This window comes from Trinickia sp., assembly GCF_035492435.1.
Lineage (GTDB): Bacteria > Pseudomonadota > Gammaproteobacteria > Burkholderiales > Burkholderiaceae > Trinickia.
On sequence record NZ_DATJJF010000049.1, the window covers coordinates 1 to 42957 of the forward strand.

A 42957-nucleotide genomic window follows, 5' to 3' on the forward strand; every position below is an offset into this window, starting at 1 on the left:
GAGCCCGTGTAGCTGTTGTTGGGCAGCCCGCTGATGTATTCGATGCCGGCGTCGATGCGTCCGTATAGCGTCACGCTCGTTTGCGCATGCGCCATGACGCCAGCAGACATGAGTGCCGCCGCGAGCCCTGCTTTCTTCATCGTCTCCTCCTTCTTAACCCTGTCAAAAGTGATGCCACTCCACTGCTAATTGCACGCGAGCCAATGCAGCGGCCCGCTTTGCCTCATCTAAAATGGAGTAAAACTACGTTTTATGTGTGATGGTGTTGTACTTTGGCTACCAATTTAACCAAAATTACATGATTTTAGGCATGGATGCCGTAGTTTTAGAAAAATCTCACTAGGGTGGAACTTTCTGCCACGCAGAGGGCGTGCGCGCGGAGCCCCGTCACGCAAGGCGAAGGCGGGACACTCGAAGTCGAGTACTGCATTGGCGACAAGGAGCAGGCCAACGAAGGGGGGCGACGAGGGCCGGGTCGGGAGAAAGGGGAAAAGAAGGGAAGATCAGAAGCGGCGGAAGGCGCACGTGCGCGTGACGCGGCAGAACGCGCATTCGCGCCTAGGTCATGTGCAATCTGCGCAAAGCGGCAGTCATGTGAGCCCTCGGGCGAGGTGCCAGGGCATGCCGCAATTCACGGTCGCCCGAGGGACCTCGGGCGGGGTGATGGATGGGGGTGGGTGGGGGGGGAGGGGCGTTACTTGAGGCTGCCAGAGAGGAACTGCTTGAGCCGCTCGCTTCGCGTGTTGCCGAACACGTCTTCGGGCCGCCCTTCTTCCTCGATGCACCCTTGGTGCAAGAAAACGACATGATTGGAGACGTTGCGCGCGAAGCTCATTTCGTGCGTAACGACAATCATCGTGCGGCCTTCCTCGGCAAGCCGCTGCATCACTTTCAGCACTTCACCCACGAGTTCGGGATCGAGCGCCGAAGTCGGTTCGTCGAAGAGCATGACATCAGGGTGCATGGCGAGCGCGCGCGCAATGGCCACGCGCTGCTGCTGACCGCCCGACAAATGTGACGGATATTGCTTTTCGAGCCGCGGCGCGAGCCCGACCTTCTCGAGGTAGCCCCGTGCGCGCTCCTCGGCCTCCCGGCGTGAGATGCCCAACACATGGACGGGCGCTTCGATCACGTTCTCCAGCACCGTCATGTGCGCCCACAAATTGAAATGCTGGAACACCATGGCCAGCTTGGTCCGCATGCGCTGCAGTTGCTTTGGATCAGCCACGCGTAACCCCGTCTTGTCTTTGCGCGTGCGGATTTCCTCGCCATCGACGACGATGCGCCCTGAGGTCGGTTGCTCGAGGAAGTTAATGCACCTGAGCATCGTACTTTTGCCTGAGCCGGAGGAGCCGATGACGCTGATCACGTCCCCCGCGTTGGCGGCAAGCGACACGCCCTTCAAAACCTCGTGGTCGCCGTAGCACTTATGGAGTGTGTCGATAAAGAGCTTGTGCATCGCAAGAAGGGTTCCGTTTTACTTGCCTTGCGGCCGGAGGTAGGCGAGCCAGTGTTTCTCGGCGAGACGGAAAAGGCCTACTAGGGCAAAGGAGATGGCGAGATAGATCAGTGCGGCGATGCCAAACGCCTCGAATGACATGTAGGTGGCTGAGTTGACGTCACGCGCGATCTTGAGGATATCGGGCACGGTAGCCGTAAAGGCGACCGTCGTCGCATGCAGCATGAGAATGACCTCATTGCTATAGAGGGGCAGTGCACGGCGCAGCGCGGAGGGCAGGATCACGCGCCGGTAGAGCGTGAAGCGCGACATGCCGTAGGCACGCGCTGCCTCGATCTCGCCATAGGGCGTCGTCTTGATCGCGCCGGCAAAAATCTCGGTTGTATAGGCGCAGGTATTGAGTGCGAAGGCAAGCAGCGTGCAGTGCATGCCGTCGCGGAAAAAATCGTTGAGCAACGCATGCGAGCGCACCACTTCGAAGCTGTAGATGCCCGTGTAGAACAGCAGAAGTTGCACGTAGAGCGGCGTGCCGCGAAAGATGTAGGTATAAAGCCAGACTGCGCCCGAGATGAAGCGATTGTTCGACACTCTGGCGACCGCGAGCGGCACGGACAGGCAAAAGCCGATGCTGATCGAGACGACCAAAAGCCATAGTGTGATCGCGAGCCCCGTGACACGGTAGCCGTCGGTAAAGAGGTAATTGCGCCAGTAGTCGTGGAGGAGCTCGATCATGGGTTATAGCTCGGCCTTGCGCACGCCGATCGAATAGCGCTTTTCGAGCCAGAGCAGCACCAGGTTCGAGATCGTCGTGATCGCCAGATAAATCGCGCCCGCAATCAGCATAAAGAAGAAAAAACGCAGCGTACCCTTGCCAGCGTCCTGCGTCGCCTTGACGACATCCGCAAGCCCGATGATCGAAACGAGCGCTGTCGCTTTCACCATGACCTGCCAGTTGTTACCGATGCCCGGCAACGCGAAGCGCATCATCTGCGGGAACATGATGCGGGAGAAGGTTTGCCATGCGGTCATGCCGAAGGCGGCGCCTGCTTCGAGCTGACCGCGCGGCACGGACAAAAAGGCGCCGCGGAAAGTCTCCGTGAAGTAGGCGCCGTAGATGAAGCCGAGCACGATGACGCCGGCGACGAAGGGATCGATGTCGATTTGCTCCCACCCGGCGAAATCGGTCAGCTCATTGAGCCAGATCTGGATGCTGTAGAAGAGCAGCAGCATCAGCACGAGATCGGGTACGCCGCGCACGAGCGTCGTGTAGACCGCGCCGAGCCCGTATGAGAAACGGTTTTTCGAGAGCTTCGCCGCAGCGCCGAGCAGCCCCAGCACGAAGGCGAGCGAGAGCGAGAGGACCGCGAGCTTCACGGTCTGCCAAGTGCCGGCGAGGATCAGCGGGCCATAGCCTTCGAGGAGCATGGTGGGTCGTGCAGTCCTTGACGGTGCGCCAAAAGGGCGCGACGCAACATTTTATGTCGCCAAAATGGCTGGCTGTGAGCGGGCCGAGACAGTGGAGCGCTCTCGGCGCGGATATCGGGTTTCCTCTGACGTATCGTAAAAGCGGCGATTTTAACCGAAGCGGACGGCTTCGCCACCGATGAGGTTGGCGGGGTAACACCGGGCAAGTTGCCAGGCCAACAAAAAATGCCGCGGGCCCGAAGGCGCGCGGCATGGCGGACAACGTATTGAAACGACGCGCGGCTGAGCGCGTCAGGCAGGGTGGACCTGCGGCTTACTGCGCGGGTGCAGCGTCGCTCGCGGCACCACTGTGGTGGTGGTGTTCCCAGTGCTCGCGCATTTTTTCGCGGCGGGCTTCCATTTTCGCGAACTGCTGCTTGATGGCCGTGCTGACCGTCGTCTTCTGCTGATCGTTCAGGCTGTCATAGAAGGCGAGCCACGTCGTTGCCGTCTTTTCGTGCAACTGCGATTCTTGCTCCTGGAACTGCTGATGCGCAGCGTGCAGCGCGTCGAGGTCGAGAATCGACTGTTGGCGCGCGGCGCTGAATTCTTGCCGCATCTTTTCATGGTTGGCGTGCATCGCTTCCCGGTTCTGCTTCATTGCCGCGATCGCGTCTTGCCACTTCGTCTCTTGCTGCGGCGTGAGATGCAGCTGCGCATGCAGCGCTTCAAGCCGCCGCATCCCGAAGGGGCCGTGACCGTGATGCGCCCCGTGCCAACCGGGAGCGCTCGCGGGCGCGCTTTCTCCGGCTGCGTAGACAGTGCCGAACGTTGCGGCGAGCGCCGCAGCCGCGACGACCAGAAAACGTGACGACGTGCGGAAAATCGGATTCATGGATGACTCCAGTAATGAGAAAAATCGCTATGTCCGCCGATAGGCACAATGCGCCGTCGTTGACCCTCGGGTGAATCGACACCAATGACAGCTGGCTCGTGCTTGAGTTTTGCTGTTGGCGCGGACAGACTCTAGGCTAGCTACGGTCGGCTTTCGGCGTGTTACGGCGTCGCGAAGGCCGATTACGCGCAATTACCCGGCGCTTTTGCGGTAATGCACCGTAACCCTTATGACAGCCCCTGTCGCCCGGGCGGCGGCGGGCTCGCGATAAACTTCCTGCCATGGCTACTCAAATCCTCATCGTTGACGACGACGCCGAGCTGCGCGATTTGTTGCGCGACTACCTCGTTCGTCAGGGCATCGAAGTTTCGGTGCTGCATGACGCCGCCAATCTCGAGCGGCGGCTCGAGCGCGAGCGTCCCGATCTCATCGTGCTCGACCTGATGATGCCGGGTGTCGACGGCCTGACGGCGCTGCGCAAACTGCGTGCGGCGGGCGACGATATCCCCGTCATCATGCTGACTGCGCGCGCGGACGATGTCGACCGTATCGTCGGACTAGAGCTGGGCGCCGACGATTATCTGGGCAAGCCGTTCAACCCCCGAGAACTGCTCGCCCGCGTTCAGGCCGTGCTGCGGCGCCGCCGCACCGTGCCGTCGGCTGCGCCCGAGCAACGCGAGCCGTTTGCGTTCGGCCGTTTCGTGCTCGATTTCGAAACGCGCACGCTGAACCTGGATGGCAAGCCGCTCGCGCTTTCGGGCAGCGAGTTCGCCCTGCTCAAGATTTTCGTCAATCATCCGATGCGCACGCTGACGCGCGAGCGGCTGCTCGAGCTGCTGCACGGCCCCGAGTACGACGGCACTGACCGCGGCATCGACGTGCAAGTGTGGCGCCTGCGCCGAATTCTGGAGACCGATCCCTCGTCGCCGCGATTCGTGCAGACGGTGCGCGGCCGTGGTTACGTCTTCGTGCCGAACGGCGAGCCCAATGCGCCGTCCCATTGATTCGCTGTTCGGGCGGCTGGCGCTGCTCGTCGTCGCCGTCCTGCTGATTTCGCATGTTGCCGGCTATCTGATGGTCCGGTGGGATCGCACCTACGCCCAGTCGCGCTACGCGGTCGAGGAGGCCGCGTTTCTCGTCGAGGCCGTACGCGAGCACACCGCGCGTGCGCCCAGCGCGCCGCTGCCTTCGCGCGTGAATATTGTCGCGCTGTCGAGCCCCGACGCCCCGCGAGTGCATGAGGACGTGCCGGCGCCGCTGGCGCGTTTCATCGAGGACGTACGCGAGCGGCTGCCGTCAGGCTCCGAGGTGCGCATCGCCGAGCCGGGGCGTGCTCCGAAGCTTTGGGTCCACGAGCCCGGCGACGACCATTGGGTCGTCGTGCCGGTCGCCTCGCTGCGCGCGCCGCGCTCGATCGACCGACTTTTCATTTGGCTTGCAATCATCCTGGTGCTGGCTGTTGCTTCTGCGCTCTTCGCCGCATGGCGGCTGCAGCGGCCGCTCAGCGCGCTCGCCAACGCGGTCGCGCGCTTCGGCCGCGGCCAGCCGGTGCCGCCGGTGCCCGAGGGCGGGCCGCGGGAGTTGCGGGATCTCACGCACGGCTTCAATCAGATGGTCCGAGAGGTATCGCGGGCGGAGAAGGATCGCGCCGTAATGTTGGCCGGCATTGCGCACGATCTGCGCACGCCGCTCGCGCGCATGCGGCTGCGCGCGGAAATGATGGAAGACGTGAAGCAGCGTGACGGCGTAGTGCGTGATGTGGATTCGATGACGCACATCGTCGACCAGTTCCTTGTCTTCGCGCATGACGGCATCGACAGTAGCGAGATGATCGAAGTCGATGCACATTGCGAGCGCATTGCTCGCGGCTATCGCGCCGTCGCACCCGCAACGCCGACGGTGCAGACGGATTTGTCGGCGGGTGCGGGTTTTCGCCTGCCGACCGCGACGCTCGACCGCATTCTTGCCAATCTGCTCGACAACGCCCATGCCTACGGCGCGCCGCCCGTCGTCGTCAAGACGGCACGCACGGCCGAGGGGTGGCTTCTCAGCGTCAGCGACCACGGCCAGGGCATCGCGCCGCAGGATCTTTTTCACGCAAGCCGGCCGTTCGTCCGGCTCGATCCGGCGCGTGGCGGTAACGGGCATAGCGGGCTCGGTCTGGCCATCGTCGAGCGGCTCGTGCGCAGGCTGGGCGGCATTTGTGACATCGGCAACTCCGCAGAGGGCGGTCTGCGCGTCGCCATGACCTTTTCGCGCGAGACGCAGGCGCGCGTCGCGGCTCACTCCGAGACGGCCTGGTAGCGCGGGTGGCGTGCCGGCCGCGCGCTGCCTTGGGGCTTGGTCATGCTCCTGATGGACGTGGTATCGTCGCGCGTCGCGAACGCGGTCGTGTTACGCAAAAAGCGTGTCGAGCGCGGAGGCGGCCTCACTGTCGACGGTGTTGTAGGTGACGCTGTCGGCACCAAAAATGTAGTGCGTGGTGTACTTGCCAAGTTTCGCGAGGATGTCTTCCTGCACCTGCTCGGGTGCCGCCTCGAGCTTCAGGTACCATGCCGTCGACGACAACCGGATTTGATATGCGCCGTAGTCGGCCATCAATACGTCGAACGCCTGCGCGTCTTCATCACGACAGATGATGACCAGATTGCCCTTCATGCGCACCTCCAAGTAGCCAAGTGATCGGCGGCTCGTCGCCATGACAGGCCGATGATACCCGCTTAGTCACTATTGCTGCGGCGCGCTTGCCACACTTCGGGTTTCCCCGGAGCCCACTTCCCGGCATAATTTCGCCAGTGCACCAATGCACGTTGCGAGGCTTGCCGTCGATCAACCGTCGAGTATGACCGACACGAACGACGTTGAAGCTCACCATGCGATTGGCCGCGCGGTGGGACGGCCCCTGCGGTTGTGAGTGTCATGCAGGTTGTAGTAGTGTCGTGCCGTCAAAAAAGATAGAAATTGGGCCGCTGGGCGCTTGATCGTCTGCAGCCGACGAATCACCGCATTCCGTTGCTTCGCCATGCTTTTATTCCGAGTTCCGGACTGCTCAGATTGCTCGCGCACGCCTCTCGCATTGCGCGGTTACACCACGCCTGGCGCCATCGTATGCGGGCTCGTCGATCATCGCTCGGCGCCCGAGGCGGCGGCTGCTTCGCACCATGACGGGGAGGGTGCTTAATGGATTTTGGCTTCAACTTGAGCCGTACGGCGAACGCGTCGGCTTGGCGGCTTTTGCCGAACCGATGGGATTTCGTTGCGTTTCCGCTCATCATCTGTCTGATCGCCATCGCGGCCATCGGCTTTCACGAGACGATGGCGCCGATCTCGACGCTCAAGACGCAGGTGATCTCGCTCGATCCGGCGAATCTGCCCGAGTACGCGCTGCGCACGACGTTGCGCATGCTCGCTGCGATCGTGGTCTCGCTCATCTTCACGCTCGCTTACGGCACGCTTGCAGCGAAGAGTCGGCGCGCGGGGATGGTGCTGATTCCGATTCTCGATATCCTCCAGTCGGTGCCGGTGCTCGGCTACATCTCCTTTACCGTGACGTTCTTCCTCGCGCTCTTTCCAAAGCGTGTGCTCGGTGCGGAGTTGGCAGCGATCTTCGCGATCTTCACGAGTCAGGCCTGGAACATGACGTTCAGCTTCTATCAGTCGCTACGCACAGTGCCGCGCGATCTCGATGAAGTGTCGAGGGGCTTTCACCTCACGGGGTGGCAGCGCTTTTGGAAGCTCGAAGTGCCGTTCTCGATGCCGGGCCTCGTCTGGAACACGATGATGTCGATGTCGGGCGGTTGGTTCTTCGTTGTGGCGTCCGAAGCCATTACCGTCGGCAACAACACGATCACCTTGCCCGGCATCGGCGCATACCTCGCTCAGGCCATTGCGGAGCGCAATCTCGTCGCGGTGGGCTGGGTGATTCTCACCATGGCGATCGTGATTCTCGCCTACGATCAGCTCATGTTCCGTCCGCTCGTCGCTTGGGGCGACAAGTTCCGCATGGAGACGACGAGCTCAGGTAATGCGCCCGAATCGTGGGTGCTCGATATCGTACGGCGCACTCGCCTCATCCATCGGCTATTCGTTCCGATCGGGTGGCTGCTTTCGGGGCTCGCGCGCGTACCGCTGCGGCTGCCGCGGTCTCGCCGCAGGATGGAGCGCGAGCGGCCGGTGGCGAAGAAGCGCACGCTGGCCGGCGATATCGTTTGGGCTCTCCTGCTCATCGGTGCAACGGCGTATGTCGTCTGGCGTGTCGTCGCGTACGTGCGTACGGGAGTGACGATGGGCGAGGTCGGGCACGTGATCATGCTTGGCATTTACACGTTGCTGCGGGTCTCGATCCTGATCGCGATTTCCTCGTTGATCTGGGTGCCGCTGGGTGTGCTGATTGGTCTGCGGCCCGCTCTCGCTGAAAAGTTCCAGCCGCTCGCACAGTTCCTGGCCGCGTTCCCCGCGAATTTGCTGTTTCCGGTATTCGTGATCGTGATTGTTCGTTTCGATCTCAATCCCGACATTTGGCTTTCGCCGCTCATCGTGCTCGGCACGCAGTGGTATATCCTCTTCAACGTGATCGCGGGCGCGACGGCTTACCCGAACGACTACCGCGAGGCGGCAGTCAATTTCCGCATTCGCGGCTGGCAGTGGTGGAGGCAGGTGATGCTGCCGGGCATTTTTCCGTACTATGTGACGGGTGCGATCACGGCGTCAGGTGGCGCATGGAATGCGAGCATCGTCTCGGAGGCCGTGCAGTGGGGTGATACGCACGTTGTGGCGCATGGTCTTGGCGCCTACATCGCGCAGACCACGGCCGCCGGCGACTTTCCGAAGATCATCCTCGGCATTGCCGTGATGTCGCTTTTCGTCACACTATCCAACCGGTTGCTGTGGCGGCCGCTGTATGCCTACGCCGAATCCAAGCTTCGGCTCGACTGACGCGGGACATCCCCGCGGGCCCTACCAAAAGTGAAGCGCAATGCAAAATCCCAAAGCTGATCTGAGCGCCACGTCGCCTGCGCCTTCCGTGTCCTCGGCGGGCGCCTCCCTGGCGCCTCGCCTCGGCGCAGAAGTCCTTAACGTCAAGGACGTCCGCCGTGGGTTTTCCAAAGCCCAGGGCGAGCTGCTGGTGCTCGACGACGTCAATCTGTCGCTGCGCGAGGGCGAGATCGTCGGCCTGCTCGGGCGCTCGGGCTCGGGAAAATCGACGCTCTTGCGCATCATCGCCGGTCTCATCGGCCCGACGGCCGGCCACGTCGACTATCTCGGCAAGCCGCTTTCGGGGCCAGCCGCCGGCGTCGCCATGGTGTTCCAGACCTTCGCGCTCTTTCCGTGGCTCACGGTGCTCCAGAATGTGGAGGCTGGCCTCGAGGCGCAAGGCGTGCCGGCGCGCGAGCGGCGCGAGCGCGCGCTTGCCGCCATTGATCTGATTGGCCTTGACGGCTTTGAAAACGCCTATCCGCGCGAGCTTTCGGGCGGTATGCGGCAACGCGTCGGCTTTGCGCGTGCGCTCGTCGTCGATCCGATTCTGCTGCTCATGGACGAGCCGTTTTCGGCGCTTGACGTGCTGACGGCGGAGACGCTGCGTACCGACTTGCTCGATCTCTGGACACAGGGGCGCATGCCGATCAAGTCGATGCTGATCGTCACGCACAACATCGAGGAAGCCGTGTTCATGTGCGACCGGATCCTGGTGCTATCGTCGAATCCGGGCCGCCTCATCGCGGAGATCAAGGTGCCGTTTGCGCACCCGCGCAACCGGCTCGATCCCGCGTTCAGGCGCCTCGTCGACGACATCTACGCGAAGATGACGGCACGCCGCACCGACGAGTCGACGAAAAAGGGGCTCGAGCTCGGCAGCTGGCTGCCAAGCGTTTCGACCAACCTCATGGCGGGTCTTATCGAAACGTTGGCGGCACCGCCTTATCACGGCCGTGCCGACATGCCGGAGATCGCGCGCACCCTCCATCTCGAGGTGGACGATCTGTTTCCGATCGCCGAAGTGCTCCAGCATCTCGGCTTTACTGATGTGCGCGAAGGCGACATTTTCCTGACGCCGCCGGCGCGCGTATTTGCGGAGCTGGGCACGCAAGAGCGCAAGATGATGTTCGCCGAGCATTTGCTGCGGCACGTGCCGCTTGCCGCGCGAATCAAGAAGGTGCTCAATGAGCGCCCCGGGCATCGGGCGCCGCGCGTGCGCTTCGAGCAAGAGCTCGAGGATTTCCTGTCGGACAGCGCCGCCGAGGAAACGCTCGACGCGGTCATCAACTGGGGGCGCTACGGAGAGATCTTTTCGTATAACGATCAGACGGAAATCTTCAGCCTCGAGGACGTCGAATCGTAACGCCCGGTCGTCTTCAGCTTTCGCTCGGCGGAACGTCCTCTTCCTCCTCGTAGGCGCCGAGGCGGTTATACAGCGTCTTCAGGCTCACGCCGAGCGCCTTTGCGGCTCGGCGTTTGTCTCCGCCACAGTGCTTGAGCGTCCCAAGGATGATCTGCCGCTGCGCCTCCGCGAGCGGCGTGCCGACCCAAATGCTCATGACATCCCCTTGAGTCACGGCCTTTTTCGATCGCGAGGCGAGCCTTGGATGCTCGATCTCGACGACTTTCTCCGCAAGGATGAACGCGCGGTAGACGCTGTTCTTGAGTTCGCGCACGTTGCCGGGCCACGTGTAGGTGCGTAATGTTTCCCTCGCGCGCTTGCTGAACGCTTTATTCGTGTGTTCCTGCGCATTGAGCTCGGCGAGGAAGTGCTGTGCGAGCAGCTCCCGATCGCCCTCGCGCTCGCGCAGCGGTGGGGCACGCAGCGGAAACACGGCGAGCCGGTACATGAGGTCTTCGCGCAACCCGTTTTCCTTGACCGCCACGAGCGGGTCACGGTTCGTCGCCGCGATGACGCGCACGTCGCTGTGCAAAAGCTCCGTGCCGCCGACACGGTAGAACTTGCCGGTTTCGAGCGCGCGCAGCAGCTTGACCTGCCGCACAGGCATCATCTCCGTTACCTCGTCCAGAAAAAGCGTGCCGCCGTTGGCATTCTCGAAGTAGCCCGCGCGTCCCTGCACGGCCCCCGTGAAACTGCCGCGCTCATGACCGAAAAGCTCTGCTTCGATGAGGTTGTCCGGTATCGCGCCGCAGTTGACGGCGACGAAGGGGCCCTCGTGGCGCGCGCTGCGCTGATGAATCGTGCGGGCGATCAGTTCTTTGCCGGTGCCTGATTCGCCGACGATGAGCACTGTGGCATCGGTGGCCGCTACCCGCTCGATTTGCTCGTACAGACTGAGCATCGCGGGCGAGGAGCCGTAGAGCATGCCATATGACTCGAGTCCCGCCGCATCGCGTGCGAGGCCCTTGTCGAATCGCCGGGCGGCACCGTCTTCCGATGCCGCCAGTGTGTCGAAATCGCTTGACGCCGCCATGTGTCGCAGTCTCGTCGATGCGCCGGCCGCCACTCGGTTGATGAGCCGGCGATTCTCATGTGGGGGTTCCAAACGGTATTTAACCACGTGCAGCCCCTGCTACGCGTGCAAAGTCGCTGTGGCCGATTCGACACGTAAATTTCGCACGCATCTCGGAGGATGGCACGGAACTCGCTGACACAAACGGAATCGGATAAAAAAGGTTGGCCCCAAGAGACGCGTTCGATTGCTCGGAAAGCGTAGTCGAACGCCCGCTTCGTTCAATTCGAGGAAATGCGAGGGCGATCAGATGGCTAATCCCAAGATCGGCATTGTCGGTGCGCTCGTTGCAGTAGGGGGCGTGATGGCGTGGCGCTGGGCTCAGAAGCGCCGCGCGTCGCAGGCACGGTTCATGAGCGAATTGACCCGCTGGGAGGGCGAAGGCGGTGCGCTCGCGTCGGTCGCACAGGCGGCGCCAGCCGCAGATCACGATGCCTGGCGCGGTTCGGTGCCGCACGTCGGTGGCACGTTGCACGAGTGGGTTTTTCCGCATAGCGGGCCCACAACAGAACCAACGGAACCGCAGCGGGCCCCGGTGAATGCCCCGAGTCGCCTGGAACGCCGCGCGCAGGCAAAATAGCGTGTATGGTCGGGCTGGCGCGAGCGCTATCCGCATCGAGGCTCGCTCCGATTCTCGAGTTCATTCAGACAAAACGCCATGCCACATGTGCTGATTGTTGATGACGACCCGTCCACGCGCGAAGCGCTTGTATCGATCATCGCGGAGGACGGTCTAACGACGGCAATCGCCGGCGACCTACGCGAGGCTCGCATTCAGCTCGTGCGGCAGACGCCTGACGTCGTTTTCACCGACTTGCAACTGCCGGACGGCAGCGGGGTCGATCTCTTCGAAGATCTCGATCCGCGCTCCGGTGTGGAGATCGTCGTCATTACCGGGCATGCGACCGTCGAATCGGCTGTGACTGCGCTCAAGATGGGTGCCTCCGACTATCTCGTCAAGCCGATCAACATGCAGCGTGTGAAGGCCGTGCTCGACCGCTTGCCGCGCGCAGGCGATCTCAAGGCGCAGATCGGCACGCTACGGGGCGAGTTACGACGCATGGGCCGCTTCGGCTTCATGCTGGGCAGCTCGCCCGCGATGCAGTCCGTCTATGATCAGATCAGCCGCGTCGCGCCTACTGCGGCGTCTGTCCTGCTTGTCGGCGAATCCGGTACGGGCAAGGAGGTGGCCGCGCAGACGATCCACGAGTTGAGCCTGCGCCGCAAGCATGCGTTCCTCGCCGTCAATTGCGGTGCGATCTCGCCCAATCTCATCGAATCCGAAATGTTCGGGCACGAACGCGGTTCGTTCACGGGAGCGGATCGTCAGCACAAGGGCTACTTCGAGCGTGCGAGCGGCGGGACGATTTTTCTCGACGAAATCACCGAAATGCCCGCCGAGCTCCAGGTCAAATTCCTGCGCGTGCTCGAGACAGGCATGTTCATGCGGGTCGGTACGACGAAGGAAATCGAAACGGATGTGCGCGTCATCGCTGCGACCAACCGAGACCCGGAGCAGGCGGTGCTCGAAGGCAAGCTCCGGCTCGATCTTTATCATCGGCTCAACGTCTTTCCGATCAGTCTGCCGCCGCTGCGCGAGCGCGGCAACGACGTCTGGTTGCTCGCTCAGGCGTTTCTTGCCGAGCTCAATGATCGTCACGGCACCAACAAGCAGTTTCCGCCGACAGCGAAGGAGATGATGCTGTCGTACCCGTGGCCCGGCAATGTGCGCGAGATCAAGAATTACGTTCAGCGCGCCTACATCATGGCGGGTGCCGATTCGGATACCACCGCGGCGGTGCCGCTGCAGATCTCGCTTTCGAAGCCATCGACGGGCACGGCAGTGATGATTCCATTCGGCACATCGCTGGCTGTCGCCGATCGGCAGTTGATTCTAGCCACGCTTGAGCAATGCGGCGGCGTCAAGACGCGTGCCGCTGAAATCCTCGGAATCAGCCTGAAAACGCTCTATAACCGGCTGGTGGAGTACAACGACGAGGTTCAGAAGACGACATCTGGCGAAAGCGACGCCGCCGCCAGTGATCGAGGGGAAGCGGGCGAGCGCGCGGCGGGAAAGTGAGGTTCTGAGCGCACCTTCCGGGGCCGCGTGCCGATGGTGTTCATGTAGCCCCTGTGCAGCTTCATGCTGACCAGCACGTATTGTGCGAATGGCCTCGCCGGCCGAAAGCTATGTCCTTGCTGTGTGCTCGATACATTGCGCAACAGAAGACACTGCACTAACTAACTACGGGAAAGAACGCCTGTTGCGTCCGCGTTATTTCTCCACGCTTGAACGCAGGCCCGCTGAAGGGCAGGGCTTGCCGAGCATCCCAGCCCGCACTGGGCAAACCGATTGCTCGCGTGACTGCAAGACGATGGAAGGCGGCATGCGCGCCGCCGCGCGACGGCTGCACCGCGCGAAGCCGGCCGCGTCGCGTGAACAAAGTTGTTCGGCAAGGAGTCTGCGATGCAAGCATTCATGAGTGAAGATCGTCGTCTTCACACGCCCGAACCCGAACCGTCCGGCCCACCGCCGACGAAAGATCCGCCAGGCCCTCATCCCGAGCCTGAGCGTGAGCCGCCAGAGCCACCGAGCCCGCCTATCGGCGATCCACCGCCCGTTTCGCGTGATACACCGCAAGCCATGCGCGTGCTGCCCGCGCGCATGGAGGCGGCAATGTACCCGTTACAACCTTGACGCAATTGTTACTGCTCGAAATCGGCGCGGATGTCCTAGACTTTCATGCGGGATAACTGAGCCAGCAGGCCATTGAGCGGAGGCATTCAATGAGACATCCAGCGTTACGGCGCTCTCGCTCTGCGCGCTTTGCATCTCGGCGCACACTCAAGAACACGGGCGGCGCCGCTCCACCGTCGACCGATCCGTCCGGCCAAAACCGCGTAGCACCGAACGCGCCGCCGGACGGCGCGTATAACCAGGGCGGAGCCCGTGCGGAAGGACTCGACTATCAGCGCGATCTCGGCATCGAGCAAGACGCGTGAATGCGTGCGCCTTTCGCACCGCTCGACGTCGGCGCTCAATGCCGATCATGTCCTTCGGTCGTAGGCATGCGGCACCGCGCCGACGGATTCATGCGTCGCGTCAACGCTGATGTACGGTGCCCCAAGACGTGCATCGCATTGTTCCGTACTGCAGATCGTCTGCACACCTAACAAAATGGGCCGAGCCAGCGAGATCGGCCTGTTCATCTATTGAAATTACCAAGCGTTCAGACGAGATCTCAGTAGCCTTGTTTGCGTAATTGCGCAGGTGGCAGCTTCAGCAGGTTGCGGTACTTCGCCACGGTGCGGCGCGCGACAATCATGCCTTCCTGTGTGAGCATTCTGGCGAGCGTGACGTCCGATACGGGGTTGCGCGGGTCTTCCTGCTCGATCATCTCTTTGATGAGCGCACGCACCGCGGCGGCGGAGCAACGGCCGCCGGTTTCGGTGGCGAGCTCGCGCGGAAAGAAGTGGCGGAACTCGAAGATGCCGCGCGGCGTTGCCATGTACTTGTTGCTCGATGCACGTGAGACCGTCGACTCGTGCAGGCCGAGCTCGTCGGCCAACTTGCTGAGGACCAGTGGTTTGAGCGCGATCTCGCCGTAATCGAAGAACGACTTCTGGTAAGAAACGATGCATTGCGCGACGCGCTGAATCGTTGTGAAACGCTGTTCGGCGTTGCGCAGCAGCCAGCGCGCCTCTTGCAACTGCTGCGCGAGCGGCGAGCCAGTGCCGCCCGATTGCGCGAAAAGCTCCGCATAAACGCGATGAATGCGTGCGCGCGGCAGCACGGCGGGGTTGATCGTTGCCACCCAGCGGTTCTTGAGCTTGCGCACAATCACGTCGGGAATCACATAGTTATTGTCGGCGCGACCGTAGTACTCGCCCGGTTTCGGATCGAGGCGGCGCACGAGTGCGCACGCCGTGCGCAGTTCCTGGGCCGAGCAGCCGATCTGCTTTTGCAACTCGGCGTGCTCGCGGCGCGCAAGCCGCTCGAGATGGTGCTCTGCGATCTCGCGGGCAACGGCGCGGCCGGCCGTATCAGACGGCAGCACATCGAGTTGGAGCATCAGGCATTCAGAGAGCGAACGCGCGCCGACACCCGGCCTGTCCAGCGTTTGCACGAGCCTCAGCGTGACGCGCAACTCCTCCTCGGTCAACGGGGGGTCTGCCTCGAATGCCTCGGCCAGATCGGCCAGCGATTCACGCAGATAGCCGTCGTCGTCGAGTGCCTCGATGACGATCTGCGCCGCAGCGCGGTCGCGCTCATTCAGGGGATAAAGATGCAGCAGGGTGTGCAAATGCTCGTGCATGGTCGGCTGAGCATGGGCCCAAGCACCCGGGTCGACGTCGTCGGCATCGCTGTTATGGCGTGAGGATGTGCGCAGCGACCAATCCTGTGTGAAATCGCCGGCGTCTTCTGCCGCCGACGGTGCCGGCGCCTCTGCACTGGCGAGCCCCTCGAAACCGTCGGCTGTATCGGCGGGTGCCGGCGCATCGCTCAACGTCGGCGAATCTGCGCCACCATGTGGCGCGAGCCCGCCGTTCGTTCCCTCGTGGTTTTCTTCCAAGAGAGGATCTTCGCACTCAAGAAAAGGATTCGTGTCGAGGGCCTGCCGCAGCTCGCGCTGAAACTCCAGCGACGACAACTGCAGCAGCCGCACTGATTGTTGCAGACGGGGGGTCAGTGCGACGTGTTGTTTGCTGCGCAGTTCGAGAGTCGGCATGTTCGATGTCCTCGCTCACAGATGCCGATTCCTCAAGCAACGCTTATACCATGCGGCGCAAAGGCAGGCCGCCGGTTGACCAGAGCCCTCAAAGGCGCGCGCCATGCCGCATGGCGCGCAGAACGTTTTACACGCGGCGTTGCAAAAAGCGCGCCGCATTTGTCAGTCGTTTCTATAAGAAAGCTGAATCGCGACAAGTTGAATTGCGCTGCATCGGCACGATGGTTGCGCTTGATAAATCGGCACGCTCGCCGTGTGTCGGGCACCTACATGATTGGGCGAAGCTCGACGATCCCGTCAATCAAGCAGGAGATGACAAACGTGAAAGCATCGACCGCCTTAACCTTAAGAATCGCGGCCGCGTTGGGCTTTGTCGTGTTGGCCGTGAGTGCTGCGGCTCAAAGCGGCTCGCAGTCGGGGCAAGCTGGCGCAAACAGTTCGGGGTCGGCCTCGGATTCGGTTGGCCAGAACGTCAGTGACAGCACGATCACGACCAAGACCAAAGCGCAGCTCATGGGAGCAAAAGATCTGGACTCGGGAAAAATACATGTGACGACGCACCACGGCGTCGTCTCGCTGACCGGCACGGTACCGAGCACCGCTGAGAAGCAGCATGCGCAGGAAATCGTCAATGGCGTGTCGGGCGTGCGCTCTGTCAAGAACCACTTGAAAATCGTTGAACAGGGTGCCAGTCAGTAGGTTTGTCGACGACTCACCGCTTAACCCGCGCGGCGGGTCATGGCCGCGCGTGTGTGAGCACTCAAACCACAGCGCGGCGCGGCTGCCTGAGCCGTAGCAGGCTCACGCATGAGGCGGTGGCCGAGAATGCCGCAGCCACACCGAGCGCGACGGTCGGTCCGTTGATGGGCGCAATGTCGAAGATGAGCGCGACGAGCGCCGCGCCCAATGTTTGCCCGGTCAAACGCGCGGTGCCGAGCATGCCGCTTGCCCCGCCGCTGCGTTCGCGCGGTGCGCAAGACAGCAACTGCCGGTTGTTCGGCGCCTGGAACGCACCAAAGCCCGCGCCGCATAGCGCCATGCGCCAGCCAATGTCGAACGCGCTGGGATGCGAGCCGAGTGTGGCGAGCATAGCGAGCCCTAGGGTGAGCATGGCCAGTCCGATGCCGCCGAGGATGCCGGCCGGGTAACGATCGGAGAGTACGCCTGCGATCGGCGCGATGACGACGATGGCGAGAGGCCAGGGCGTGATCAATAGCCCCGTCTGGACTTGCGTCAACCCGAGTGTGTTTTGAAACAGGAACGGGAGCGAGACGAAAGCGAGCATTTGCGCACTGAACGAGCAGACCGATGTCGCGACCGATAGCGCGAAGAGAGGGATCTTGAGCAGATCGACGGGGAGCAAAGGCGCGCTTTGCGTCAGTTGACGGCGCACGAAGCCATACCCGACGACGACGACCGCGAGCGCCTGCACGGCTATCCAGACCTTTGACTCACCGTGGCCCGCGCCGTCGATCGTGATGATAGTGAGGCCGAACACGAATGCATTCATGACGGCACTGACGTAGTCGTAAGCCCCTTCGCGAAGCACGTTCGGCGGCAGCGCCTTCATGGCACCTGCCGCTGCGAGGATGCCGATAGGTACGTTGATCGCGAAGAGCCATGGCCAATGAGCGACAGCCAGCACTGCGGAAGCGACGGTGGGTCCAAGCGCGGATGCAGCGGCCACGACCATTGCGTTGATCGCGACACCGCGGCCGAGCATGGACGGCGGATAAATGGCGCGCACCAGTGCCGTGTTGACGCTCATGATGCCGGCGGCGCCGAAGCCCTGGACGACGCGCGTCGCGGCCAGCATGCCAAGCGAATTGGACAATGCGCAGCCTAGCGACGCGACGGTGAAAAGCATCAGTCCTGCAATATAGACTCGCCGATACCCGATGCGCTCGCCCAGCGAGGCAAGCGGCAACAGCGAGATCGTGATCGAGAGCTGATAGGCGTTGACGATCCATATCGATGCAGAAGCACTTGCTCTGAGATCGCGTGCGATAGTGGGTAGCGCCACATTCGCGATCGCGCTATCGAGCACCGAAAGGGTGATGCCAAGCGCGATGACGACTATGGCCCAGTAACGACGAGGAGTGGGCAGGCCTTGTTCTGATTCCATCGTAAGCAGGCGAAAACCGGCGTGCGGGCGCCCGTCCATGGTCCAAAGGTCCGAATTGTAGGCGGCCAACCCTTCGACGCCCTTGCGGTGCACGTCATGACCTCGGCTGAACGCGCGGCAAACCGCGTGCGGGGTGGGTGCCTTGTATGACGCGCATCGCACCCGTGTTTTACCCGAAGCACGCGCGCGCTAGTGACTACGCGGATGTCGCTGCGATGCGTGCTTGCGTTTCGCCTCTCCTCGCGCGAGGGCGGCGGGAAGATACCGGATACCGCCTTACGCGCGCCGAAGGTCCTATTTGAGTTCGTAAAGGCCGATATACGTCGTCGAGTCGATTTCGTTCAGATGGATCATCAAACGGGCGATGGCGTTTGTCGTATCGGCCGTGATCGGCAAATGCGCCGCTCTGAGCGCGTGCAGCCGGAAAATATAGCGGTGCGGTTTGTCGCCACGCGGCGGCGCGGCACCGCCGAAGCCGACGAGGCCGTAATCGTTGCGCGACTGGATCGCGCCATTCGGCAAGAGCGATCCGCCGGCCCGGCCAGCGGCCTTGGGCAGCGAACGCACGTGTGGCGCGATGTCCGCAACAACCCAGTGCCAAAAGCCGCTGCCGGTAGGTGTGTCCGGATCGAAGACTGTGAGCGCAAGGCTCTGCGCGTCTTGCGGCACCCCTTCCCATTGCAGCGTGGGCGATGCGTTATCGCCGCTGCCATCCACGCCGAACGACTTGTCGTGAAACTCCTGCGCTTTCGGCATGAAGCCGTTGTTAGGGAAGTCGTCGGACCAAATTCGGAATTCAGCCATCGGATGCCTCCTCATCGAAACGAAATACACGTTCATGCGAAGCCGTTGCGAGGCGAGTGTATCACCGCGTCGCCGTGCTCCATAGCAGCTCCGTCGGCGGTGTTCCAAAGCTGCTTCGTCTGAGGTGTAGGACACGAAAGACGGTAAGCCTGGCCGCGGCGCTGCATGATCGGTCGCAGCCCTCCGGTATGAGGCAGCGGCGTTGCTCGCGGGCACGTCACCGCTGCTCGCGTGGAAAGTGAAGCGAAAACGTGGTGCGCACGCCGGGGATACTATGCACGCGGCATTCGCCGCTGTGTTTGTTCATGATCGACTTGACGATCGCAAGCCCGAGGCCGGTGCCTGTTGCCGAGTTCTGGCGTGCCGGATCGAGCCGGTAAAAACGATCGAAAATGCGGTCCCAATGTTCCTCGGCGATGCCGGGCCCTTCATCGGCAACGGCGACGATGGCGACGTCGCCGCAGCACACGCATTGAATCGTCACACTGGAGCCGGACGGCGCATGGGCGCACGCGTTCGATAGCAGGTTGCCGAGCGCGCGTTGCACGAGCAGCGGATCGCCGTCGAAAGAGCAGTGGCCGTTCACCGCAATGGCGATCCCGCGATCCTGCGCGATCGATTCATAGTAACGCGCGACGCGCAGCACCTCTTGCCCAGCGTCGACTCGCTGAAACTGCATGGTGTGCTGGCGGGCATCGGTGCGTGCGAGAAAGAGCATATCGTCGACCATGCGTGAAAGGCGCTGAAATTCTTCCACGCTCGACTCGATGATCGCGCGGTATTGCTCATTCGAGCGCGGTTGCGAGAGGGCGACTTGCGCTTGAGCGAGCAGGTTCGTGAGGGGCGTGCGGATATCGTGGGCGAGGTCTGACGAGAACTGTGTAAGCCGTGAAAACGATTCGTCGAGGCGCGTCAGCATACGATTGAATGCCTGACTGAGCTCACGCAGCTCGCCGGCCATGTCCGCATCCGGCAACGGGTGCGCCAATTGGCTGCATGAGATCTCATCTGCCCGAGCCGCGAGCCGTCGTAGCGGCTCGAGTGCGAACGCCGCGATTCGATCGGCGACGATGGCTGCCACGACAGCCCCGCCGAACACGCCTATCACGATGCTCAATGCGCAAAGATGCAGAAAAGCGATGGCGTCGCGAAAATCGCCCTGAATCGCGATGCGCACGCGGCCCGCAGGGGGGCCATCGGTGAGCGGTGCGATGGCCGCCACATAGCGTATGGCTCGGTCAGCCGCTTGCACCCAGACAGGGATGGCGTCGATCTGTGCGCGCAGAACGTCGTCCCCTCCGCTGAAGCCGTCGCTCTTGACGACGACGCTGCCGTCGTCATCGAAAATGGCGAAATCGAGCTTCGCGTGATGTTCGGGGTTGGCGAATGCGGTGAACGTGGCGGCGCCTCCGCTGCGAATCTCATCAAGGTCCTTGATGCTGTCGATGTGCGTGATCGCGTTCGCCAGGCTGCCTTGCATTTCATGTTTCAGCGATTGCAGGGTCGATGCGGAAATGGCCTCGTAGAGCAAGGTTGCACTGACGGCGAGAATGATCGATGTCGATAGCGCAAACAGGACGGCAAGGCGCGAGCGCATCGTGTTCGGCAGAACTCGCCCGATCATGGGTTCGAGAAGCCGTCGCGTTGTTCGAGTACGTAACCCATTCCACGCACGGTGTGGATCAGCTTCGGCTCGTACGAATCGTCCACCTTCGCGCGTACTCTGCGGATGGCAGCATCGACGACGTTCGTGTCGCTCTCGAAGTTGATGTCCCAGACCTGCGAGGCGATCAATGAGCGGGGGAGAATCTCGCCCTGACGGCGCATCAGAAGCCAAAGCAGCGAAAACTCCTTGGCGGTGAGCAGTATGGTCTTACCTTGGCGCTTGGCTTTGCGGCGCACGAGGTCGAGTTCGAGATTTGCGACGCGCAGGATGGGTGACTCGCCCGCTTGTCCGCGACGCAGCAGCGATCGCACGCGTGCGAGCAGTTCAACGAAATCGAATGGCTTGGCGAGATAGTCGTCTGCGCCGAGTTCAAGGCCTTTCACGCGACAGTCGACATCGTCACGCGCGGTGAGAAAGAGCACAGGCGTGCGATGCGTCTTGCGCAATTCCTGCACGATGGCCCAGCCATTCATGCCGGGCAGCATGACATCCAGAATCGCGAGGTCGTATGCCTGCGTTTGCAGATGGTGGAGGCCGCTCACGCCGTCCGCAGCGCAATCGCATACGAAGCCGGCCTCGGTCAGCCCCTGCTTCAAATAGGTCCTCGTTTTGTCTTCGTCCTCGACTATCAGGAGTTTCATTTCAGTTTCCATGAATCGATGCGAAATCGGCTTTGTGCGAATCGCATAAAGAAAGAATGCTTTTTATGGAAGGTCGACTCAAAAATAAGTTAATGGTTCCCTGCGGGGCCGGGAAAAAGCGGACATCCGGCTTCATCTCCGCTCCTTCAGGCTGGGAAAGGCGGTGCGATATTCCTGCCGACAGTACGGACGCAGGCTATCTTAAAAATTACAAAAAAATCATTTCTGCATCATGGTGGCGATCCGGTGGGTGCCAATAATCTTTTTGTCCGACATCTTTGTCGCGATGCAGGATCCTTAAAAGCAGATTTCCGGCAAAGAGGGGCGACCGATGAGCTTTCCGAATCAATTGCTTTTGCAAAACGTTGCGTGGGCGCATGAGGCCGGTCGTCGCGATCCGGCGCTGTTCGACCGATTGCGGCAGGGGCAGCAGCCCAAGGTGCTCTGGATAGGTTGCGCGGATAGCCGCGTGCCGGCCGAGATCGTGACAGGCGCGCGGCCGGGCGACATCTTCGTGCACCGAAACATTGCCAATCTGTTTCTGCCGCACGACGACAACACGATGAGCGTGCTCGAATACGCGCTTTATGTGCTGCGGGTGAGTGACGTCGTCGTTTGCGGCCACAATGGCTGCGGCGGCGTGCGGGCGGCACTCGAGCCGCCTGGCCACAACATGCCGCGCGTGGAGCATCGCATCGGTGTGCTGCGCCAGTTGGCGCGGCGCCACGGGGCAGAACTCGCCGCCATCGCGTGTCTCGAGAACCGGGCAGATCGGCTGGCCGAGCTCAACGTCATTGAGCAGGCGAGAACTCTGGAGACTTTGCCGCTTGTCCGCAATGCGTTGCCGCGCGTGTGCGTGCACGCGTGGATCTTCGATGTACGCAACGGGCTGATTCGAGATTTGGCGCGCGCAATTGACCCTTCAGTCGATACCGGCGCAACGGGCACGTCTACCGCAGACGTCACAACGATGCCACTGTCTCAGGTGTCCTGGCCTGACGCCCATGGCGGAGCTGCCGGCCAACACGTCGATCAGCGCAGCGCAGCCGGTCGCTGACGGGCTGGGCAACGGCGGCGGCGGCGGCGGCAATGGCGGCGGCAGGGCCGGTCATGCAGGTCGCCATTCACATTGCCGGTGTTCCATGGCTTCCCTTTTATGCATGGCGCAACATCTCAGGCCCGCTCGTGGGCCGCACCTTGTTAAGTGACGATGATCATGACAAACGCTAAGCTTCTAGCGACACTGCCGCGCGATTGCTTCGCGGGCGCGACGGTTTTTCTCGTGGCCCTGCCGCTATGCCTAGGCATTGCTCAGGCATCGGGCGTGAACGCGCTGGCCGGGCTCCTCGCAGGTGTCATCGGGGGACTCGTGGTAGCGCTTCTGAGCGGATCGCGGTTAAGTGTGAGCGGACCCGCTGCCGGGCTTATCGCGATCGTGACGCAAGGCATCGCCGATGTCGGCGGGTTCCCGGCGTTCTTGAGCGCCGTGTTCCTGGCTGGCGTAGTCCAGTTTTGTTTCGGCACGCTCAAGATGGGCCGCTTTGCGGGTTACATGCCCTCGTCCGTGATCAAGGGCATGCTTGCCGGAATCGGCTTGCTGTTGATCATGAAGCAAACGCCCGTTGCCTTCGACTGGCTGCATACCGACGCACCCGCGGTGCATCGTGCGGCCCCCGGACACGCCCGGCTGGAAACGCCGCTCGGATCCGTTTCGATGGCCTCGAGCGTGTTGGCCGTGCTCTCGTTCGCTGTGCTGTGGGCGTGGGACGCGAAATGGTTGCGGCAGCGAGTCTTCCTTGGCGCCGTGCCTGCTCCGTTGGTCGTCGTCTTGCTCGGGATTGCCGGGACGCTGTTGTTCGACGCCTTTCTGCCGGAGCTTGCCTTGTCTGCCGAGCAGCGTGTGGATGTCTCGCCGCTTGATTCGCTTGCATCGCTCGGCCAAGTACTGAGCGCGCCGGATTTCTCTTCGCTCGGCAGCTTCGAAGTATGGCGTTTGGCGTTGACGCTCGCGATCGTCGCCAGCGTGGAAACGTTGCTGAGCCTGGAGGCGATCGAACAGATGGATCCCAAAAGGCAGACCGCGTCGCCGGAGCGCGAGCTGAAGGCTCAAGGGGTGGGCAATATGCTGGCAGCCCTCGTCGGGGCACTGCCGATCACGGCGGTCATCGTGCGCAGTTCCGCCAATCTCAATGCGGGTGCTGTTACCAGGGCGTCAGCATGGCTTCATGGATTTCTGCTGCTTGCGAGTCTCTTCGCCTTGACGTCGGTGCTCAATCTGATTCCCCTCGCGTGCCTCGCGGCAATTTTGATCGCTACAGGCATGAAGCTAGCCAAGCCGTCGCTCCTTTGGGATTCGGCAAAAGGCGGAATCGACAGGCTGCTCCCTTTTGCGGCAACGGTGGTGGGTGTCGTCACGATAGACTTGCTGACTGGTGTCGTCATCGGGCTCGCAAGCGCCGCCGTGTTTGCGTTGCGCGTCAGCCTCGTGCGAGCGTTCTCGCTCGAAAAGCGTGGGGATGTGCTTGTGCTGCACTTTCGCAAAGATGCAACCTGCTTCGTGCGGGGTGCCTTGAAAGAGAGGCTGGCTGCGCTTCCCGATGCCACAACGCTCATTGTGGATGCTTCGTGTGTCGATACGCTGGACGCTGATGTGCGCGAGTGCATCGTCGAGTTCGAGCGGCGTTGCACGGGCAAGGGGGGTGTCGTTCGTTGGGAGGCGGCACACGTGCCGGCGCCGGCACAGCACGAACGGCTCGGCCGCAAAGAGGGGGCGGCGCCGAGACAGGGGGTAATCGCTCGAAGCTAATCATTCGATTGCCCGATAACTCAAATCCGAAATCGCAATTTGTCGTTCAAAAGGCACGCACCTACGATGAGACGGCACGTTGTTGATACCGTCGCGAATCGTAACGGGAGGGCCCGATGCAACACGGACATCCGAGGCACGGCATGCACAAAACGTACGGAAGAGGGTGAGCTAGAGCCGCGCGGCACGTCAGCCGATCAGTGCTCAGAGGCTCGCTTGCCCCCCGTTAGTTGACGCGCATGGGGCCTGTTATTGTCGAAAAGGCGTCCTAGAATGGCAGAAGTAGAAGCAGTTGTCGTCACAGGGGAGCCGACCATGCCCGATTCGTCGACCGGTTTCATGCTGGCGCTCGCCGTTTTTGTCTGCGCGGCGCTGGCACTCGCCACGCGCTATCACACCGACCATCCACTGCACGATTTGCTGCACTGGCTGCGTGCCCACCATTGGCTAGACGGGCTGCATAGACGGCACTGAGTGCCGCTGCGGCTACAATTGCGCATCGCCGAGTCCAAGTCTGCGCGAAGGACATTGCGCACCTGCGGCATCGCGCGGGTGTGACGAGCACGCGCGCCGTGCTCGCCGTTGGGCCGGCGCCCTGTCCGCAATCGAAAATGGGCCGCCTATGCACGAAAGAAGACCTCTGGAACTCCTGCTCGAGCGCATCCTGTTCAACTCCCGGTGGCTGCTGGCGCCTTTTTATTTCGGGCTGGTGCTGTCGCTGGTCATGCTGCTCGTGGCATTCGTCATGGATCTCGCTCATGTGCTTCCCGACATTTTTACGGCGACACCTGAGCAAATCATTCTGGCCGTCCTGACGCTGATCGATCTTTCATTGGCCGGCAATCTTGTCGTAATCGTGATGTTCTCGGGCTACGAGAACTTCGTCTCGAAGATCGACACGGGGACAAGCGAGGATCGCCCCCATTGGATGGGCACGCTCGATTTCTCGGGTCTCAAGATGAAGTTGATTGGTTCGATCGTCGCGATTTCGGCGGTGTCGCTGTTGCGCGCGTTCATGAAGCTGACGGAACCGGGCGTCGCAATCGACGAGACCCGCATTCGCTGGCTCGTGATTCTTCATGTCACGTTTGTCGTGTCGGGGCTGCTGTTTGCGTTGATGGACTGGGTGGCAGCTCGCGCTGACAATCATTGAGCGTCGATCGATGTAACGCGTAGCGGAGGCGATGGCCGCAATGGGACGCGGTTGCGTGCCCCGCTACAGGTTCGACGTGATCGCAACGTCCGCACTGACGCGACGGCGCAGGTTACTGTGTCCTGAATGCACTCGTCGGCGCATGTTCATCAGCGCTAGCCACTTCCATTTCACGCTGGGCGGCGCGTGCCGCTCTCCATCGCTCCTCGATGGGGTCTTCGAGCTCACGTGGCGATTCGAGCAGGAAAGGGCACCGCAACGATAGCGGTTCGTTCGTATCGAGCCAGTGGCTCATCCTCTCGGCGTATTCACGGGAAGCGATTCGATCCCACTCGCTGGGCATCGGGTGGAAGACCTTCTGGTAGGCTTTCCAGCGCGACGGCGGTCCACTCTCCCAGAGCTTCAAGTAGGTTCGCATGACAGGCACCCCGGCGTTGACTTCGCCCACAAAGACGCCAAGCGGCGTTGGCAGCCCCACTTGTAACCAGTTCTCTTTGAAAGCTTGGCGTCGCACCACATTCACCATGGTGACCGCCGCGAGCAGCTCGGGAAGAATGCCACTCATTTTGTCTGTCCCGTTGCGCTGCATGCAGCGTGCGATAGCGTGTGGCGCTATCTCGAGCAGAACGGTCTTTGTGATCTCCGTCGAGACCGCATCGATTACATAAAGGATGGCCCACAAGCCGAGGTCTGCGCTCTTGATGACCCTGAGGCAATTCACGCGGGCAGCGCCACCTTCCATGTCGGGTTCAGCCCACATATCGTCTCCGTCAAGCGCCTTCAAAAGCCGCGGGACGACGACGCGACGCGCTTCACGAGCGTTGCCGCGCATTTTTGTTGCCCGCAGGACGTTCCTGACGATGGCAAACAATTCGCTATCGCACTCTTGCGTGGTCACTCGTCCTGTATCGAGAGCAATCTTCGCAAGGCCGTGCGCGACCCTGTGATCAATGAACATTGCGTCTACCGCGAGGTACTTGTCGGTCGTATAGGGGTGCGACCCTAATTTGTGATCCGTATGTATGGATGGATACTGCGCTGCCCGCATGCCCAACGATTGTTGGGGCATGCGGGCAGATACTCAACCGATACTGAAGGGCGGCTGTCGGCACCCTTCAAACGGTCTACGTTTTACGTAGCTCTAGCCGAGAGGTTAGAAGCGATGACGCATGCCAACTGCTGCAACCACCTGCGTGTTACCCGACGATTGCGTCATGTTGTAGACGCCAGCGTTGAATGCTTGGTTGCCGTTGCCACCAGCGACGTGCTGATAAACGCCCATCAGGTAGATGTCGGTACTACGGGAAAGCAGGTAATCGGCCTGAACCGTAACCTGGTTCCAATGCGGGTCAGCTGCTGCGTACCCCGGTCCGCCCGAAAACGCACCCATCGTGTACGTGTAGGCTGCACCCAGCGAGAAATCGGGACGCACAAAATAGCGACCGTTGATCTCGAAGTTGTCGAACTTCATCGAGCCGCCAACGAGGGGGGCCGAGTTCCCCAACAGGCTCGGTGAGCCATTGTTGCCGATGTCGTAAGTGACCGAATGGCTATAGACGACGCCGACCGACGCGTTGTTGGCGAACTTGTACTGGGCCGCGGCGGTCCAGATTTGTTGTTCGCCGCCGTACGCCAGCCAGTCGCTATCGCCGGTGCTCGCTGCGCCGGTCAGGTTCTGGGCGGTGGGGCTACGGTTGATTTGCAGGTACGAAGCTGCGGCGGTGATCGGGCCGTTCGCATACCTGGCGCCGAAGGCATACGCGTTGTTGTTACTGAATTGGCCCGCGTCGTTCGAGAATGCATACATCGCGCCGACCTGGAAGCCAGCGTATGTTGCGCTGCTGAACTTGACCGAATTGTTCAGACGCTGGTCGTTGTCCATGTTGTCGTTGTCGAACGGATGGGCGGCAAGGTTACCACCCCAGCCGCTGCCCGTCGCGCTCAACGCTTGGACATAGTCAACGGTGAAGTCGTATTGACGGCCCATCGTGAGCGTACCGAACTTATCGGAGCTCAGGCCTACCCAAGCTTGACGGCCGAACTCGTCGCCGCCGTTCTTGAACGTGCCGTTGTTGACCATGAAGCCGTTTTCCAACTGAAACACGGCATGCAGGCCACCGCCGAGATCCTCACTGCCCCTGAGGCCCCAGCGCGAGGTGCTCACGAGTCCGGAAGCCATTTGGAATTCGCTGGCACCCCCGGTGGGGGTCTTCACGCTGTTCGTGTAGGCGACGCCCGCGTCGATGAGGCCGTACAGCGTGACGCTGCTTTGTGCGTGGGCTGCACCCGCGAACAGCGCGAGCGTTGCAATGGTCAAACTCTTGAACTTCATAGAACTCCCCATCAAAAGCTTAGGTATTTCTGGTAAAAGTAAATTTCATATTGCCAAATACAAGGCAGCCGCAGTATAGATACGAAGATTCCTGGGTCGTTGCGCCTGTACTGAAAGAGTGTCTTTCAAAAAATTGAACGACTTGTCATGCTGGTAACAATCTCGCGAGAAGCCAGTCTGGGGCGCACGTTCCAGCCAAAGAGGCGATGGAAGCGAACGCCGCATTGCTTTCATGACGTCGTGCACGCGCAACAGTTGCGGGCGAGAAAATCCCCCGCTTAAACGAGAAAAAGATATTTTTGGATCGAGTGTAAAGCGCTCATTGGACAGCACGGGGCTGTAGGTCTTGCTCGTTTTCGTTTGTTTGGCAATCGCCGGATTCTGATGAAATGGAAAGCGAGACGCTTCCAGGCGATGGCAAACACGAAATACGGATGGCCGCTGAGATTTTGGCGCTGAACTCTAACCCGCTGACAGTCCACGTTAGCGTCTACAAGGGCCTGCGCATCTTCGATTTTCGTGAGTGGCGAAAGGGCAGCCATTTAGACGAGCTATTTTGATTTCGGCGGCGACTATTGGCCGAAGCTCGACCTATGGGAATGCGCGCAGTTGGGATTGGTGGTCATTCATGACTTGTCCGCAGCCGTTGCGTGCGGCAGTGAAAAATAAAACGTGGCACCCCCGTCCACTGCGCCTTCGGCGCGCACTTTGCCGCCATGGCGCAAGACGATGCGCTGAACGATTGCAAGGCCTATGCCGGTGCCTTCGAACTGCTCAGGCAGGTGCAGACGTTGAAAGACACCGAATAGCTTGTGCACGTACCGCATGTCGAAGCCGGCTCCGTTGTCCTTGACGAACACTTCCACCCATTGTTGACCGATGTCGGCGCAACCGATTTCTATCTCAGCCCGCGCGCGCATGCTTGTGAACTTGACTGCGTTGGAGAGCAGATTAATGATGACAAGCTTCAACATGGAACGATCGCCGCTGCACACGGGTAGCGCTCCGATTTTCCAACTGATCTCTCGTCCTTTTGCCTCCTGCGTGATTTCCGCAACGACCTCCTTGACGAGCTGTTGCAGATCGACGGAGCTTTTTCTCGTTTCGGCGCGTCCAATTCTCGAAAAAGACAATAGATCGTCAATCAGATTACCCATTCGCATCGCAGACTCGAGTATGGTGTTGACGTACCGGCGACTCTTTTCGTCGAGCGAAGCGGATGCCTGCCTTTGGAGTAGCTCTGAAAACCCGACTACATGGCGTAGCGGTGCGCGCAAATCGTGCGACACCGAATAAGCGAATGACTCCAGCTCCTGGTTGCTGGCCTGGAGCTGCTCCGCACGCTTGGCCAGTTCCAGGTTAAGTCTGCTGATTTCCCGCTCGCGGTGCTGGCTTCGCTCGACTTCGATGCGTAGATGATCGCGGGCGTGGCGTAGATCGTTTTCGATGCTGCGGCGAACGCTGAGGAAGCCGGCGATTATGACGGCCCACAACGTAAAAGCGATGAAGGCCGGAAGATCCTCTTGCGAAATTCGGAACGTGTAGAGAGGCGGGGAGACAAAATAGCTAAATGCCATGCCCGAAAGCACGACGGCCACGAACGCCGGGCCAGCGCCTGCAAACCAAGTAGCCGCAGCAATGGCTAGCTCGAAAAGGACGGAGTCGACGCCCTGAAAACCGATGTGTTGGCACGTTAGAACCAGCCCGAGCGCGATTCCGACGCATACGACGGAGAAGCCGTAGCGAAGAATCGTCGACCGAACCGTCTTCCGGTCCAAATGCAAGCGCGCCAAGCTTGTCCCCACTGCGGAAAATGCATCCGCGTCCAAGCATTATATGCACTCGAACCGCCCCGATTCCTTTCGGTGTTTCAAGGGGTTATACCGATTGAGCGTCGGAACGAACTCACCAAGCCGGCGCGGAGCTATCGGCTTATCTGACGATTGGACTGCCGCGGGGACGAGTGCCCGCCGATGACCAGGTACAAGGCTCCGGCGACGACGATCCCGATCAGCCAGCTCAGGTCCGCTCCGCCGAGCAGTCTCATTGAAATCGGACCTTGCAGCGCGGGAACGAGCCCATCCTCCACCGACCAGGCCGCGGCCAAGCCCACAAAAAATGCGATGATCGCGCCCCAGTTGATGTCGCCATAGGCGCTCACCTCTGGCGAATGGTAGAGCTCGGCGACATCAATTACGCCACGCCGCTTGATGAAGAAGTCGGCGAGCACGATGCCCGCCCAGGGGCTCATCCATAGCAGCAGGCTGACCATCCAATTGTCGAACGCCTTCGCGAATGACGGCGCGAAGATGAAGTAGATCGTGACCAGATATCCGACGATTCCGGTGATCACCGCCAGCGCGATGCGCGATGCGCGGACGCCCGCACTGAGCGCTGCCAGCGCCGCCGAATACACGTTGAGAATATTGGTGGCGATCGGGCCGTGCAGCACCATCAGCAGCACCATCAAGCTAGTGATGCCGCCGAACACGGCGCTCACCATCTTGGCTGGGTCGGTGTCGTGCGTCACGCTGGCGATGGTCGCGCCGAGGATCGCCAGCCACACCGTCGGCACGAACATCCCGACATAGCTGTACCAGAAGACGGAGGCCGAGGAGACGCTGCGCGGTACGAAGCGCGAATAGTCCGAGGCCCAGGTGACCCAGGAGATTCCCCAGCCCACCCCGATTGCCGTCATCAGTAGCGTCAACCTCGCGAAGTGCTCGCCCGAAGCAAGCGTGCTGCCGAGCCTCCAGTTGACGATACCGGGTTGGGTCCATGCCAGGAGGCTCATCAGCACCATGACCGCAGCGGTCAATGGCGCGGTGTACTTCTCGAAGGTGCGAATCGCGTAGAAGCCGTAGACGCCGATCAGCACCTGCAGCAGCATCAGCGCGGTGATGATGATCAGGTTCGTTAGCCAAGTGTCGGGGATTCCGAATTGGCTGAGAATGGCGGCCGCGATCTTGACCGGGAAGTAGGTGCTCACCCCGATCCAGCCTAAGGCCGTAAGGAACATCAATGCGCTCGGCAAGTATGCCCCGCGCCGGCCAAACGCCGAGCGGCTGAGCACCATTTGATTGACGGCGGTCTTGTGGCCGATCACCGTGAAGGTGGCAAAAACCGCGCAGCCAATGAGGTTGCCTACGACGATGACCGCGATCGTCTCCCGCAGCCCAAGTTCGAGGAGGATACCAAGTGCGCCGAGCGCCCAGTTGATCGGCGCAATGTTCGCTCCGGCCCAGATCCACATCTGCTGCGGCCCGGTCGAATCCCGGTGGGCCTCAGGGATGGGTTCCACGTTGTGGGGGTCGGCTACGCTCCCTTTAGGAGTACGAATGAATCCCTCCATATCAACCGTCCGCTCCTTTCGTATCTCGCGATACTGTGCAATGCACCAGATGATCGCTTGCCGTAATCGAGAAATTTAAAGCAGTTCAATCGACCAAAAAGAGGTTCTGCGCCACCTGTGATATCGGGAGCACGTTTGCGGCCCTCAGGAAACTGGAAAAGCACTAGTATGTATGGATTGCGCCTGTTCGAGACCCTACGCTTGTTCGGGAGTCACCTTTGTGACGGAGTTTTCGCGCTACGTGTTCTCGGCATTGCGGGAAGGGGATTTCACCCTCTATCGGGGCTCGGGCAATGGTGTGTCGCCGATCCTGCTTCTCGTCGCCCAAAATGCCTCGCCCGAGGCTTTGAAACGGCTCCAGCACGAGTATGCGCTAAAAGCCGAGCTTGATGGAACCTGGGCGGTGCGGCCCATCGCGCTGTCCCGCTACAACGACCACTTGACGTTGGTGCTGGAGGACCCCGGTGGAGAGCCCCTCGATCGACTCCTCGAGCGGCGGCTGGACGTCTCCGAATTTCTGCTTATCGCGATCGCACTCACGAGGGCGTTGTCCCGAGTGCATGAGCGGGGTCTTGTCCACAAGGACGTCAAACCGGCCAATATTCTGGTGGGCATGGCGAGCGGCAGTGCCTGGCTCACCGGGTTCGGCATTGCCTCCCGGCTGCCTCGCGAGCATCGGTTTCCCGAGCCGCCCGAGGCGATTGCCGGAACGCTCGCCTACATGGCCCCGGAACAGACTGGACGGATGAATCGGTCGATCGATTCCCGGAGCGACCTCTATGCTTTGGGCGTCACCTTTTACGAGATGCTCACGGGCACACTGCCGTTCAAGGCGAGCGATCCGATGGAATGGGTGCACTGCCATATTGCCCGGCAGGCTGACCCACCCGACGAAAGGGCAAGAGACATTCCGATGGTTCTTTCGGCAATCGTGACGAGGCTGCTCGCCAAGATCGCAGAGGACCGGTACCAGACAGCCGCGGGCGTTGAAGCCGACCTCCAACGCTGCCTCACGGAGTGGAAGGCGCAAGGCCGCATCGACGCGTTCCCACTCGGAACGTTCGATCTTTCGGAACGGCTCTTGATCCCGGAGAGGCTGTACGGACGCGAGCGCGAGATTAATACCCTGCTCGCGGCCTTCGACCGTGTCGTGTCTCATGGCATCACGGAGCTCGTACTCGTGTCTGGATACTCCGGCATCGGCAAGTCCTCGGTGGTGAACGAGCTGCATAAGGTGCTCGTTCCGCGTGGTGGCCTGTTCGCATCCGGCAAGTTCGACCAGTACAAGCGGGACATTCCGTATGCGACCTTGGCGCAAGCTTTCCAAAGTCTCGTTCACCTGATATTGGGCAAGAGTGACGGGGAGCTTGGGCAATGGCGCGACAGCCTTCAGGAGGCCTTGGGCTCGAACGGTGCGCTCATTGTCGATCTCGTTCCCGATCTCGAGCTCATCATCGGAAAACAGCAAGCGGTTCCGGCGCTCTCGCCTCAGGAAATGCAGAAGCGCTTCCAAACGGTGTTCCGGCGATTCGTCGCTGTGTTCGCGCGACGAGAGCACCCGCTTGTGCTGTTTCTCGACGATTTGCAATGGCTGGATGCGGCGACGCTTGATGCCCTTGAGCAGCTCGTGACCGATCCGCAAATGCGGTACCTGTTGTTGGTCGGTGCTTATCGCGATAACGAAGTGCGCCCGTTCGATCCTTTGATGCGGACAATCGATGAGATCCGCAAATCGGGAGCAATTGTCTGGAACGTCGTACTCGAGCCTTTGGCGCTGCACGATGTCGATCGCTTGATTGCCGATTCCTTGCACTGTGAGCGCGAACGCGCCCAGCCCCTGGCGAGGATGGTGCAGGAAAAGACGGCCGGCAATCCGTTCTTCGTCATCCAATTCCTCTCGGCCCTGGCCGAAGATGAGCTCGTCGCGTTCGACCGGAGCAAGGGGGCCTGGAACTGGGATTTGGCGCGCATCCAGGCCAAGGGTTTTACCGATAACGTGGTCGATCTCATGGTGGGTAAGTTGAGCCGGCTGTCGGACAAAACCCAGGACGCATTGAAGCTGCTTGCCTGTCTGGGAAACACGGCTGAGATTGCTTCCTTGGCTGTCATTCAAGGTAAGCCAGAGGGCGCGATAGATCTCCAAATGTGGGACGCCGTGCGAGCGGGGCTCGTCTTTCGCCTCGATGGAAGCTACGCGTTCCTGCACGACCGAGTCCAAGAGGCTGCCTATTCACTGATTTGCGTGGACCAGCGCGCTGCCGTTCATCTGCGCATAGGCCGCTGTCTCGCAGAGGCGATGAACGATGAGAAGCTCAGTGAGCATATTTTCGAGGTTGTGAGCCAGTTCAACCACGGAGCCGTGCTCGTTACGGATCCCAACGAGATTGAATGGGCGGCGGATCTCAACCTTCGCGCTGGAAGAAAGGCCAAAGCATCAACTGCCTACGTCTCAGCATGCCGATATTTCAGCGCGGGTATGGCGTTGCTCGGACCGTCGGGCTGGGTGAAGCGCTACGACTTGGCCTTCAGCCTGACCCTCGAGCTCGCCGAGTGTACGTTTCTTTCCAGCCAGTTCGACGAAGCCGAAGGGCTTATCGCGGGGCTCCTCCAGAGAGCAGACTCAAAGGTCGACAAAGCGGCGGTGTATCGCCTGAAGATCGAGTTGCATGTCGTGAAGTCTGAGAATTCTCAGGCCGTGGACAGTGCGCTTGAGTGTCTGCGCCTGTTCGGCATCGAAATGCCCGCTCACCCCAGTCGACATGAGGTCCACGCTGAGTACGAGAAAATTTGGCGGCATCTGGGCGATCGGTCGATTGAGAGCCTTGTCGATTTGCCGAGGTCGACTTCACCGGAAACTCATGCCGCAATGCGGGTGCTGGCAACGCTGATTTCTCCGGCGTTCTGGACAGACGCCAATTTGTTCGATCTGCATGTCTGCAAGATGGTCAACCTGAGTGTGACACGTGGAACGACCGATGCGTCGACGACTGGCTATGCCTGGCTCGGATGGGTTCTTTGTTATGCGTTCAATCGATACGACGATGGTTATCGGTTTGGAAAGCTTGCCTCCGATCTCGTCGAAAAGTGGGGCTTCGTCGTCGATGCCGCGAGAGTTCGGTACGCAATAGGGCTGATCGTCTCTTGGATGAAGCCCCTTGACACGTCGATCGACTTGTTCCGAACGGCCTTTCGTACCGCTGTCGAAACGGGGGATCATGCCTTTGCCAACTTCAGCGCGTGCCAAGTCATCATTCGCCGCATTCTCACAGGCGTCGCACTGGACGAGGTGTGGCGCGAGTCGGCGCAATTCATGGATTTTGCCCAGCAATCCGGGTTTCGCGATGGCGCCGATCTGATCGTCAGTCAACAGCGCTTCGTTGCTGCCCTGCGCGGCAAGACCTCGAGCCTATCCACATTCAGTGACGCGGAGTTCGACGAATCCGCCTTTGAGGCTGCGCTCACGGCGGATCGGATGACCACGATGGTTTGCTGGTATCGGATTCTCAAAATCGGAGCGCTCTTTTTATCCGGTGAGTACGGACGGGCTCTTGAAGCAGTCGAGAAGGCGAAGCAATTACTATGGGCAACGCCTGGAGAGATCCAGGTGTTGGACTATCATTTTTATTCGGCGCTCACGCTCCTTTCGCTCGCCGAGACCATTGCGCCGGAGCAGCACGGCGAGTGGCATGCGCGCATCATCGAGCATCGGCGACAGCTCCGAGAGTGGGCCGTGAACTGCCCCGACACCTTCGAGAGCGCGGCGACGTTGGTCGATGCGGAAGTCGCCCGCATCGAAGGCGAGCATCTCGATGCGGAACGCCTCTATGAAGATGCCATTCGATTGGCCCACCAGCAGGGATTCATTCAGAACGAGGGCGTCGCCAATGAACTCGCTGCACGGTTCTATGCGGCGCGCGGGCTTGAGACGATCGCACAGACGTATCTCCGAAATGCCCGGCACTGTTATCTCGTCTGGGGTGCCGAGGGCAAGGTTCGGCAGCTTGAGCTGCTCCATCCGCAGCTGCGCGAAAAGCCGATCCCGGCATCGTCCAGCACCGCTACTTTCGGCGGCCCAGTCGAGCAGTTGGAGGTCGAGGCAGTAGTCAAGGCTTCCCAGGTGCTCTCCAGTGAGATCGTTCTCGACCAACTCATCGAGAGCCTTATGCGGATCGCGATCGAGCATGCCGGTGCCGCGCGGGGTGTGCTCATCCTGTTCCCCGGCGACGAACCGCGGATCGAGGCGGAGGCGACGACGCGCCGCGGCAACGTCGAGGTCTCGTTGCGGCGGGCGGCGGTGACGCCTTCCGAGCTTCCCGAATCCGTGCTCCATTACGCAATCCGAACAAGGGAGAGTGTGATTCTGGACGATGCCGCGGCCCAGAATCCGTTCTCAGCGGATGAGTACTTCCGTCAAAGGCATGCCCGGTCAGTCCTCTGTCTACCCTTGGTGAAACAGGCCAAGCTTATCGGCGTGTTATATCTCGAGAACGACCTGGCATCGCGTGTATTCACGCCCGCCCGGATCTCAGTGCTGAATCTGCTGTCGTCCCAGGCCGCGATCTCCATCGAGAACGCTCGTCTTTATAGCGAACTGACCAATGAAATTCGCGTCCGACAGAAGGCCGAAGATGCGCTGCGTGCGAGTGAAGAGCGCTGGCGTGCTCTCTTCGAGCACGACCCGGTCGGCGTCGCCTTGATTGGTCTGCACGGGCGCTACGTTGCGGCAAACCCGGCTTTCCAGAGAATGACCGGCTACTCCGAGGCGGAACTCCGGAACTGCTCGCCCGCCGACATCACTCACGAGGACGACCGTGCCGCCACCGACGCGATCGTCGCGGCGCTTGCCATGAGTGAGTCCAACATTCGGACTATCGAGAAGCGCTATCGACGTAAGGATGGCGGTGTGACTTGGGCGGAATTGAGCGTCATCGCTATCCCGGTTGGGGGGAGCACACCGCTCTTTGCCGGAGTCGCGGTGGACATTACCGAACGGAAACGGGCCGAAGACGATCTGCGGCGAAGCGAAGCTTCGCTCACCGAAGCGCAGCAGATCAGCCACACTGGCAGCTGGCGCTGGAAGGTCGGGACGGGTGAGGTGGCTTGGTCCGATGAGCACTTCCGCATCTTCGATTTCGATCCGGCCACCACGCAGCCCTCCTACGCGACATTCATGGAGCGGATTCACACCGACGATCAGCCTTCGCTCGAGCAAGCCCTCGACCGGGCCGTGCGCAATCGAAGCCGATTCCAACATGAGTATCGAATCGTTCTGCCCGGCGGGGCGGTCAAGCACGTACAAAGCGTGGGCCTGCCCGACATCACCGAGGCCGGTGAGGTTGAATTCGTTGGCACGGTCATGGACATCACCGAGCGAAGGCACGCGGAAGAGGCGCTCAGAAGCGCCCAGGCGGAGCTTGCCCGCGTGGCGCGGCTGACGACGATGGGCGAACTCGTCGCCTCCATCGCCCACGAGATCAACCAGCCGCTCGGCGCGATTGTCGCCTGCGCGGAGGCCGGCCTGCGCTGGCTGAATCGTCAAACTCCCGATCTGGACGAGGCGCGCCGAGCCATGGAGTCGATCCTCGTGTGTGGCAAGAGGGCGGGCAACGTGATCCACGGGATTAGAGCGCTCGCTATGAAATCCGGGGCGCACCGGGCCCAGCTCGACATCAACGGCGCCATCCAGGAAGTGCTGGCACTCACCCGCAGCGACTTGCAGCGCCATGGCGTTGTGCTTCACACCGAGCTGTCCGCCGAGGTTCGGCTGGTCTTCGGCGATCGGGTTCAGTTGCAGCAAGTGTTGCTGAACTTGGTCACGAACGGGATTGAAGCTATGCACGCGGTCACGGATCGCCCGAAGGTGCTGACCTTGGCCTCGAAACCCGTCGAATCGGGCGGGGTGCTCGTGGAAATCGACGATACTGGCACGGGGCTCGACCCGGTGATCGCGGACCGCGTCTTCGACTCCTTCTTCACGACGAAGCCCAGCGGTATGGGCATGGGGCTCTCGATCTGCCGGTCGATCATCGACGCCCACGGCGGGCGCTTGTGGATGTCGCCGCGCGTACCCTACGGGACGGCTGTTCGGTTTACCGTACCGACGGCGCCGCCGGTTCGAGTTGACGACGACATGGAAGAGCGGCAGCGCTGAATTGTGCCCGGTTCTGATTCCCTTCGCCGCTGCTCAAATCCCTCCCGCCATAGCGTTGTGCCGACGCGAGCGTGGCCTTACGACGTCACAGGGAAGTCAACAACCGCAGTTGGTGCTCGGTCTCATTTCCTCGGACCAAGGCATAGAAACACGCGCGCTGACGTTCGATCATCGAGATGCCTTCGGTCTCGGCGAAATCGTCCCAATGCACGCCCTCGATGGACGTCGGCTTGCCGCGTGCCTTGGCGAACGCGCACAAATGGCGACTTGCGTCACGACGAAGCAACAGGCGATCAGCATTCAAGACGTAGGGTGAACAGCCAGTACGGATAACCAGGTAATGAGGAACGGAATTTCGGTCGATTTTCATTGACTGCTCCGGCAACGTCCGGCGTTCATCGGATGAGCGTTCTGCTTTGGTCACTTTCGACTGCCGTTCTGTCTGACTGGACGTAACAGCCGCATGGGCGGGGGTGGCCCGATCTCGCGCGTGCTTGGATATCCGCTGCGGGTATGACAATTTCCTCCGGCGAGCCAACGGATGCCCCACTATACACGCGCTATCCATCGAGTGAAACGACGGAAAGATCGCCGCCAATAGGAGTCCTTGCTAGCCAATTGGCCGGAGTTAGCGCATAATCGCCCGCTTCCGCCAAGGCGGCTTTCGCGGCACTGGCGTAGCTAGTCGGCGTTTCCACAGTTGGCGGCGGCGACGCTGCCCGCTAAGCGTTCGCCACCGGCCTTTCCACACACCTGGTGCCGATGCGGCATCAGGGCGCTTCTATCAATGTCGACCAGTTCGACGCCGACGACGGCACGATCGTCCACAAGCAGATCGAAGGCCGCCCGCTCATCTGATCCGACGCTACGAAATGACAAACAAACCCACTGCCACGCCCTTTAGCGAACTTTCACTCGCTCCTGCCACGCTCGCCAACCTCACGCAGCTCGGTTATGCCGACATGACGCCGATACAGGCGGCGAGCCTGCCCATTGCGCTCGCGGGTCACGATTTGATCGCGCAGGCGAAGACCGGAAGCGGCAAGACAGTGGCATTCTCGCTCGCACTGCTCGCACGGCTCGACGTGCGGCGCTTTGACGTGCAAGCGATGGTCCTGTGTCCGACGCGTGAACTTGCTGATCAGGTTACGCAAGAAATCCGCCGCCTCGCGCGGGCCGAGGAGAACATCAAGGTGCTCACGCTGTGTGGCGGCACGCCGATGGCGCCACAGACTGCGAGCCTCGAACATGGCGCGCATATCGTCGTCGGTACACCTGGGCGCATCATGGACCATCTCGAGCGCGGCAACCTCGCCCTCGGCGCATTGAATACGCTCGTGCTCGATGAAGCAGACCGGATGCTCGACATGGGGTTCTACGACGATATCGAGACGGTTGCGCGTCAATGTCCGAAGGAGCGCCAAACGTTGCTGTTCTCTGCGACGTACCCGGAGGGCATTGCCAAACTGAGCCAGCGGTTCTTGCGCAACCCGAAAGAGGTGAGGCTCGAAGAGCGTCACGACGACAGTAAGATTCGTCAGCGCTTCTATGAAGTGACTGAAGATGAGCGGCTGCACGCAGTCGGCCTATTGCTGAATCACTATCGTCCCGTGAGCACGGTTGCGTTTTGCAACACGAAACAGCAATGCCGCGATCTGCTCGACGTGCTGCTCGCGCAGGGTTTTCGCGCGCGCGCGTTGCATGGTGAACTCGATCAGCGCGAACGCGATCAGGTGCTGATCCAGTTTGCGAATCGCAGCTGTTCGGTACTTGTCGCCACTGACCTTGCCGCGCGTGGTCTCGACTTCGCGCAACTCGAAGCGGTAATTAACGTCGATGTGACGCCTGATCCCCAACTGCACGTGCATCGCATCGGCCGCACGGGCCGTGCGGATCAGGACGGCTGGGCGCTGAGCCTGGCGAGCATGAACGAGATGGGGCGCGTTGGCGGCATCGAGCAGGCGCAAGGGCGCGATCTCGAATGGCATGCGCTCGTCGAGCTCAAAGCCGGAGGCGATGCACTGTTGTTGCCGCCGATGGAAACGTTGCAGATGCTCGCTGGACGCAAGGACAAGATTCGTCCCGGCGATGTGCTTGGCGCCCTGACGGGTGAAGCGGGCTTTAGCGGTGTGCAAATCGGCAAGATCAACGTGACCGAGTTTTCGACGTACATCGCGGTTGAGCGCAGCATCGCGCGCGATGCGCTGCGTAAGCTCAACGCAGGCAAGGTCAAAGGCAAGAAGGTCAAAGTCCGTTTAATGGACGAATGGCGTTAATACCCACGCAAGACATCGACACGGTTGAGTGCCGACTGATTTGCGACCGGCGGTTGTTCAACGCTTTCGCTTGAATGTCGCTTGGCGGGCGAACCCGGCCGAAAGCGTCGGGCGCGTGTCGGCCGGCCAAGAGAGGTCAGTCAGCTCACGCCTTGATGCAGAGTCTGCATGGGGTGCTAGAGGCATGGACTGATATCGCCGGTCGTGTCGCTGCCAGCCCCCCCGGCCCCCCCACTCGCGCGGAAGCCGACCCACGTCTTATTGTTGGCCGTCCACGCGGGTCGCACGACGGCCGCAGCGCCATTCGGAGGCTGCTGGCCAGGCGCATAGACGTCCATTGCCTGATTGTTCGCCAGAACCACTTGCGAGATAACTCGCTGTTGCGATTGGTCCGCCCATTTCTGCGCGATGCATTGCGCGACTACGGCGGGAGGCTGCTGACTTTGTCCGACAGATCGAGTGTCCGACGACACCGGCTGGTTCGCACAGGCGGACATGACAGTGACGGTGACGACGAGAAGCGGTAACAGTTTCACGTTTTCTCCCCCAGTTGGATTCGTTTGAAAATCGCTTCGATTCAATGTCCGAGCACGTTCTGAGCCTGAACGATTTTCCCGGAAAGGATGGTCTCGATTAATGGCATGACAGCCTCCGCGATTGGGGATATCGCGTTTGGGGGCGATCAAGCAACTCCTAATAAATCACAACAATCGCGGTTTCAAATGTGAAACATGATCACGTGCCGTTGATGACGCGCGCACGCTTGTGGCGCCCACATCCACGCCGTGCCGCGGGTTTGCCGAATTGGCACGATCCCTGCGTTGTTGGGCTCGGAAGCGCGCACGGACTCGGATGCGAGAAAGCGAAAGCCAATACAACGCGCGCCGTCCGAAAACTCTAACGAATATCGGGGAGCAGTTGATGGACGCATGTGCGCGTGACAACGGCATGATTTCCCGTGCAAAGGGCGGATCACAGCAATTGGACATATTGCCGCCGATGCCATTATTGCCGTTTGACAACGTCGTGCTGCCGCATGTGTCGCGAGCAATGGCGAAAGCGTCACGGCACCGCTTGTCGGGCGCAGGCGCACGACGACACCAATCTGGAGCAGCGCTGGTGGAGTTCGCCATCGTGCTGCCCCTGTTGCTGCTGCTGGTCTTCGGCATCGTCGAATTTGGCCTCATCCTTTACGATAAAGCTGTCATCACCAATGCCAGCCGGGAAGCGGCACGGGCGGGCATCGTCTACAACCCCACGTCGCCCAACTATCTGTCGGCCAGCACGATCCAAAGCAACGCGACGAACAACCTCGCGCCAAACCTGATCAGCTTGGGCGCGAAGGGCACGCCCTGGGCCTCGGTGCCTGCAGGTTGCGCCACTACCGGCGATGCGCTGACCGTGACGGTGAGCTACACGTACACCGGCCTTGCGTTCGGCGTGGACCGGATCATGGGCACGGCGATCAATCCTCTGGCCGATACGCCGAACAATTTGCTCACGATGTCGGCGACGACAACCATGAGGTGCGAATGATGTGGCAGAGGTAATGAAACTGCATGATCTCCCCGCGTTAATTGACCAGCAATGTCACTGTGATCCCGCAAGGGACTCCATGCCGACTGCCGCCAATACGTAATACCCGTATGAGAATGACATTCGGCGCACGAGATGGAACCCCACCGATGCCTCGCCTTGCCTGAGTTCGGAGCGCCGGGCCTGCAACACACCGACCAGTGTCATTGCCCATCGTTTCAAAACCGATTCATTTCAAACCGCGCGCTCATCCGCTTCTCGATAGAGTTGGCGCCGATTGAAGTCACACGAACAGCAGATTAGGAACGCATACGGGGAAGTCATGAAAATCGAAACGAACACCGCGATTCCGGTATCAATGATTTTCATAGAAAGTGCGTCGACGCCGTGTTCCGCCACAAGCGAAACGACGAGCCAACAGAGATCGGCCGTGGAGTCCGAGCGCCTCATCCCGCCACGCCGTTACGTACTCCGCACGAACCGGAGCGGCGTAGGGGGGCGAAGCCGGCAACGCGGTGCGGTCTCCATCATGACCGCATTCTTTTTGTTGTTCGTCCTGTTCGGCATTAGCGCATTCGCAATCGACATTGCACGGTGGTACATCGTGCGCAACGAATTGCAAAACGCGGCCGATGCGGCGGCGCTGGCAGGGGCAGCTTGTCTCAATCCCAATAACGCATGTGGCAACGCCACGGCGAGCGGACCGGACTTCAACACGGCGGCTGCGATGGCCGCGTCTGAAGTCGGGCTAAATGCCGCAACCAACGTCACGCTGAAGACGGGGCAAGTGGCGGTCGGGGGCTGGGATCCGTCCAACCCCACCAGCGGTTTGACAGCGCCACCCCTAACGCCGAGTGCGAGTCAACTTCCGGCGGTCAAAGTCACGATCAGCGAAGCCGATGGCGTCAATAACGGGCCGCTGCACCTCGTCTTCGGCGCGTTCGTCGGAATCGACTCACTGGGGGTCAAGGCCAGCGCAGTGGCAACGGGCGGGTACACCGCAGAGGGGCATACTTTCCCGATGGCGATCAGCCAGTGTCTGTTCACGAGTTTACAGTCTCAACTGTGGGATCCAACTCACAACGCTCCCAAACTCGTCACAGCCGCTGACGCGGGAAAGACACTCAGCCAACAATACCCGAGCGTGTGGGGCTCAAACGACCAACAGATCGTGCAAACCCTGAACACACCCTACCTGATTCAAATCAACTCGTCCTATAGCAACGACGACAATTGCTATGCCGGGCAGTGGACACCGCTGGACACAGGCGGTAGCAACGGAAAGAGCGGCAACAGCGGTGGCGCCAATCTGATCAAAGGCTACGTGGATGGCTCCACGATTACACCTCCGGTCAGTCTCGGTTCTCAACTATTTATCGAAGATGGCACGAAAGCCAGCGATTTTAAAGACACTGACGCCTGCAGTCTCAACGATGGGAACGGGTCTTGCGCCTACGAAATGTTTCCCGTCATCAACGAGCAACCGATCAGCGCGGGCTCAACCACACCTGTCGTCGGATTTGCCTGCCTCGCGATCTATGCAGCCCAGCAAGGAAACTCCAGAGCCATGAAGGGCATCCCCAACGCGCCGAAGGGGAAATACATCGTGGTCAGCCTGGTCGCCAACAGCGCCAACAGATGCCCAACCGGCGGCGTTGGTATCAGCCCGGAAAATGGCGCCTATGGTCCGACACGCTTGGTTCAATAGCCAATCCGAACAACTCGCCTTGCTCAATCGCCGGATTCGTGTGCTGTTACGGCGCAAGGGTTGGCTGGCGAATTACAAGCGTATCTGTGATCGTATGGATGGTCCCTCCGACAGGAATCGAACCTGTATCTAGCGCTTAGGAGGCGCTTGTTCTATCCATTGAACTACGGAGAGAGGACAGGATGGCGGCGCGCGATGCGCCTGAATGTGCCAGTGCGGCCAGAGTATAGCAAAAGCCGCGCGAGCCGCCCGTTACATCACCTGCATTCGGCCAGCGCGCGAACACATGGCACTGGCACGGGGAGGCCGCATTTCGCCGCGATTCCACCAGAGTCATCGCTTGCGAGGCAGCGGCGCCTCTTGCGCCGGTACAATGGGCGTTTCTGAATTCTTCAGGCAGCGCCTTCTTATGTCGCTTTACTCCATCGCCGATGCTCAGCTCGCGTTCGGTCACTTCCCGCTGCTCGA

General features: G+C 60.9%; 37 protein-coding genes and 1 tRNA gene. 18 read left to right on the forward strand and 20 right to left on the reverse strand.

Annotated features, from left to right (window positions below; translation table 11 throughout):
* The 5 genes from VL598_RS04205 to VL598_RS04225 form a co-directional block, all read right to left on the reverse strand.
* Nucleotides 1-140 (reverse strand): porin (locus tag VL598_RS04205; protein ID WP_325325475.1); only part of this gene is annotated, 140 nt, incomplete at its 3' end.
* Nucleotides 141-694: 554 nt separating this feature from the next.
* Entirely contained in the window at nucleotides 695-1459 is a 765-nt protein-coding gene (locus tag VL598_RS04210; protein WP_325325441.1) for an ABC transporter ATP-binding protein, read from the reverse strand.
* Between the two features lie 18 nt (nucleotides 1460-1477).
* Nucleotides 1478-2191 (reverse strand): ABC transporter permease, encoded by a 714-nt coding sequence (locus VL598_RS04215; protein WP_325325442.1) that lies wholly within the window; start codon nucleotides 2189-2191, stop codon nucleotides 1478-1480.
* A 3-nt stretch (nucleotides 2192-2194) separates the two neighbouring features.
* On the reverse strand, nucleotides 2195-2884 hold the full coding sequence (locus tag VL598_RS04220) for a histidine ABC transporter permease HisQ (protein ID WP_325325443.1): 690 nt from the start codon (nucleotides 2882-2884) through the stop codon (nucleotides 2195-2197).
* A 313-nt stretch (nucleotides 2885-3197) separates the two neighbouring features.
* The gene (locus VL598_RS04225; protein WP_325325476.1) at nucleotides 3198-3749 is read right to left on the reverse strand and encodes a periplasmic heavy metal sensor; all 552 of its coding nucleotides are present in this window, start codon (nucleotides 3747-3749) and stop codon (nucleotides 3198-3200) included.
* A gap of 290 nt (nucleotides 3750-4039) precedes the next feature.
* Here VL598_RS04225 and VL598_RS04230 point away from each other — a divergent pair, with 290 nt between their 5' ends.
* On the forward strand, nucleotides 4040-4762 hold the full coding sequence (locus tag VL598_RS04230; protein WP_325325444.1) for a response regulator: 723 nt from the start codon (nucleotides 4040-4042) through the stop codon (nucleotides 4760-4762).
* The gene (locus VL598_RS04235) at nucleotides 4746-6062 is read left to right on the forward strand and encodes an ATP-binding protein (protein WP_325325445.1); all 1317 of its coding nucleotides are present in this window, start codon (nucleotides 4746-4748) and stop codon (nucleotides 6060-6062) included. The genes VL598_RS04230 and VL598_RS04235 overlap by 17 nt, the downstream gene beginning before the upstream one ends.
* A 90-nt stretch (nucleotides 6063-6152) precedes the next feature.
* Here the strand turns inward: VL598_RS04235 and VL598_RS04240 are convergent, their stop codons facing one another.
* Nucleotides 6153-6416, reverse strand: coding sequence for a hypothetical protein (locus VL598_RS04240; RefSeq protein WP_325325446.1), 264 nt, complete (start codon nucleotides 6414-6416; stop codon nucleotides 6153-6155).
* Between the two features lie 522 nt (nucleotides 6417-6938).
* On the opposite strand from VL598_RS04240, the gene VL598_RS04245 reads away from it, so the two are divergent.
* Both VL598_RS04245 and VL598_RS04250 read left to right on the forward strand, forming a co-directional pair.
* On the forward strand, nucleotides 6939-8693 hold the full coding sequence (locus tag VL598_RS04245; protein ID WP_325325447.1) for an ABC transporter permease subunit: 1755 nt from the start codon (nucleotides 6939-6941) through the stop codon (nucleotides 8691-8693).
* A 40-nt stretch (nucleotides 8694-8733) separates the two neighbouring features.
* Nucleotides 8734-10098, forward strand: coding sequence for a nitrate/sulfonate/bicarbonate ABC transporter ATP-binding protein (locus VL598_RS04250; protein ID WP_325325448.1), 1365 nt, complete (start codon nucleotides 8734-8736; stop codon nucleotides 10096-10098).
* A 13-nt stretch (nucleotides 10099-10111) separates the two neighbouring features.
* On the opposite strand, the gene VL598_RS04255 is transcribed toward VL598_RS04250, so the two are convergent.
* Nucleotides 10112-11170, reverse strand: a complete 1059-nt coding sequence (locus VL598_RS04255) for a sigma-54 dependent transcriptional regulator (RefSeq protein WP_325325449.1) — start codon at nucleotides 11168-11170, stop codon at nucleotides 10112-10114.
* 289 nt (nucleotides 11171-11459) lie between these two features.
* Between VL598_RS04255 and VL598_RS04260 the strand changes: the two genes are divergently transcribed.
* The 4 genes from VL598_RS04260 (at nucleotide 11460) to VL598_RS04275 (ending at nucleotide 14212) form a co-directional block, all read left to right on the forward strand.
* Nucleotides 11460-11789, forward strand: coding sequence for a hypothetical protein (locus tag VL598_RS04260; RefSeq protein ID WP_325325450.1), 330 nt, complete (start codon nucleotides 11460-11462; stop codon nucleotides 11787-11789).
* A 78-nt stretch (nucleotides 11790-11867) separates the two neighbouring features.
* Nucleotides 11868-13289, forward strand: a complete 1422-nt coding sequence (locus VL598_RS04265) for a sigma-54 dependent transcriptional regulator (protein WP_325325451.1) — start codon at nucleotides 11868-11870, stop codon at nucleotides 13287-13289.
* Nucleotides 13290-13676: 387 nt separating this feature from the next.
* Nucleotides 13677-13907 carry a hypothetical protein gene (locus VL598_RS04270; RefSeq protein WP_325325452.1) on the forward strand — a complete coding sequence of 77 codons (231 nt, stop codon included), beginning with the start codon at nucleotides 13677-13679 and terminating at the stop codon, nucleotides 13905-13907.
* 89 nt (nucleotides 13908-13996) lie between these two features.
* On the forward strand, nucleotides 13997-14212 hold the full coding sequence (locus tag VL598_RS04275; protein ID WP_325325453.1) for a hypothetical protein: 216 nt from the start codon (nucleotides 13997-13999) through the stop codon (nucleotides 14210-14212).
* A gap of 239 nt (nucleotides 14213-14451) precedes the next feature.
* On the opposite strand, the gene VL598_RS04280 is transcribed toward VL598_RS04275, so the two are convergent.
* Complete coding sequence (locus VL598_RS04280; protein ID WP_325325454.1) at nucleotides 14452-15939, reverse strand: RNA polymerase factor sigma-54; 1488 nt, start codon at nucleotides 15937-15939, stop codon at nucleotides 14452-14454.
* A 321-nt stretch (nucleotides 15940-16260) separates the two neighbouring features.
* Here VL598_RS04280 and VL598_RS04285 point away from each other — a divergent pair, with 321 nt between their 5' ends.
* A complete protein-coding gene (locus VL598_RS04285; protein WP_325325455.1) occupies nucleotides 16261-16638 on the forward strand; it encodes a BON domain-containing protein in 378 nt (125 codons plus the stop codon).
* Between the two features lie 61 nt (nucleotides 16639-16699).
* On the opposite strand, the gene VL598_RS04290 is transcribed toward VL598_RS04285, so the two are convergent.
* The 4 genes from VL598_RS04290 to VL598_RS04305 all read right to left on the reverse strand — a co-directional run bounded on the left by VL598_RS04290 (nucleotide 16700) and on the right by VL598_RS04305 (nucleotide 21175).
* Nucleotides 16700-18064, reverse strand: a complete 1365-nt coding sequence (locus VL598_RS04290) for an MFS transporter (protein WP_325325456.1) — start codon at nucleotides 18062-18064, stop codon at nucleotides 16700-16702.
* 294 nt (nucleotides 18065-18358) lie between these two features.
* The gene (locus tag VL598_RS04295; protein ID WP_325325457.1) at nucleotides 18359-18868 is read right to left on the reverse strand and encodes a YbhB/YbcL family Raf kinase inhibitor-like protein; all 510 of its coding nucleotides are present in this window, start codon (nucleotides 18866-18868) and stop codon (nucleotides 18359-18361) included.
* Between the two features lie 217 nt (nucleotides 18869-19085).
* On the reverse strand, nucleotides 19086-20492 hold the full coding sequence (locus VL598_RS04300; protein WP_325325458.1) for a heavy metal sensor histidine kinase: 1407 nt from the start codon (nucleotides 20490-20492) through the stop codon (nucleotides 19086-19088).
* A complete protein-coding gene (locus VL598_RS04305; RefSeq protein ID WP_325325459.1) occupies nucleotides 20489-21175 on the reverse strand; it encodes a heavy metal response regulator transcription factor in 687 nt (228 codons plus the stop codon). Before VL598_RS04305 ends, VL598_RS04300 begins: the two co-directional genes overlap by 4 nt.
* 331 nt (nucleotides 21176-21506) lie before the next feature.
* Here VL598_RS04305 and VL598_RS04310 point away from each other — a divergent pair, with 331 nt between their 5' ends.
* From VL598_RS04310 to VL598_RS04325, 4 genes are all read left to right on the forward strand, one after another.
* Entirely contained in the window at nucleotides 21507-22232 is a 726-nt protein-coding gene (locus tag VL598_RS04310; protein ID WP_325325460.1) for a carbonic anhydrase, read from the forward strand.
* 159 nt (nucleotides 22233-22391) lie between these two features.
* Nucleotides 22392-23981, forward strand: coding sequence for a SulP family inorganic anion transporter (locus tag VL598_RS04315; RefSeq protein WP_325325461.1), 1590 nt, complete (start codon nucleotides 22392-22394; stop codon nucleotides 23979-23981).
* A gap of 273 nt (nucleotides 23982-24254) precedes the next feature.
* The gene (locus VL598_RS04320; protein ID WP_325325462.1) at nucleotides 24255-24455 is read left to right on the forward strand and encodes a hypothetical protein; all 201 of its coding nucleotides are present in this window, start codon (nucleotides 24255-24257) and stop codon (nucleotides 24453-24455) included.
* A 148-nt stretch (nucleotides 24456-24603) separates the two neighbouring features.
* Complete coding sequence (locus VL598_RS04325) at nucleotides 24604-25134, forward strand: TIGR00645 family protein (RefSeq protein WP_325325463.1); 531 nt, start codon at nucleotides 24604-24606, stop codon at nucleotides 25132-25134.
* A 112-nt stretch (nucleotides 25135-25246) separates the two neighbouring features.
* On the opposite strand, the gene VL598_RS04330 is transcribed toward VL598_RS04325, so the two are convergent.
* Together VL598_RS04330 and VL598_RS04335 are read right to left on the reverse strand one after the other, a co-directional pair.
* The gene (locus tag VL598_RS04330) at nucleotides 25247-25894 is read right to left on the reverse strand and encodes a hypothetical protein (RefSeq protein WP_325325464.1); all 648 of its coding nucleotides are present in this window, start codon (nucleotides 25892-25894) and stop codon (nucleotides 25247-25249) included.
* A gap of 393 nt (nucleotides 25895-26287) precedes the next feature.
* Nucleotides 26288-27466: a porin gene (locus VL598_RS04335; protein ID WP_325325465.1), complete on the reverse strand. Its 1179-nt coding sequence runs from the start codon at nucleotides 27464-27466 to the stop codon at nucleotides 26288-26290.
* 389 nt (nucleotides 27467-27855) lie between these two features.
* Here VL598_RS04335 and VL598_RS04340 point away from each other — a divergent pair, with 389 nt between their 5' ends.
* The gene (locus VL598_RS04340; protein WP_325325466.1) at nucleotides 27856-28026 is read left to right on the forward strand and encodes a hypothetical protein; all 171 of its coding nucleotides are present in this window, start codon (nucleotides 27856-27858) and stop codon (nucleotides 28024-28026) included.
* A gap of 66 nt (nucleotides 28027-28092) precedes the next feature.
* On the opposite strand, the gene VL598_RS04345 is transcribed toward VL598_RS04340, so the two are convergent.
* Both VL598_RS04345 and VL598_RS04350 read right to left on the reverse strand, forming a co-directional pair.
* Entirely contained in the window at nucleotides 28093-29244 is a 1152-nt protein-coding gene (locus VL598_RS04345; protein ID WP_325325467.1) for an ATP-binding protein, read from the reverse strand.
* Between the two features lie 146 nt (nucleotides 29245-29390).
* Nucleotides 29391-30767 (reverse strand): cytosine permease, encoded by a 1377-nt coding sequence (locus VL598_RS04350; RefSeq protein ID WP_325325468.1) that lies wholly within the window; start codon nucleotides 30765-30767, stop codon nucleotides 29391-29393.
* A gap of 271 nt (nucleotides 30768-31038) precedes the next feature.
* On the opposite strand from VL598_RS04350, the gene VL598_RS04355 reads away from it, so the two are divergent.
* The gene (locus tag VL598_RS04355; RefSeq protein WP_325325469.1) at nucleotides 31039-36969 is read left to right on the forward strand and encodes an AAA family ATPase; all 5931 of its coding nucleotides are present in this window, start codon (nucleotides 31039-31041) and stop codon (nucleotides 36967-36969) included.
* Nucleotides 36970-37054: 85 nt separating this feature from the next.
* On the opposite strand, the gene VL598_RS04360 is transcribed toward VL598_RS04355, so the two are convergent.
* Nucleotides 37055-37339, reverse strand: coding sequence for a hypothetical protein (locus VL598_RS04360; RefSeq protein ID WP_325325470.1), 285 nt, complete (start codon nucleotides 37337-37339; stop codon nucleotides 37055-37057).
* A gap of 502 nt (nucleotides 37340-37841) precedes the next feature.
* Here VL598_RS04360 and dbpA point away from each other — a divergent pair.
* Nucleotides 37842-39245 (forward strand): ATP-dependent RNA helicase DbpA, encoded by a 1404-nt coding sequence (gene dbpA / locus VL598_RS04365; protein ID WP_325325471.1) that lies wholly within the window; start codon nucleotides 37842-37844, stop codon nucleotides 39243-39245.
* 176 nt (nucleotides 39246-39421) lie between these two features.
* On the opposite strand, the gene VL598_RS04370 is transcribed toward dbpA, so the two are convergent.
* A complete protein-coding gene (locus VL598_RS04370) occupies nucleotides 39422-39781 on the reverse strand; it encodes a hypothetical protein (protein WP_325325472.1) in 360 nt (119 codons plus the stop codon).
* A 583-nt stretch (nucleotides 39782-40364) separates the two neighbouring features.
* Between VL598_RS04370 and VL598_RS04375 the strand changes: the two genes are divergently transcribed.
* On the forward strand, nucleotides 40365-40781 hold the full coding sequence (locus VL598_RS04375; RefSeq protein ID WP_325325473.1) for a TadE/TadG family type IV pilus assembly protein: 417 nt from the start codon (nucleotides 40365-40367) through the stop codon (nucleotides 40779-40781).
* A gap of 54 nt (nucleotides 40782-40835) precedes the next feature.
* Here the strand turns inward: VL598_RS04375 and VL598_RS04380 are convergent, their stop codons facing one another.
* Complete coding sequence (locus tag VL598_RS04380) at nucleotides 40836-40988, reverse strand: hypothetical protein (RefSeq protein WP_325325474.1); 153 nt, start codon at nucleotides 40986-40988, stop codon at nucleotides 40836-40838.
* A 151-nt stretch (nucleotides 40989-41139) separates the two neighbouring features.
* On the opposite strand from VL598_RS04380, the gene VL598_RS04385 reads away from it, so the two are divergent.
* Complete coding sequence (locus VL598_RS04385) at nucleotides 41140-42489, forward strand: pilus assembly protein TadG-related protein (protein ID WP_325325477.1); 1350 nt, start codon at nucleotides 41140-41142, stop codon at nucleotides 42487-42489.
* A gap of 99 nt (nucleotides 42490-42588) precedes the next feature.
* Here VL598_RS04385 and VL598_RS04390 read toward each other — a convergent pair.
* Nucleotides 42589-42663 (reverse strand) — tRNA-Arg (locus VL598_RS04390).
* Nucleotides 42664-42957 lie beyond the last annotated feature (294 nt).

What these genes read in the sequence shown, in the direction of transcription:
- VL598_RS04210 (WP_325325441.1), bottom strand. Translation starts at nt 1,459, where the DNA reads ATGCACAAGCTCTTTATCGACACACTCCATAAGTGCTACGGCGACCAC.
- VL598_RS04215 (WP_325325442.1), bottom strand. Translation starts at nt 2,191, where the DNA reads ATGATCGAGCTCCTCCACGACTACTGGCGCAATTACCTCTTTACCGAC.
- VL598_RS04220 (WP_325325443.1), bottom strand. Translation starts at nt 2,884, where the DNA reads ATGCTCCTCGAAGGCTATGGCCCGCTGATCCTCGCCGGCACTTGGCAG.
- VL598_RS04230 (WP_325325444.1), top strand. Translation starts at nt 4,040, where the DNA reads ATGGCTACTCAAATCCTCATCGTTGACGACGACGCCGAGCTGCGCGAT.
- VL598_RS04235 (WP_325325445.1), top strand. Translation starts at nt 4,746, where the DNA reads ATGCGCCGTCCCATTGATTCGCTGTTCGGGCGGCTGGCGCTGCTCGTC.
- VL598_RS04240 (WP_325325446.1), bottom strand. Translation starts at nt 6,416, where the DNA reads ATGAAGGGCAATCTGGTCATCATCTGTCGTGATGAAGACGCGCAGGCG.
- VL598_RS04245 (WP_325325447.1), top strand. Translation starts at nt 6,939, where the DNA reads ATGGATTTTGGCTTCAACTTGAGCCGTACGGCGAACGCGTCGGCTTGG.
- VL598_RS04250 (WP_325325448.1), top strand. Translation starts at nt 8,734, where the DNA reads ATGCAAAATCCCAAAGCTGATCTGAGCGCCACGTCGCCTGCGCCTTCC.
- VL598_RS04255 (WP_325325449.1), bottom strand. Translation starts at nt 11,170, where the DNA reads ATGGCGGCGTCAAGCGATTTCGACACACTGGCGGCATCGGAAGACGGT.
- VL598_RS04260 (WP_325325450.1), top strand. Translation starts at nt 11,460, where the DNA reads ATGGCTAATCCCAAGATCGGCATTGTCGGTGCGCTCGTTGCAGTAGGG.
- VL598_RS04265 (WP_325325451.1), top strand. Translation starts at nt 11,868, where the DNA reads ATGCCACATGTGCTGATTGTTGATGACGACCCGTCCACGCGCGAAGCG.
- VL598_RS04270 (WP_325325452.1), top strand. Translation starts at nt 13,677, where the DNA reads ATGCAAGCATTCATGAGTGAAGATCGTCGTCTTCACACGCCCGAACCC.
- VL598_RS04275 (WP_325325453.1), top strand. Translation starts at nt 13,997, where the DNA reads ATGAGACATCCAGCGTTACGGCGCTCTCGCTCTGCGCGCTTTGCATCT.
- VL598_RS04280 (WP_325325454.1), bottom strand. Translation starts at nt 15,939, where the DNA reads ATGCCGACTCTCGAACTGCGCAGCAAACAACACGTCGCACTGACCCCC.
- VL598_RS04290 (WP_325325456.1), bottom strand. Translation starts at nt 18,064, where the DNA reads ATGGAATCAGAACAAGGCCTGCCCACTCCTCGTCGTTACTGGGCCATA.
- VL598_RS04295 (WP_325325457.1), bottom strand. Translation starts at nt 18,868, where the DNA reads ATGGCTGAATTCCGAATTTGGTCCGACGACTTCCCTAACAACGGCTTC.
- VL598_RS04300 (WP_325325458.1), bottom strand. Translation starts at nt 20,492, where the DNA reads ATGATCGGGCGAGTTCTGCCGAACACGATGCGCTCGCGCCTTGCCGTC.
- VL598_RS04305 (WP_325325459.1), bottom strand. Translation starts at nt 21,175, where the DNA reads ATGAAACTCCTGATAGTCGAGGACGAAGACAAAACGAGGACCTATTTG.
- VL598_RS04310 (WP_325325460.1), top strand. Translation starts at nt 21,507, where the DNA reads ATGAGCTTTCCGAATCAATTGCTTTTGCAAAACGTTGCGTGGGCGCAT.
- VL598_RS04315 (WP_325325461.1), top strand. Translation starts at nt 22,392, where the DNA reads ATGACAAACGCTAAGCTTCTAGCGACACTGCCGCGCGATTGCTTCGCG.
- VL598_RS04320 (WP_325325462.1), top strand. Translation starts at nt 24,255, where the DNA reads ATGGCAGAAGTAGAAGCAGTTGTCGTCACAGGGGAGCCGACCATGCCC.
- VL598_RS04325 (WP_325325463.1), top strand. Translation starts at nt 24,604, where the DNA reads ATGCACGAAAGAAGACCTCTGGAACTCCTGCTCGAGCGCATCCTGTTC.
- VL598_RS04330 (WP_325325464.1), bottom strand. Translation starts at nt 25,894, where the DNA reads ATGTGGGCTGAACCCGACATGGAAGGTGGCGCTGCCCGCGTGAATTGC.
- VL598_RS04335 (WP_325325465.1), bottom strand. Translation starts at nt 27,466, where the DNA reads ATGAAGTTCAAGAGTTTGACCATTGCAACGCTCGCGCTGTTCGCGGGT.
- VL598_RS04340 (WP_325325466.1), top strand. Translation starts at nt 27,856, where the DNA reads ATGGAAAGCGAGACGCTTCCAGGCGATGGCAAACACGAAATACGGATG.
- VL598_RS04360 (WP_325325470.1), bottom strand. Translation starts at nt 37,339, where the DNA reads ATGAAAATCGACCGAAATTCCGTTCCTCATTACCTGGTTATCCGTACT.
- dbpA (WP_325325471.1), top strand. Translation starts at nt 37,842, where the DNA reads ATGACAAACAAACCCACTGCCACGCCCTTTAGCGAACTTTCACTCGCT.
- VL598_RS04380 (WP_325325474.1), bottom strand. Translation starts at nt 40,988, where the DNA reads ATGACACTGGTCGGTGTGTTGCAGGCCCGGCGCTCCGAACTCAGGCAA.
- VL598_RS04385 (WP_325325477.1), top strand. Translation starts at nt 41,140, where the DNA reads ATGATTTTCATAGAAAGTGCGTCGACGCCGTGTTCCGCCACAAGCGAA.